Source organism: Gordonia sp. (in: high G+C Gram-positive bacteria) (assembly GCF_052106715.1).
GTDB lineage: Bacteria > Actinomycetota > Actinomycetes > Mycobacteriales > Mycobacteriaceae > Gordonia.
In genome coordinates this window covers 1-56431 of sequence record NZ_JBQEDL010000016.1, presented here as the reverse complement: position 1 = coordinate 56431, position 56431 = coordinate 1, and the positions used below count along the sequence as shown (strand labels likewise).

General features: G+C 66.4%; 55 protein-coding genes and 1 pseudogene (1 of these 56 cut by a window edge). 30 read left to right on the top strand and 26 right to left on the bottom strand.

The annotated features are described in order from the left end of the window. The 5 genes from hsaB to ACTIMF_RS10120 all read left to right on the top strand — a co-directional run. Window positions 1–333, top strand: the 3' portion of a protein-coding gene (gene hsaB / locus ACTIMF_RS10140; RefSeq protein WP_442350164.1) for a 3-hydroxy-9,10-secoandrosta-1,3,5(10)-triene-9,17-dione monooxygenase reductase subunit. Its footprint begins 243 nt before the window's first position; only the last 333 of its 576 coding nucleotides appear in the window; the start codon falls outside the window, past its left edge; the stop codon is at window positions 331–333. Beyond that, the gene (locus ACTIMF_RS10135) at window positions 324–1511 is read left to right on the top strand and encodes a hypothetical protein (protein ID WP_442350163.1); all 1188 of its coding nucleotides are present in this window, start codon (window positions 324–326) and stop codon (window positions 1509–1511) included. The genes hsaB and ACTIMF_RS10135 overlap by 10 nt, the downstream gene beginning before the upstream one ends. 19 nt (window positions 1512–1530) lie before the next feature. Then, complete coding sequence (locus tag ACTIMF_RS10130) at window positions 1531–2310, top strand: SDR family oxidoreductase (protein ID WP_442350162.1); 780 nt, start codon at window positions 1531–1533, stop codon at window positions 2308–2310. After that, window positions 2303–3439: a sulfotransferase family protein gene (locus ACTIMF_RS10125; protein WP_442350161.1), complete on the top strand. Its 1137-nt coding sequence runs from the start codon at window positions 2303–2305 to the stop codon at window positions 3437–3439. The genes ACTIMF_RS10130 and ACTIMF_RS10125 overlap by 8 nt, the downstream gene beginning before the upstream one ends. Before the next feature lie 202 nt (window positions 3440–3641). After that, window positions 3642–4877 (top strand): Nramp family divalent metal transporter, encoded by a 1236-nt coding sequence (locus tag ACTIMF_RS10120; RefSeq protein ID WP_442350160.1) that lies wholly within the window; start codon window positions 3642–3644, stop codon window positions 4875–4877. Between the two features lie 50 nt (window positions 4878–4927). Here the strand turns inward: ACTIMF_RS10120 and ACTIMF_RS10115 are convergent, their stop codons facing one another. The 9 genes from ACTIMF_RS10115 to ACTIMF_RS10075 all read right to left on the bottom strand — a co-directional run bounded on the left by ACTIMF_RS10115 (window position 4928) and on the right by ACTIMF_RS10075 (window position 12044). After that, a complete protein-coding gene (locus ACTIMF_RS10115) occupies window positions 4928–6010 on the bottom strand; it encodes an acyl-CoA dehydrogenase family protein (RefSeq protein ID WP_442350159.1) in 1083 nt (360 codons plus the stop codon). Beyond that, the gene (locus ACTIMF_RS10110; RefSeq protein WP_442350158.1) at window positions 6007–6975 is read right to left on the bottom strand and encodes an acyl-CoA dehydrogenase family protein; all 969 of its coding nucleotides are present in this window, start codon (window positions 6973–6975) and stop codon (window positions 6007–6009) included. Before ACTIMF_RS10110 ends, ACTIMF_RS10115 begins: the two co-directional genes overlap by 4 nt. Before the next feature lie 2 nt (window positions 6976–6977). Then, a complete protein-coding gene (locus tag ACTIMF_RS10105) occupies window positions 6978–8135 on the bottom strand; it encodes an acyl-CoA dehydrogenase family protein (RefSeq protein WP_442350157.1) in 1158 nt (385 codons plus the stop codon). Then, window positions 8135–9070: an enoyl-CoA hydratase gene (locus tag ACTIMF_RS10100; RefSeq protein ID WP_442350156.1), complete on the bottom strand. Its 936-nt coding sequence runs from the start codon at window positions 9068–9070 to the stop codon at window positions 8135–8137. The genes ACTIMF_RS10105 and ACTIMF_RS10100 overlap by 1 nt, the downstream gene beginning before the upstream one ends. A 64-nt stretch (window positions 9071–9134) precedes the next feature. After that, window positions 9135–9596 carry a hypothetical protein gene (locus tag ACTIMF_RS10095; protein ID WP_442350155.1) on the bottom strand — a complete coding sequence of 154 codons (462 nt, stop codon included), beginning with the start codon at window positions 9594–9596 and terminating at the stop codon, window positions 9135–9137. Beyond that, window positions 9593–10219: a helix-turn-helix transcriptional regulator gene (locus tag ACTIMF_RS10090; protein ID WP_442350154.1), complete on the bottom strand. Its 627-nt coding sequence runs from the start codon at window positions 10217–10219 to the stop codon at window positions 9593–9595. Before ACTIMF_RS10090 ends, ACTIMF_RS10095 begins: the two co-directional genes overlap by 4 nt. Continuing rightward, a complete protein-coding gene (gene fdxA / locus ACTIMF_RS10085) occupies window positions 10216–10569 on the bottom strand; it encodes a ferredoxin (RefSeq protein WP_442350153.1) in 354 nt (117 codons plus the stop codon). The genes ACTIMF_RS10090 and fdxA overlap by 4 nt, the downstream gene beginning before the upstream one ends. Before the next feature lie 2 nt (window positions 10570–10571). Beyond that, the gene (locus ACTIMF_RS10080; protein ID WP_442350152.1) at window positions 10572–11174 is read right to left on the bottom strand and encodes a DUF2249 domain-containing protein; all 603 of its coding nucleotides are present in this window, start codon (window positions 11172–11174) and stop codon (window positions 10572–10574) included. Between the two features lie 18 nt (window positions 11175–11192). Next, window positions 11193–12044 carry a helix-turn-helix domain-containing protein gene (locus tag ACTIMF_RS10075; RefSeq protein WP_442350151.1) on the bottom strand — a complete coding sequence of 284 codons (852 nt, stop codon included), beginning with the start codon at window positions 12042–12044 and terminating at the stop codon, window positions 11193–11195. A 111-nt stretch (window positions 12045–12155) separates the two neighbouring features. On the opposite strand from ACTIMF_RS10075, the gene cysD reads away from it, so the two are divergent. Both cysD and cysC (ACTIMF_RS10065) read left to right on the top strand, forming a co-directional pair. Beyond that, window positions 12156–13043 carry a sulfate adenylyltransferase subunit CysD gene (gene cysD / locus ACTIMF_RS10070; protein ID WP_442350150.1) on the top strand — a complete coding sequence of 296 codons (888 nt, stop codon included), beginning with the start codon at window positions 12156–12158 and terminating at the stop codon, window positions 13041–13043. Next, window positions 13043–14881 (top strand): adenylyl-sulfate kinase, encoded by a 1839-nt coding sequence (gene cysC / locus ACTIMF_RS10065; protein ID WP_442350149.1) that lies wholly within the window; start codon window positions 13043–13045, stop codon window positions 14879–14881. The genes cysD and cysC (ACTIMF_RS10065) overlap by 1 nt, the downstream gene beginning before the upstream one ends. A gap of 22 nt (window positions 14882–14903) precedes the next feature. Here the strand turns inward: cysC (ACTIMF_RS10065) and ACTIMF_RS10060 are convergent, their stop codons facing one another. Together ACTIMF_RS10060 and ACTIMF_RS10055 are read right to left on the bottom strand one after the other, a co-directional pair. Continuing rightward, window positions 14904–15743, bottom strand: a complete 840-nt coding sequence (locus tag ACTIMF_RS10060; RefSeq protein ID WP_442350148.1) for a class I SAM-dependent methyltransferase — start codon at window positions 15741–15743, stop codon at window positions 14904–14906. Between the two features lie 164 nt (window positions 15744–15907). Then, on the bottom strand, window positions 15908–16051 hold the full coding sequence (locus tag ACTIMF_RS10055; protein WP_442350147.1) for a hypothetical protein: 144 nt from the start codon (window positions 16049–16051) through the stop codon (window positions 15908–15910). A 22-nt stretch (window positions 16052–16073) separates the two neighbouring features. Here ACTIMF_RS10055 and cysC (ACTIMF_RS10050) point away from each other — a divergent pair. Then, window positions 16074–16814: pseudogene (gene cysC, locus ACTIMF_RS10050) on the top strand (adenylyl-sulfate kinase); the annotation flags it as partial. Window positions 16815–17131: 317 nt separating this feature from the next. Here the strand turns inward: cysC (ACTIMF_RS10050) and eccA are convergent. After that, entirely contained in the window at window positions 17132–18844 is a 1713-nt protein-coding gene (gene eccA, locus ACTIMF_RS10045) for a type VII secretion AAA-ATPase EccA (protein ID WP_442350146.1), read from the bottom strand. A 120-nt stretch (window positions 18845–18964) separates the two neighbouring features. On the opposite strand from eccA, the gene purL reads away from it, so the two are divergent. The 6 genes from purL (at window position 18965) to ACTIMF_RS10015 (ending at window position 24648) form a co-directional block, all read left to right on the top strand. After that, complete coding sequence (gene purL / locus ACTIMF_RS10040; protein WP_442350145.1) at window positions 18965–21250, top strand: phosphoribosylformylglycinamidine synthase subunit PurL; 2286 nt, start codon at window positions 18965–18967, stop codon at window positions 21248–21250. Window positions 21251–21336: 86 nt separating this feature from the next. Next, window positions 21337–22002 carry a CD225/dispanin family protein gene (locus tag ACTIMF_RS10035; protein WP_442350144.1) on the top strand — a complete coding sequence of 222 codons (666 nt, stop codon included), beginning with the start codon at window positions 21337–21339 and terminating at the stop codon, window positions 22000–22002. Beyond that, the gene (locus tag ACTIMF_RS10030; RefSeq protein WP_442350143.1) at window positions 22002–22469 is read left to right on the top strand and encodes a CD225/dispanin family protein; all 468 of its coding nucleotides are present in this window, start codon (window positions 22002–22004) and stop codon (window positions 22467–22469) included. Before ACTIMF_RS10035 ends, ACTIMF_RS10030 begins: the two co-directional genes overlap by 1 nt. A gap of 4 nt (window positions 22470–22473) precedes the next feature. After that, complete coding sequence (locus ACTIMF_RS10025; RefSeq protein ID WP_442350142.1) at window positions 22474–22935, top strand: DUF2752 domain-containing protein; 462 nt, start codon at window positions 22474–22476, stop codon at window positions 22933–22935. Window positions 22936–22941: 6 nt separating this feature from the next. Further along, window positions 22942–23484 carry a CD225/dispanin family protein gene (locus ACTIMF_RS10020; protein WP_442350141.1) on the top strand — a complete coding sequence of 181 codons (543 nt, stop codon included), beginning with the start codon at window positions 22942–22944 and terminating at the stop codon, window positions 23482–23484. 87 nt (window positions 23485–23571) lie between these two features. Continuing rightward, window positions 23572–24648 (top strand): NAD(P)H-dependent amine dehydrogenase family protein, encoded by a 1077-nt coding sequence (locus ACTIMF_RS10015; RefSeq protein ID WP_442350140.1) that lies wholly within the window; start codon window positions 23572–23574, stop codon window positions 24646–24648. A gap of 21 nt (window positions 24649–24669) precedes the next feature. Here ACTIMF_RS10015 and ACTIMF_RS10010 read toward each other — a convergent pair whose 3' ends face one another. From ACTIMF_RS10010 to ACTIMF_RS09980, 7 genes are all read right to left on the bottom strand, one after another. Continuing rightward, window positions 24670–27414: a fumarate reductase/succinate dehydrogenase flavoprotein subunit gene (locus tag ACTIMF_RS10010; RefSeq protein ID WP_442350139.1), complete on the bottom strand. Its 2745-nt coding sequence runs from the start codon at window positions 27412–27414 to the stop codon at window positions 24670–24672. Continuing rightward, complete coding sequence (locus ACTIMF_RS10005; RefSeq protein ID WP_442350138.1) at window positions 27411–28169, bottom strand: ABC transporter ATP-binding protein; 759 nt, start codon at window positions 28167–28169, stop codon at window positions 27411–27413. The genes ACTIMF_RS10010 and ACTIMF_RS10005 overlap by 4 nt, the downstream gene beginning before the upstream one ends. Before the next feature lie 21 nt (window positions 28170–28190). Beyond that, window positions 28191–29108 carry an ABC transporter permease gene (locus ACTIMF_RS10000; protein ID WP_442350137.1) on the bottom strand — a complete coding sequence of 306 codons (918 nt, stop codon included), beginning with the start codon at window positions 29106–29108 and terminating at the stop codon, window positions 28191–28193. Next, the gene (locus ACTIMF_RS09995; protein ID WP_442350136.1) at window positions 29105–30490 is read right to left on the bottom strand and encodes an ABC transporter substrate-binding protein; all 1386 of its coding nucleotides are present in this window, start codon (window positions 30488–30490) and stop codon (window positions 29105–29107) included. The genes ACTIMF_RS10000 and ACTIMF_RS09995 overlap by 4 nt, the downstream gene beginning before the upstream one ends. A 70-nt stretch (window positions 30491–30560) precedes the next feature. Then, window positions 30561–30788 (bottom strand): 4Fe-4S dicluster domain-containing protein, encoded by a 228-nt coding sequence (locus ACTIMF_RS09990; protein WP_205332021.1) that lies wholly within the window; start codon window positions 30786–30788, stop codon window positions 30561–30563. Further along, complete coding sequence (locus ACTIMF_RS09985) at window positions 30785–31603, bottom strand: GntR family transcriptional regulator (RefSeq protein WP_442350135.1); 819 nt, start codon at window positions 31601–31603, stop codon at window positions 30785–30787. Before ACTIMF_RS09985 ends, ACTIMF_RS09990 begins: the two co-directional genes overlap by 4 nt. 200 nt (window positions 31604–31803) lie before the next feature. Further along, entirely contained in the window at window positions 31804–33312 is a 1509-nt protein-coding gene (locus ACTIMF_RS09980) for a glutamate--cysteine ligase (RefSeq protein ID WP_442350134.1), read from the bottom strand. 112 nt (window positions 33313–33424) lie between these two features. Between ACTIMF_RS09980 and ACTIMF_RS09975 the strand changes: the two genes are divergently transcribed. After that, window positions 33425–34282 (top strand): PHP domain-containing protein, encoded by an 858-nt coding sequence (locus ACTIMF_RS09975; protein ID WP_442350133.1) that lies wholly within the window; start codon window positions 33425–33427, stop codon window positions 34280–34282. A 4-nt stretch (window positions 34283–34286) separates the two neighbouring features. Next, window positions 34287–34682: a sterol carrier family protein gene (locus ACTIMF_RS09970; protein ID WP_442350132.1), complete on the top strand. Its 396-nt coding sequence runs from the start codon at window positions 34287–34289 to the stop codon at window positions 34680–34682. Between the two features lie 7 nt (window positions 34683–34689). Here ACTIMF_RS09970 and ACTIMF_RS09965 read toward each other — a convergent pair whose 3' ends face one another. Then, window positions 34690–35166 (bottom strand): hypothetical protein, encoded by a 477-nt coding sequence (locus tag ACTIMF_RS09965; protein WP_442350131.1) that lies wholly within the window; start codon window positions 35164–35166, stop codon window positions 34690–34692. 184 nt (window positions 35167–35350) lie between these two features. Between ACTIMF_RS09965 and purF the strand changes: the two genes are divergently transcribed. Beyond that, window positions 35351–36928 carry an amidophosphoribosyltransferase gene (gene purF / locus ACTIMF_RS09960; protein WP_442350130.1) on the top strand — a complete coding sequence of 526 codons (1578 nt, stop codon included), beginning with the start codon at window positions 35351–35353 and terminating at the stop codon, window positions 36926–36928. A gap of 115 nt (window positions 36929–37043) precedes the next feature. After that, entirely contained in the window at window positions 37044–38141 is a 1098-nt protein-coding gene (purM, locus tag ACTIMF_RS09955) for a phosphoribosylformylglycinamidine cyclo-ligase (RefSeq protein WP_442350129.1), read from the top strand. A 172-nt stretch (window positions 38142–38313) separates the two neighbouring features. Here the strand turns inward: purM and ACTIMF_RS09950 are convergent, their stop codons facing one another. After that, window positions 38314–38493, bottom strand: coding sequence for a DUF3073 domain-containing protein (locus ACTIMF_RS09950; protein WP_442350128.1), 180 nt, complete (start codon window positions 38491–38493; stop codon window positions 38314–38316). Window positions 38494–38655: 162 nt separating this feature from the next. Then, window positions 38656–39852, bottom strand: a complete 1197-nt coding sequence (gene ygfZ, locus ACTIMF_RS09945) for a CAF17-like 4Fe-4S cluster assembly/insertion protein YgfZ (RefSeq protein ID WP_442350127.1) — start codon at window positions 39850–39852, stop codon at window positions 38656–38658. A gap of 23 nt (window positions 39853–39875) precedes the next feature. On the opposite strand from ygfZ, the gene ACTIMF_RS09940 reads away from it, so the two are divergent. The 6 genes from ACTIMF_RS09940 (at window position 39876) to ACTIMF_RS09915 (ending at window position 47542) form a co-directional block, all read left to right on the top strand. Further along, window positions 39876–40733 (top strand): aminodeoxychorismate lyase, encoded by an 858-nt coding sequence (locus ACTIMF_RS09940; RefSeq protein WP_442350126.1) that lies wholly within the window; start codon window positions 39876–39878, stop codon window positions 40731–40733. A 164-nt stretch (window positions 40734–40897) separates the two neighbouring features. Then, a complete protein-coding gene (locus ACTIMF_RS09935) occupies window positions 40898–42463 on the top strand; it encodes a cytochrome ubiquinol oxidase subunit I (RefSeq protein WP_442350125.1) in 1566 nt (521 codons plus the stop codon). 12 nt (window positions 42464–42475) lie between these two features. Then, window positions 42476–43534: a cytochrome d ubiquinol oxidase subunit II gene (gene cydB / locus ACTIMF_RS09930; protein WP_442350124.1), complete on the top strand. Its 1059-nt coding sequence runs from the start codon at window positions 42476–42478 to the stop codon at window positions 43532–43534. Then, window positions 43518–45194 carry a thiol reductant ABC exporter subunit CydD gene (cydD, locus tag ACTIMF_RS09925; RefSeq protein ID WP_442350123.1) on the top strand — a complete coding sequence of 559 codons (1677 nt, stop codon included), beginning with the start codon at window positions 43518–43520 and terminating at the stop codon, window positions 45192–45194. Before cydB ends, cydD begins: the two co-directional genes overlap by 17 nt. Further along, window positions 45184–46842, top strand: a complete 1659-nt coding sequence (gene cydC / locus ACTIMF_RS09920) for a thiol reductant ABC exporter subunit CydC (RefSeq protein ID WP_442350122.1) — start codon at window positions 45184–45186, stop codon at window positions 46840–46842. Before cydD ends, cydC begins: the two co-directional genes overlap by 11 nt. Window positions 46843–47047: 205 nt before the next feature. Next, window positions 47048–47542, top strand: coding sequence for a ferritin (locus tag ACTIMF_RS09915; protein WP_442350121.1), 495 nt, complete (start codon window positions 47048–47050; stop codon window positions 47540–47542). 117 nt (window positions 47543–47659) lie between these two features. Here the strand turns inward: ACTIMF_RS09915 and ACTIMF_RS09910 are convergent, their stop codons facing one another. The 4 genes from ACTIMF_RS09910 to ACTIMF_RS09895 form a co-directional block, all read right to left on the bottom strand. After that, window positions 47660–48277 carry an FABP family protein gene (locus ACTIMF_RS09910; RefSeq protein WP_442350120.1) on the bottom strand — a complete coding sequence of 206 codons (618 nt, stop codon included), beginning with the start codon at window positions 48275–48277 and terminating at the stop codon, window positions 47660–47662. 241 nt (window positions 48278–48518) lie between these two features. Continuing rightward, window positions 48519–48824, bottom strand: a complete 306-nt coding sequence (locus tag ACTIMF_RS09905; RefSeq protein ID WP_442350119.1) for a DUF1416 domain-containing protein — start codon at window positions 48822–48824, stop codon at window positions 48519–48521. A 32-nt stretch (window positions 48825–48856) separates the two neighbouring features. Next, window positions 48857–49684 carry a sulfurtransferase gene (locus tag ACTIMF_RS09900; protein WP_442350118.1) on the bottom strand — a complete coding sequence of 276 codons (828 nt, stop codon included), beginning with the start codon at window positions 49682–49684 and terminating at the stop codon, window positions 48857–48859. A gap of 104 nt (window positions 49685–49788) precedes the next feature. Next, a complete protein-coding gene (locus ACTIMF_RS09895) occupies window positions 49789–50679 on the bottom strand; it encodes an LmeA family phospholipid-binding protein (RefSeq protein WP_442350117.1) in 891 nt (296 codons plus the stop codon). A 90-nt stretch (window positions 50680–50769) separates the two neighbouring features. Here ACTIMF_RS09895 and ACTIMF_RS09890 point away from each other — a divergent pair, with 90 nt between their 5' ends. From ACTIMF_RS09890 to pstB, 6 genes are all read left to right on the top strand, one after another. Further along, entirely contained in the window at window positions 50770–51471 is a 702-nt protein-coding gene (locus ACTIMF_RS09890; protein ID WP_442350116.1) for a winged helix-turn-helix transcriptional regulator, read from the top strand. 48 nt (window positions 51472–51519) lie between these two features. After that, window positions 51520–52407, top strand: a complete 888-nt coding sequence (mshD, locus tag ACTIMF_RS09885) for a mycothiol synthase (protein WP_442350115.1) — start codon at window positions 51520–51522, stop codon at window positions 52405–52407. A gap of 154 nt (window positions 52408–52561) precedes the next feature. Continuing rightward, window positions 52562–53629, top strand: coding sequence for a phosphate ABC transporter substrate-binding protein PstS (gene pstS / locus ACTIMF_RS09880; protein ID WP_442350114.1), 1068 nt, complete (start codon window positions 52562–52564; stop codon window positions 53627–53629). Window positions 53630–53658: 29 nt separating this feature from the next. Beyond that, window positions 53659–54681, top strand: a complete 1023-nt coding sequence (pstC, locus tag ACTIMF_RS09875; protein WP_442350113.1) for a phosphate ABC transporter permease subunit PstC — start codon at window positions 53659–53661, stop codon at window positions 54679–54681. Window positions 54682–54683: 2 nt separating this feature from the next. Continuing rightward, on the top strand, window positions 54684–55541 hold the full coding sequence (pstA, locus tag ACTIMF_RS09870; protein WP_442350112.1) for a phosphate ABC transporter permease PstA: 858 nt from the start codon (window positions 54684–54686) through the stop codon (window positions 55539–55541). Window positions 55542–55543: 2 nt separating this feature from the next. Further along, window positions 55544–56320, top strand: a complete 777-nt coding sequence (gene pstB / locus ACTIMF_RS09865) for a phosphate ABC transporter ATP-binding protein PstB (RefSeq protein ID WP_442350111.1) — start codon at window positions 55544–55546, stop codon at window positions 56318–56320. Window positions 56321–56431 lie beyond the last annotated feature (111 nt).

The window sequence follows — 56431 nt, the reverse complement described above, 5'->3', positions numbered from 1 at the left end:
ATCCTGTCGAACAAGCAGCAGTCGGTCAGCGCCGTGTTCGGGGCGCCCGGGAAGGACAAATTCGCCTCCGTCGAGTGGGATCGGTCGCCCGAGGGGATGCCGGTGATCCGCAACAGCCTGACCTGGGTGGAGTGCACGGTCGAGAACGTCAACGACGGCGGCGACCACGACGTGGTGATCGGGCGCGCGAACGTTCTCGGTGAGGTGCTGCAGGACAAGCCGCTGCTGTTCTACCGCGGCGGCTACCTGTCGACCGAGCATCCACGCGTCACACCCGCGCAAGAAGAACTCGACAACTTCCTCACCTGGACCGGAGGCGACACGTGGCTGTAGGCGAAGACGGAGCGCAGCCGTCGTCGGTGACCAAGCCGTTCACCGACGCGATCGCTGCCGCGGAGGCGAGCATCATGGCGGCCGAGTTCGCCGAGACCGACGCCGACCGCGCGGAGGGACTCGACTACTTGGCAGGCGGGATCTCGTCGATCCTGCAACTGGCGCGCACGCACAGCAAGAGCCACCCGACCTTCGTCACCTCCACCGGGCCGTACGCGAAGATGGGGTTGGACAACCCCGACACGATCTACTATCACGCAGCGGTCCAAGCCGACGCCACATACATCGTGCGCGGGGTGCGGGGGACGACGACCGACCTGAGCTTCCAGGTACTGCGCGGCGACTACACCCCGACGAATGTTCCCGGCGGCGACGACGCGTTTGACGACCGTCGGATCGACATCGCCGACGACGGGTCGTTCGAGATCACGTTCGGCCCGCAGGGAGCCGACTTCACGCTCGGCGAGGGCGCATCGATGCTCGCGGTGCGTGAAGTCTATTCGGACTGGGACGTCGAGCGGCGAGGATCGGTCACGATCGAACGCGTCGACACTGCGGGCACGGCGCCGCCGGAGTTGACCGAGGCCAAGGCCGCCCGTCGCTACGCGATCGCAGCCTCAATGCTGAAGGCGCGCATCGACACGTGGTTCAACTTCCCGAAGTGGTTCTATCTCGACGAGCCGGTCAACACATTCACCGCGCCCCGCACGACGCCGGGCGGGCTGGCGACGCAGTACTCGTCGGTCGGCCACTTCGATCTGCCCGCGGGCAGATCGATGGTGGTCACGGTCCCGTGCTCGGACGCGCCGTATCAAGGCTTCCAGCTGGGCAGTCTCTGGTACATCTCGCTCGATTACGTCAATCATCAGACGTCCCTCAATTCGGCGCAGGCGCAGGCGGATCCGGACGGGATGATCCGGATGGTGATCTCGGCAAACGACCCCGGCGTCGTCAACTGGGTGGAGACGACGGGCCGTCGCCGCGGGATCCTGCAGTTCCGGTGGCAGCGCGTCGCCGAGCCAGTCGGTCCGGAATCGGGACCGACCTGCGTCGTCGTCGACGACTCGGAGGTCTCTGATCACCTGCCGTTCCACGACGAGAACCGAATCGATGCGGCAGGCTGGGCCGCGCGGATCGCCGACCGACAACGAGCTTTCGCCAACCGGATGCTCGGCTAGCCTTCGAGAGGATCTGCACATGACACTCCTGACCGACAAGGTCGTCGTCGTATCCGGCGTCGGTCCCGGCCTCGGCCGATCTCTCTGCCTGCGGGCCGCGGCGAACGGCGCGAAGGTCGTACTGGGTGCGCGGACCGAGTCGCGGTTGAACGACGTGGCGGAAGAGATTCGTGGCCTCGGCGGCCGGGCGCTCGTCGTGCCTACCGACATCACCGACGACGCCGCGGTGGAGAATCTCGTCGCGAAGACCATCGAGGAGTTCGGTCACGCCGACGTCCTGATCAACAATGCGTTCGCGATGCCGTCGATGAAACCCTTGGGGCGCACCGACTTCGATCAGATCGAAGCGAGTCTTTCGCTCACGGTGCTCGGCACGCTGCGGGTGATCAAAGCGTTCACTGCACCACTCGCGGACAGTCGAGGTTCGATCGTCAACATCAACTCGATGGTCATCCGGCATTCGGAGCCGCGGTACGGAAGCTACAAGTTGACCAAGGCGGCACTGCTCGCGATGTCGCAGTCGCTCGCGACCGAACTCGGCGAGCAGGGGATCCGGATCAACAGCGTCGCACCCGGGTACATCTGGGACGAGCAGCTCAAGTGGTACTTCGGCGAGATCGCGAAGAAGTACGGGATGAAGCCGGAGCAGGTGTACGAGCAGACCGCGTCTAAGAGCGATCTGAAACGGCTTCCGGAGCCGGACGAGATCGCCGACGCGGCAGTGTTTCTGGCGTCGTCGATGGCGAATGCCGTCACCGGACACACCCTCGACGTGAACTGCGGTGAATACCATGTCTGAGTCACGCACCACGGTCGGTACGGTCGACGATCTGCATGCGTCCGCGACCCGAGCGACCGGTCTCGACGACTTCGGAGACCAGGACTATCTCGACGGTCTCCAGGTGCTGCTCGACTCGTATCGAACTGACGCCGGCCTCACCGAGCTCGGCAGCAAGATGTTCCGGTTCTTTCTCAAGGGCGCGTTGATCGCCCGTCTGCTCAGTGAGGCCGGATGGAAGAACAATCCGGGCTACGTGGACGTCGCAGTCGACCGGCCGGTGTTCGTGACCGGTCTGCCGCGTACCGGTACCACCGCGTTGCACCGTCTTCTGGCCGCCGACCCGGCGCATCAGGGTCTGCAGATGTGGCTCGCGGAGTTCCCGCAGCCGCGTCCGCCGCGTGAGACGTGGGCCGACAATCCGGTGTTCGCGCAGATCGAGGCTGGCCTGAATCAGCATCACGTCGAGAATCCCGAGTTCATGGGACTGCACTACATGAGCGCGAGTGACGTCGAAGAGTGTTGGCAGCTGCTGCGGCAGTCGCTCATGTCGATCTCGTACGAGTCGCTCGCATACCTGCCGACGTATTCGGAGTGGCTGCAGACGCAGGACTGGACCCCCGCCTACCGGCGGCATCGCAAGAATCTGCAGTTGATCGGGTCGAACGATCCCGGCAAGCGGTGGGTGCTCAAGAATCCGAGTCATCTGTTCGCGTTGGATGCGTTGATGACCGCCTACCCGGACGCGGTCGTGGTGCAGACTCACCGTGCTCCGGAGACGATCATCGCGTCCATGTGCAGTCTGGCCGAGCATGCGACCGAAGGTCATTCGACGGTGTTCACCGGCGACACGATCGGGCGGACCCAACTCGAACTGTGGTCGCGAGGGCTCCGCGACTTCTCGGCGGCCCGCGCGCGATACGATCCGGCGCAGTTCGTCGACGTCCACTTTGACGAACTGCGGGCCGACCCGTTCGCCGCCGTCGGCCGCGTCTACGACGCGCTCGGTGCCACGATGTCCGAACAGGCGCGGGAGGCGATGACGGCCTTGGACGCCGAGTCGAAGGCGGGCGACCGCAAACCCACGCATAAGTACTCGTTGGAGGATTACGGCCTCACCGCCGAGCAGGTACGCGAGGCCTTCGCCTGAGCTGACTGGGTCGCTGGTCGAGCCTTTCCCGCTGGTCGAGCCTTTCCCGCTGGTCGAGCCTTTCCCGCTGGTCGAGCCCTTCCCGCTGGTCGAGCCCTTCCCGCTGGTCGAGCGGAGTCGAGACCCTCCGGTCGCACAATGAGACGCCCGACTCATCAAAGTTCGGTTGACCGAACTTTGATTACCTAGCTACCCTTATCGCATGTTGAGGATCAGGCGAAAATATGTGAACGTGAGGACCGGTGCGCTACTCGGTCCCGCTTTCGTCGCCGCGATCGCATATGTCGACCCTGGCAACGTCGCTGCCAACATCACCGCGGGTGCGAAATACGGATACCTGCTGGTGTGGGTGCTGGTCGTGGCGAACGGCATCGCCGTGATGGTCCAGTATCAGTCGGCGAAACTCGGCGTCGTCACCGGCAAGACGCTGCCTCAGACGCTCGGCGACAGACTCCCCGGCAGGTCACGTCTCGCGTATTGGGCTCAAGCGGAGATCGTCGCGGGCGCCACTGACATCGCGGAAGTCATCGGCGGAGCCGTTGCACTGCATCTTCTGTTCGGACTGCCGCTGCCCGTCGGTGGCGTGATCGTCGGGCTGATCTCGATCGCCCTCCTGACCACGGCCAACCGTCGCAGGCAACGACAGTTCGAGACGATCATCGTCGGACTGCTCGCGGTGATCGTCGTGGGGTTCCTCGCCGGACTCGCCGTCAGCCCCCCGGACGCGGGCGGCGTGCTGGGCGGCATGGTCCCGCGCCTGGACGGCACCGAGACGGTGCTGCTCGCCGCGTCGATGCTCGGCGCGACGGTGATGCCGCATGCCATCTATCTGCACTCGTCGCTCGTCGTCGACCGTCACGGGGCACCGACCACTCCGCACCGCATCCGGAAACTATTGTCCGCCACCAAGGTCGACGTGTGGGTCGCGCTCGCGCTTGCGGGCGCCGTCAACATCGCGCTGCTCGTGCTCGCCGCGTCGAGTCTGTACGGGCACCCGGGCACCGAGAGCATTGAGGGGGCGCACGCCGCAGTCCGCGACGCATTGGGGCCGATCGTGGCGGGAGCGTTCGCGGTCGGGCTCCTGGCCTCCGGTATCGCGTCGACGTCGGTGGGTTCGTACGCGGGCGGCGCGATCATGGCGGGCATGCTCCGCAAGCAGTTCCCGATGGTCGTGCGACGGGCCGTGACGTTGATTCCCGCGCTGATCATCCTCGCCGCAGGTATCGACCCGACCACCGCCCTGATCGTGTCGCAGGTGGTGCTGAGCTTCGGCATCCCGTTCGCGATCATTCCGCTGCGTCGCTACACGTCGGACCGGACGCTGATGGGCCAGTTCGTAGACGGACCGTGGCTGCGCTGGGCATCCGTCGTAGCCGTGGTGGCCGTCGTCGTCCTCAACGTGGCGCTCATCGGACTGACGGTCACCGGCACTGCCTGACCGGGACCTCGGGACCCGGACCTCGGGGACCGGGACTTCGGGACCGGCGGCTACAACGGCATAGATTTGAGGGCTGTGTGCGGCTGCCCGAACAGCTGTGCGTCCGCCTGCGCGCGCTTGAAGTATAGGCCGATGTCGTGCTCCCAAGTGATACCGATCCCGCCGTGGAGTTGTATCGCCTCGCCCGTCACCCGCATGTACTCCTCGGAGCACTGGACGTGCGCTGCCGCGGCGAGTTCGGCGGCGTCGCTGCGGCCCTCGACGACGGCGGAGACGGCCGCGCCCGACATCGAACGCATGGCCTCGACGGACACGAACATATCGGCCATCCGGTGCTTGAGCGCCTGAAACGATGCGAGTGTCCGGCCGAACTGCTGGCGGGCCGACGTGTACTCGACGGTGAGCGCAAGTGCTCGGGCCGCCCCACCGACCTGCTCGGCGGACAGCATCGCCCACGCCAGCGTGCGGATCCGGTCGGCGATGTCGGGCGGTGAACTGATCGCGGTCGCGGACACTTCGTCGAACGAGACCCTGGCCAATGCGCGTGTCGGATCGAGGACCGGCAATGCCGTCACGGTGACGCCGGACGCGGACGCGTCCACTTCGTGGAGTGTGACCAGACCACCGTCGCCGGCTCCGGCGAGGACCAAGAACACGTCCGCAGATTCGCCGTCGATGACGTACTCCGCCGTTCCGGAGAGCAGGCCTGCTTCGGCCTGCACTCCGGGCACATCCCAACCGGATGCTCCGGCCCAGCACAACGCGCCGGTCTTCTCGCCCGAGGCGAACCCGGGCAGCAGACGTTCGGCAGCATCGGGGTCTTCCGCCGCGAGCAGTGCGCCGACCGCGACCACGGCCGACGAGAACATCGGCACCGGTGACAGCGTCGCGCCGATCTCTTCGACGGCGAGGGCGGCCTCCGTCCACGATACGTCCGCGCCGTCGTAGCGCTCCGGCACGGCGAGCGCCGCGACGCCGACCTCGGCGCACAGTGTGCCCCACAGATCGCGATCGATCCGGCCGTCGCCGCGCATGGCTGCGCGGACCGACGCGGGCGTCGACCGTTTGCGCAGCACGTCGCGGATCGAGTCGGCGAGGGCAGCGCGCTCGTCGGCGCTGACGGACGAGGTCACAGTGTCTCCAGAATCCGGGCCCGGTGGTGGGCGGGGGTGCCCCACGCTGACATCAGGGCGCGGGTCTTCGTCAGATACAGCGACAGGTCGTGTTCGGCCGTGTAACCGATCGCGCCCAACACCTGCAGGCCGTGGCGGTACGCCAGGTGCGCGGCGTCGCCGGCCGCGATCTTGGCCGCCGACACGTCGCGGGCGACATCGGTTCCGTCCGGTGTCTGTCCGTCGATTCCGACGGCAGCACCGTGCACCAGTGGGCGCGCCATCTCGATCGCGATCGCGACATCTGCCAAATGATGCTTCACGGCCTGGAACGATCCGATCTCACGACCGAACTGCTTACGCGACTTCGCGTAATCGGCGGCCAGATCGAGCATCGCCGAGGCGAGTCCGATGAGCTGGGCGGCGGTGGCGAGGGCCCCGAGATCTCGACTTCGCTCGATCAACAGAGGACTTCGCTCGATCAACGGCTCGTCGGCCGACAGCTCGGCGACTCGGCGCGTCGGGTCGACCGAGACGAGGAGCTCGCCGGGCGCCGCGTCGAACACGCCGTCGTCGGTGATCAGATACGGCGTCGCGACGTCGGGATTGGTTGCTCGCGGGCACACCGGGGGGAGTGCGCACGTCGCGGGCGTTCCGCCGAGCAGAGCGTCCAATTGCGGTCCCGCGCCCAGGGCGGCGGGTACGACGGCGAACGTCTCGGCGACCGGCCCCGGCAGCACGCCGTAGCCGAGGCGTTCGACGGCCGCTACCATCTCGACGGTGCCTGCACCGCTTCCGCCGATCTCGTCGGGGACCAGCAGTCCGGTGATCCCGGCCTCGGCCAGCTGCCGGTAGACGTCGAGCGCGGCGGTGTGGTCGTCGTTCTCGGCCCAGGCTCGGGCGACGGCGACGCCGCCGGCACGGTCGAGGATGCCGTCGACCGTCTGCGCGAGGTCCGTGTGGATGTCGTTGAGAAGGAAGTCCATGTCTATCGGTCTCCGCGGGGCAGGCCGAGCAGTCGCTCAGCGATCACATTGCGTTGGATCTCGTTGGTACCGGCGTAGATCGGTCCCGACAACGAGAACAGGTAGCTGTCCATCCAGCCGGTGTCGAGCTCAGCGTCCGGCCCGAGGAGCTCGAGCGCCGTCTCGTGTGTGGCGATGTCCCACTGCGACCAGAACACCTTGTTGATCGACGACTCCATGCCGAGCTGTCCGCCCGCGGCGAGACGGCTCACCGTCTGATAGGTCGACAACTCGTAGGCGCGCGAACCGATCCACGCGTCGGCGACCGCTTCGTCCGACGTGGGCTCCGCGTCGCGGCGCTCCTTCCACAGCGCGACGAGACGGTCGGTCGCGGCGAGGAACCGGCCGGGCGAACGCAGCGACAGGCCGCGCTCGTTGGCCGCCGTGCTCATCGCGACCTTCCAGCCGTTGTCCACCGCGCCGATCACCCCGGAGTTCCCCGGGTCGGCGGGGTCGTCGGGGACGAAGACGTCCTCGAGGAACAGTTCGGCGAAGCCTGGCTCACCGTCGAGTTGCGGAATCGGCCGGACGGTGACCCCGGGGGCCTTCAGATCGAACATGAAGTACGTGATGCCCCGATGCTTGACGGCCTCTTTGTCGGTTCGGAACAGACCGAAGCCCATATCGGCGAAACTCGACCGCGAGCTCCACGTCTTCTGGCCGTTGAGTAGCCATCCGCCGTCGGTTCGGGTAGCCGTCGACCGCAGCGATGCCAGATCGGAGCCCGACTCCGGTTCGCTCCACGCCTGTCCCCAGATGTCGTCGGCGCGCGCCATGCGCGGCATGATCCGGGCGAGCTGATCGGGGTTGGCATGCTCGAAAAGTGTTGGGGCCAGCAGGAAGATGCCGTTCTGGCTCACCCGCCCGGGTGCACCGGACCGGTAGTACTCCTCCTCGAAGATCACCCAGTGCAGCAACGGCACATCGCGCCCACCGAACTCTTCGGGCCAGCTCACCACGGACATGCGAGCCTCGGCCATCGTCGCCTCCCAGCGACGGTGAGCCTCGAAGCCTTCAGCGGTGTCCATCGACGGAAGTGGTTGCGTCGGAACGTTGTCGGCCAGCCACGACCGGACTTCGGCGCGGAACTTCTGGGCGGCGTCGTCGAAGAGGAGATCCATCAGGCGGTGCCCTTCTCTGTGACGTTCTTCTCTGCGGCGTTCTTCATCGACTTGGCGTCCATGCCGCCGAGCGAGTCGCCAGAGTCGGCGTCGTTGGCGGCGTGGGCGAAATGGTGCCAGCCGAACACCGAGTCCATCGCGTTGCGCATACCCATCTGGTCCTCGCAGATGTTGACGGCCTTCTTGCTCAGGAACAGTCCCTGCATCGGCATCGTGACCATCTGCTCGCAGATCGCGTCGACTTTCGCCGCCAACTCGTCGCGGGGGACGACGTGGTTGACCATGCCCCAGTCGAGCGCTTGCGTCGCGGTGAATCGTTCACCGGTGAATAGGATCTCCTTGGCACGACGGGGACCGAGCACGAAAGCGTGCGCAAAGTACTCGACACCCGGAATCCCCATGCGGGCAACAGGATCGGAGAAGAACGCGTCGTCGGACGCGACGATGAAGTCGGCCGACCAGGCGAGCATCATCCCGCCAGCGATGCACGCGCCGTGCACCTGCGCGATGACCGGCTTCGGCATGTCGCGCCACCGACGGCACATGCCCATGTAGACCTCGGTCTCGCGGGCGAGGCGCTGACTGCTGTCCAATGGCTGTCCGTCGCCACGCGTGTGATCCCAGTGCAGGGTGGCCGTATTCGGGTAGTACGTGTCGAAATCGCGCTCGGGCGTGCCGATGTCGTGACCCGCCGAGAAGTGTTTGCCGTTGGCGCGCAGCACGATCACCTTTACTGCGACGTCGTCGACGGCTTTGCGGAATGCGGCGTCGAGCGAGTACGTCATCACCGAGTTCTGGGCGTTCCGGTAGTCCGGGCGGTTCAGCGTCACGTACGCGACGGCTCCGCCCGGACCGCCCGTCTCGTATGCGACGGGCGAGGTGTCGGGGCCGAGGTCGTCGGGACCCAGTGCTGGAGGGATCACGGCAGTACTCATGCGATCGACTCTAACCTAGCAAGTGCTTGGTTGGTAGCCCGGGCGGTTGCTCTCCGCCCGGCCCTCAGGCCCGCGTGTGGGCGAGGAAGGAGCCGATAGGGGCGCTGACCGCGAGGATGATCAGCACTGCGATGTAGGCGGACGCGGCCCCGCGGCGGGTGTGCAGGAGCGGGCGGCCGATCCAGGCGGTGAGCGCCAGGGTTGCGAAGAGCACGACGGACCCGGCATCGGTGATCGGGGGGACCGAGCTGAGCGAACCGGCGATCACTAGTGCGTTTGCGGCACCCCAGCCGGCGAGTTGCCACGTTCGCTCCCGCTGCGGGACGGCCGTCGTCAACTGCTGCTGTGCCACACCGATCACGACGAGTGCGACGCCGCAGACAAGGACCAGATAGGCGGCGAGCCAACTTCCCTTGGCCAGATCGAGAGGCTGCGCCACGGCGGCGACTAGTCCGCCGACGACCACGAAGGCGGCACCTGCTGCGGTATACGGATCGACGTCGACCCGGTGTCTGTTCGCCGTCACCGCGTCCTTCCGGACAGGTGTGCCAGGCAGTGATCGCCGTCCACGAATGCGTCCAGTCGAGCGACCGCCCGACCGTCGCGGTGTGCGTCCAGGACGCCCTGCATCAGTCCTCGATGGACTGAGCAGGTGATTCCGGGCCGTCGCCGCGCGGCCTCCAGAAACGGGCACCGCCCCAGCCTGATGGCGGCGCCGTCGCCGCTACTGTCGTCCCCGCCGCGTTCGTCGGACGGAACGAATCCCATCTCGTCGAGAACCGTCATCACGTCCTGCGTCGCATCGCGGTTGCGGTTGGCGCGGGCGAGGCCGAGTTCGTGGCCGGCATCCATCGCGCGCTGCGGACCGTCGGGTATGGCGTCCAGTGCGTCGACGAGTGCGTCGGCGAGGAACCCGTAGTCGCGCGGTCCCGACGGGTCCATCGCGCGTTGCGGACGATACTGCATCTGCGGACGACCGCGAGCGGCTGCGACACCGGGCGCAGTCTGGACGAGTCCGTCGTCGGTCAGGGATTTCAGATGGAAGCGGATCGTCGTCGGCGGAATGTCGAGCTGCGCCGCCAGATCGGCGACCGACACCGGTGATGTCGTGTCACGCACGGCGGCGAGCACGGTGGCGCGGACATTCATCGGCCGTCGGTCTCCTGTGGCGGCAATGACGCCACGAGTGGTGCGTCGCTGTGCGTCGGGCCCAGCTTGGCGGCACCGCCCGGTGACCCGAGCGGGGCGTCACGGCCGGGGAGTACCTCGGTGAAGAACTCGGCGTTGTCGTTGAGGTATGGCTCCCACTCGTCGGGGACATCGTCCTCGTAGAAGATGGCCTCCACGGGGCAGACCGGCTCGCATGCGCCGCAGTCGACGCATTCGTCCGGATGGATGTAGAGGCTGCGGCCGCCCTCGTAGATGCAGTCGACAGGGCACTCTTCGACGCAGGCGCGGTCCATGACGTCGACGCAGGGCTGTGCGATGACGTACGTCATGACTACGCGTCTCGCCGGGCGAGGGGTTCGATGGTCAACGTCGGCTCCCGGTGTGTGTGCACGGTCAGGTAGCTCAGGCCGTCCGGCCCAGCCCGGAATGCGCGCTGCGAACGCCGAGGCAGCCAGAGGAGGTCGCCCGCGGCCACCTCAAGGTCGCCCGCCTCGGTGCCGAGTCGTCCGGAACCCGCGACGACGTGAACGAGAACGTCGACCTCACCGCCCGCGTGCTCGGCGATCTCGCCGTCGGCCGCGAGACGGATCAGATTCGAGTCGAGGTGCCGGTCGGGCGACGTCAGCTTCCATGCGACGTCGGCGTCGTCGACGGCTGCGTTTGTCAACTCGGCGGTGTTGCCGAGTCTGCGGGGCGGCGTGGTCGCGGTGGTCTTGCTGATCCGGACCTGGTAATCGCGCTTCTCGCGGACCAGATAGTCCCACGAGTAGCCGCCTGCGCGGTCGGCTTCGAACTCGTCGTGCAGGTGACGAGGGTCGTGGTCGTTCACCAAGATGACTGCGTCGCCGACCGCGAGAGAGTCGAACAGGGAAAAGATCTTGGGGTGCCGCTGTGGCTTAGGGATCTCGCGAACGTCGAGCGTGATGTCGGGCATCGGGGAGCCTCCTTATTTTTACAACCTATGATTGTAAAAATACACTGATGCGCGCCGCGCTGCTTCGCTGGTCGTCTCGCCCCACCGTTTCAACGCGCGTCCGGACATCGTCGTGTGCGGGCACGCGACGATGGCACCGACGACTCGGTCGGCGTCGTCGGTGATCGGTGCGCCGATCGTGACGGCCCCGACCTCCGCGTCGTCGGTGAGTTCGGCGTCGAGATAATCGATCGTCGACAGCTCGCCGAGGAGGTTGCGGACCCGGTCGCGCAGGGCGCCGGGCATCGTGTCGAGGGCCGCGAGAGTGTCGATCACCGATCGATGGTCGTCGGTGATCCGTTCGATGGAGTAGCCGCGTCGTCGGACTTCGGCGAGCACCGCACGCAGTCGCTCCCGGTCGGCCTCGGGCGCTCGATTGACCCAAGCCACGCGCGCCGCCTCGTTTGCCCACGCGATGAACTCCCGGCAGATCGGTGGGCGGAGTCGGACCGGACGGCCAGGCTCTGCCCAGCCGTCCGTGGCCGGCGCTGGTCGGCCCGCGGGCGTGCAGTACTCGACGACGGTGATGGTGTCGTCATCGAGGCGACGGGCGAAGAATGCGACGGAGTCCGTGTCGGCCACGAGTCGCTCCAGCGCCGGGCGTGCGGCGTCGGCGAGCGGGTCGGAGTCGACCGCGGCGCGCGCCGTCGCCAGGAATGCGGGCCCCAACGAGATCGTCAGGTCGTCATGTCGCTCGAGCCACCCGAGATCGGCGAGTTCGGACACGATCGCGTGAACTGTTGCGCGCGGCACCGTGGTCTCGCGGACGATGTCGGCCAGAGTGGGGGTGTGGCCTGCGAGGGTCACGACACACTCCATCACGGCGGCCACCCGCCGAGTCGGGGGTGACGGTTGACGCGGTGGAGACTGCCGCCCTACTGTCTGTGACACATTCGCAACACTAGGTGTCGAATATTCGACACGTCAAGGAGGCCTCTGGTCGTGATCGAGGAACTCGAAGCCGAATCGGTGCATATCTTCCGAGAGGTCGCGGCGACCTTCGAGCGACCGGTGATGCTGTTCTCCGGCGGCAAGGACTCCGTCGTCATGTTCCACCTCGCGCGTAAGGCGTTCTGGCCCGCGCCGGTCCCGTTCCCGCTCATGCACATCGACACCGGACACAACTTCGACGAAGTGATCGAGTTCCGGGACCGGATCGTGCGCAAGACCGGAGTCAGGCTCGTCGTCAGCAGCGTCCAAGACGACATCGACGCAGGCCGTGTCGTGGAACAGACCGGGCCGGGGACGTCCCGTAATCGTCTGCAGACCGCGGCGTTACTCCGCGGTATCCGCGACGGCGAGTACGACGCGGTGTTCGGTGGTGCGCGGCGCGACGAGGAGAAGGCGCGCGCCAAGGAGCGTGTCTTCAGCTTCCGTGACTCGTTCGGTGCCTGGGATCCGCGCAACCAGCGGCCCGAACTGTGGAATCTCTATAACGGGCGGCACGCACGCGGCGAGCACATCCGCGTGTTCCCGCTGAGCAACTGGACCGAGCACGATATCTGGGAGTACATCGGAGCCGAGGAGATCGAACTGCCGCCGATCTACTACGCACACGAGCGTCCAGTCGTCCCGCGCGACGGAATGTTGTTGGCGGACACCAGATTCCTCGAGAAGTACCCGGGCGAGCAGTCGCGTGTCGAACGGGTGCGATTCCGCACTGTCGGGGACGCGACGTGCACCGGCTGCGTCGAGAGCGACGCCGACACCACAGAGAAGGTGATCGCCGAAGTGGCGGCGACCCGCGTCACCGAACGCGGCGCGACCCGTGCCGACGACCGGATCTCCGAAGCAGGAATGGAAGACCGCAAGAAAGAAGGCTACTTCTGATGGCTGGCGACATGCTCCGCATTGCGACCGCAGGCAGCGTCGACGACGGGAAGTCGACGCTCATCGGGCGCCTTCTGTACGACTCCAAGTCGATCTTCACCGACCAGCTCGACGCGATCGAACGGACCAGCGCGCAGCGCGGCGACGAGCAGGCCGACCTCGCATTACTCACCGACGGGTTGCGCGCCGAACGTGAACAGGGCATCACGATCGACGTCGCCTACCGCTATTTCTCGACGCCCGAACGCAAGTTCATCGTCGCCGACTCGCCGGGGCACGTGCAGTACACGCGCAACATGGTGACCGGTGCGTCGACCGCCGACCTCGCGATCATCCTCGTCGACGCCCGCAAAGGAGTGCTCGAGCAGACGCGCCGCCACGCGTTCCTGTCGTCGTTGTTGGGAATCCCGCACCTGACGGTGTGCGTCAACAAGATGGACCTGGTCGACTATTCGCGAGAGCGCTACGACGAGATCGTCGACGACTTCACGGCGTTCGCAGCCAAGCTGAACGTCACCGACGTGATGTTCGTTCCGGTATCCGCGTTGCGCGGCGACAACGTGGTGGAGCGATCGGAGAGGATGGGCTGGTACACCGGACGCTCCCTGCTCGGGCACCTCGAGACGGTGCACATCGCCTCGGACAAGAACCTCATCGACGCTCGGTTCCCGGTCCAGTACGTGATCCGTCCGCAACGTGCGGACGGCCTCGACCATCGTGCGTTCGCGGGGACGGTCGCCGGTGGCGGGCTGGCTGTCGGCGACAAAGTGGTCGCATTGCCGGGTGGCTTCGGCACCGAGATCACCAAGCTCTGGGGCCCGGGCGGCGTCGAGTGGACGGAGGCGACGGCGGGTTCGGCCATCTCGATCGAACTGGCCGACGAGATCGACATCGTCCGCGGTGACATGATCGTCCGTCCCGGCAACCGGCCACACGTCGGCCGGGACCTGGACGCGATGGTCTGCTGGTTCTCCGAGTCGAGGTCGGTGTCGGCGGGCGACACCTTCCTGATGCTGTGCGGCACCAGGCAGACCCGAGTGTCGGTGACCGGGCTGACCTATCGGCTCGATGTCAACTCGCTGCACCGTGACGCGACTGCAGATGGACTGTCGCTCAACGAGATCGGCCGGATGTCGCTGCGCTGCCAGCAGCCGATGATGTTCGACGAGTACCGCCGCAACCGTGAGACCGGCAGTTTCATTCTGGTCGACGAGTCCACGAACGCGACCGTCGCAGCCGGGATGATCGGCGCGCCGGTGGCACACGACTCGAACGTTGTCTGGGAATCGGGGAAGGTGACGCGCGAGCATCGCGCTTACCGTGGTGCCACTATCTGGCTCACCGGGCTGTCGGGATCGGGCAAGTCGACGATCGCGACGGAGTTGGAGCGCCGACTGGTCGCCGAAGGCCGACCCGCGTACCTGCTCGACGGCGACAATCTGCGTCACGGACTCAACGCCGACCTCGGTTTCAGCGATGACGATCGTCGCGAGAACATCCGGCGATCGGCGGAGGTCGCGTCGCTCTTCGCTGATTCCGGCGCCGTCGCGCTCGTGTCCCTGATCAGCCCGTTCGCCGCCGAACGTCAGCGTGCGCGGGAGATCCACGCTGCGCGCGACATCCCGTTCTTCGAGGTCTTCGTCGACACGCCGCTCGACAGCTGTGAGGCCCGGGACCCGAAGGGGCTGTACGCGAAAGCGAGGGCAGGGGAGATCCCGCAGTTCACCGGCATCGACTCGCCGTACGAACGTCCAGTGACTCCGGAGTTCGTCATCCGTCCGTCCGACGGCTCGCCTGCCGACGTCGCCGAGACGATCCTGCAGCGCCTGGGGATGTGACCGTCCGTCGGAGAAATGAGTCTCATGGAGCATGCAGGTTGGCCGACTTTCGTCCGCGAGATATCAGGAAATGGTAGAACCAGCCACTGAAACGGGGGTCTAAAAGAATCTCCTGAGTACGAGCGATTTCTGATTGTGCGAGTCCTGCACCCTCGAGCACCGGAAAAATTTGCGTGATCAAGTTGTGTAGGTAGCGGCCACCGACGTCGCCGCCCGTGACCGTCCTGGAGTGATCCCGCGCCTGCACTTCGACTAGCCCCATCGACTCAAGGTGGTCTGCGACCTCGCCTGCCCACTCCAGTGACATTCCGGCTTCGGTCCCGACTACTCGATGGCCGATATCCATCACACGATCGAACACATCGGCGTCTTCGGATCTCGGAACAGCAGTTGCGTACGGCAGTCGAGTGCCGTCGAAGTCTCCGAGGACCAACCATCCATCGGGCGCGAGGCTGCGCACTAATTCCTGAAGGATCTCGAGACGCCGCGGAAGGTGGAGGAAGACCAGACGAGCATGGATGAGGTCGAACGGGCCGCCCTCGGGTGGCCCGTCATTGATGTCGTGGCGGTACACGATTGCCTCGCCACCATCACGGAAGTGAGAAGTGTCGAGGTCGATTGCAACCACTTGTCCATCGTCTCCGACTCGGTCCGTCATCCACCGTGCGACTGAACCATTTCCCGCGCCGATCTCGAGGCAGCGCGCTCCGGGGCTGATGATGTCGGTGAGCATGTCGGTCGTGACGGAGTCCAAAAGAAGCTCCACGCAGTGCACCTGAGCAAGACTCAACTCGGTGCCGGTGTCGTAAAGGTAGCCGTCGGTACGGGCAGTTCCGCGCGTTGTGGCGTCCTGCGGCGCCATCATTTACTCCTATGCTGATCGAGGGTCTGCGGACGATGAGGCGGCTGACGTCTCCCAAATCGTCAGGCTACTAGTGCACGCCAGGTCGTCGCTGAAGAATCTGGAGGGCTGTCTGCCCGTTGCAGCCAAGCGGTTGTCTTAGACATTCCAAGGAGATTCAGGAGTCAGGCTCTGATTCGCGCCAGGGCTTCGCGCACGTCGTCGCGCGTCACCGTCATCAGGTCGTTCTCGGATAGTTGGTCGATGTCCGAAGTCGAGGCGAGTCGGTGCTCGCGCTGTTCCTCGGCCGCCTCGACCACGTTGCGCACGAACCGTCCGTTTCCGGCGACTGCAGATGGACTGTCGCTCAACGAGATCGGCCGGATGTCGCTGCGCTGCCAGCAGCCGATGATGTTCGACGAGTACCGCCGCAACCGTGAGACCGGCAGTTTCATTCTGGTCGACGAGTCCACGAACGCGACCGTCGCAGCCGGGATGATCGGCGCGCCGGTGGCACACGACTCGAACGTTGTCTGGGAATCGGGGAAGGTGACGCGCGAGCATCGCGCTTACCGTGGTGCCACTATCTGGCTCACCGGGCTGTCGGGATCGGGCAAGTCGACGATCGCGACGGAGTTGGAGCGCCGACTGGTCGCCGAAGGCCGACCCGCGTACCTGCTCGACGGCGACAATCTGCGTCACGGACTCAACGCCGACCTCGGTTTCAGCGATGACGATCGTCGCGAGAACATCCGGCGATCGGCGGAGGTCGCGTCGCTCTTCGCTGATTCCGGCGCCGTCGCGCTCGTGTCCCTGATCAGCCCGTTCGCCGCCGAACGTCAGCGTGCGCGGGAGATCCACGCTGCGCGCGACATCCCGTTCTTCGAGGTCTTCGTCGACACGCCGCTCGACAGCTGTGAGGCCCGGGACCCGAAGGGGCTGTACGCGAAAGCGAGGGCAGGGGAGATCCCGCAGTTCACCGGCATCGACTCGCCGTACGAACGTCCAGTGACTCCGGAGTTCGTCATCCGTCCGTCCGACGGCTCGCCTGCCGACGTCGCCGAGACGATCCTGCAGCGCCTGGGGATGTGACCGTCCGTCGGAGAAAGACTCGGCTTCGCGTGTAGACGGCGATGGCCGCGGTGGCCGGAATCCAGGCGGTGATCACCACGTTCCGAACGTAATCGGCGGTGGATGGCTCGCGGGAGCCAGCGGTCCAGAGAGCTCCGCCGATCGCCGTGAACACGGCGACGCCGACGAGCAGGACCGCGATCAGGCGGAGATCGTGCGCCCTGCGTCGGAGTCTGGTCTGTTCGACGTCGGTGCTCACGGCGGATGCACCCGACTCACAAACGAGGTCTCGATCGTGCGCATGACCCGACCGTAACGTTTCGCGGCTCGCGAGTCGCCTACCGCACGGCGCACCGGGACAGTGCGGCGCGGACGTCGACGCCGGTCAGTGTCATCAAGTCGGCCTCGGAGAGAAGGTCGATGTCGGTACTCGACGCGAGACGGTGCTCGCGTTCCTCCTCCGCGGCTTCGATCACGTTGCGGACGAAACGGCCGTTGCCCGCAACGTCGATTGCCGGCCGTCCGCTGACACTCGCTGCACACAGTCGTTCGAACGATGTAGACAGGCAGGCCTGGGCGTCAGCAGACAACCGGGCATCGCGTCCGTGCGCTGTCGACTCGGCGATCCGCACCAGTTCGTTCGGCGAGTACGACCCGAAGCGGATACGGCGCGCGAATCGTGACGCCAGCCCCTCGTTGGCGGCGAGCAGTCGGTCGATCTCTTCGTCGTATCCGGCGATCACGACGACGAGGCGGTCCCGATCGTTCTCCATGCGCGCCAGCAGCGTGTCGAGTGCTTCGCGTCCGAACGCGTCGCCACCGGACAGTCCCTCCTGGATCAGCGTGTACGCCTCGTCGATGAACAGGACGCCGTCCAGTGCGGAGTCGATCACTGCGGACGTCTTCGGCGCCGTCGACCCGAGATGCTCGCCGACGAGGTCCTTCCGGCTGACCTCGACGACCGTGTCGCTCGTGAGAAGGCCCAACCCGCGGTACATCCGGGCGATGATCCGCGCCACCGTCGTCTTGCCGGTGCCCGGTGGGCCGGTGAACGTGAGGTGCAGGCTCCGCACCGATGTCCGAAGCCCTTTCGACGTACGGAGGTTCGCGAGCAGGACCGCCGACCGCAACCGGTCCACCTGTTCCTTCACCGCAGTGAGGCCGATCTGTGCCGCCAGGTCGGCGTCCGCCGCGGCGAGGACGGCGGCGCGGTCGGTCTCGTCGGATAACCCGCGGGAGCGATCAGACTCCGAGGGATCGGGGTAGGGTGCGGTGCCTGCCGGGGTCTGGACAACCAGGCGATACGACGGATCCGCGAGTGCGCGGGCCGCGTCCGACAGTCGGGGATCGAGGGCGTATGCCTCCTGGAGACAGGCGCGGGCCTCGGTCTCGTCGCCGCGCGTGCGCAACGCCATCCCGATGGCGAATGTCGCCGCCGCCCGGCAGTTGTCCAGGCGGCTCTCGCGTGCCGCCGAGAGCAGGCGGATCCCCTCGTCGTACAGGCCGAGTTGGATGCAAGCGGTGCCCGCGACGTAATCGGCGGCCGACGACAGCACCGGATCGGCCCAGCCGTCACGTCCGTTCGTCGCGCTCAGCACCGCCCGCCAGTCGCCAGCCCGCAGATGCCAGACACTGAGGCAGTAGGCGGCGACCGGATCACTTCGATCCACGTCGTCGAGTACCCGCCGGGAGCCGTCGAGGTCGTCGCCGTCGATCAACGACGACGCGTACGCCGCCGCTGCACGCGAGGCGCACGTGATCGGGTAGTCGATGAACAAGCCGATCGGCGCGAGTCCGGAGAGAGTGCCACGCGGCAGGCCGATGCGTCGCTGTTGCACGCCGATCGTGCCGCGGGCGAGGTAGAGGCCGTGAAGCACCGTGCCCGAACGGTCGCCCGACGCGAGGCGTCCGAGCCAGGCGTCGCCCATGCTCGGATCTAGTTCGGTCGCACGTGTGAAGGCGATCTTCGGTGGCACCGGATCTTCGCAGACCGTGAGGCCGAGGCCGGCGACGCCGGCGTCGAAACAGTCGCGTGCACGCAGATCAGTCATGAGTCCCCCCGAAACCTGGCTGTCGGGGACGAATCTAATCGGCGGCGCCCCGATCCGCGGAGGAATCGGGCAATATGGTCGATCGGCGTCCTCGGCGACCCCTCGCATAGACTGTCCGATGTGAGCGCCCAGGTAGATACCGTTTCCCACGCCGCCGACTCGCCGGACGTCCCGCAGCCATATGCCGAGCTGGGTCTGAAGGACGACGAGTACGCCCGTATTCGCGAGATCCTCGGCCGCAGGCCGACGGATGCCGAACTGGCGATGTACTCGGTGATGTGGTCCGAGCACTGCAGCTACAAGTCGTCCAAGAAGCATCTCAAGTACTTCGGCGAGACGACCACCGACGAGATGCGAGCGGGCATGCTGGCCGGCATCGGCGAGAACGCGGGCGTCGTCGACATCGGTGACGGCTGGGCCGTGACGTTCAAGGTCGAGTCGCACAACCACCCGAGCTACGTCGAGCCGTACCAGGGTGCGGCCACGGGTGTCGGCGGCATCGTCCGCGACATCATGGCGATGGGCGCCCGTCCGATCGCAGTGATGGACCAGTTGCGGTTCGGTGCAGCGGACGCCGCCGACACCCGGCGCGTCGTCGACGGCGTGGTCCGCGGCATCGGTGGCTACGGCAACTCGCTCGGCCTCCCGAACATCGGCGGAGAGACTGTGTTCGACGCGAGCTACCAGGGCAACCCGCTCGTCAACGCGCTGTGCGCGGGCGTGCTGCGCACCGAGGACCTGCACTTGGCGTTCGCGTCGGGCGCAGGTAACAAGATCATCCTGTTCGGCGCACGGACCGGACTCGACGGCATCGGCGGCGTCTCGGTACTCGCCTCGGAGACATTCGACGACTCCGATGAGGCGGGTCCGTCGCGCAAGAAGTTGCCGAGTGTCCAGGTCGGTGACCCGTTCACCGAGAAGGTCCTCATCGAGTGCTGCCTCGACCTCTACCGCGAAGGCCTCGTCGTCGGCATTCAGGACCTGGGCGGTGCCGGTCTGTCGTGTGCGACGAGCGAACTGGCGGCCGCCGGTGACGGCGGTATGCGCATCGACCTGGAGAAGGTGCCGATGCGCGCTGAGGGAATGACCCCGGCCGAGGTGCTCTCCAGCGAGTCGCAGGAGCGCATGTGCGCCGTCGTCACCCCGGAGAACGTCGACAAGTTCATGGCCGTGTGCCGCAAGTGGGACGCGTTGGCCACCGTCATCGGCGAGGTGACCGACGGTGAGCACCTCGAGATCATGTGGCACGGCGACTGCGTCGTGAATGTGCCCCCGCGCACCGTGGCCCACGACGGACCGGTCTACGACCGTCCGCTCGCGCGCCCGGAGTGGCAGGACGTCGTCGTCTCGTCGACCACGTCCGGACTCGCACGCCCCGAGACCGGCAGCGAGCTGCGCGCGACGTTCCTGAAGATGCTGGCCAGCCCCGCACTGTGCAGCCGCAAGTTCATCACCGAACAGTACGACCGGTACGTCCGCGGCAATACCGTCCTCGCCGAGCACGCCGACTCCGGCATGATCCGCATCGACGAGGAGACCGGCCGTGGCGTGGCCATCGCGACCGACGCATCGGGTCGCTACACCTACCTCGACCCGTACGCTGGCGCGCAGCTCGCGCTCGCCGAGGCGTACCGCAACGTCGCGGTGTCCGGTGCCGCGCCCGCCGCGGTCACCAACTGCCTCAACTTCGGGTCGCCGGAGGACCCCGCCGTCATGTGGCAGTTCAGTCAGGCCGTGCGAGGCCTCGCCGACGGCTGCGCCGAACTGGGGGTCCCGGTGACCGGTGGGAACGTGAGCTTCTACAACCAGACCGGCAGCACGGCTATTCTGCCGACGCCGGTGGTCGGTGTGCTCGGCGTGATCGACGATGTGCGACGCCGTATCCCGACCGGCATCGGAACCGAACCCGGCGAGACGCTCATCCTCATGGGCGATACCCTCGACGAGTTCGACGGCTCGATCTGGGCGCAGGTGGAGCACGATCATCTCGGCGGAACGCCGCCGAGGGTCGACTTGCGGCGCGAACGCCTTCTCAGCGACATCCTGGTCGCGGCCTCTCGCGACGGACTCGTCTCCGCCGCACACGACATCTCCGAGGGCGGCCTGATTCAGGCCGTCGCCGAAGCCGCGCTCGCAGGCGAGACCGGCTGCCGGATCCTGCTCCCCGAGGGTGCCGATCCGTTCGTGTGGCTGTTCTCGGAGTCGACCGGCCGCGTCCTCGTTGCGGTGCCGCGGACCGAGGAGACACGGTTCACCGGCATGCTGACCGCGCGGTCGATGCCGTGGACGCGTATCGGGGTCGTCGACCAGGGGAGTGACGAACTTGAAGTCCAGGATCAGTTCGCCGTGAAGCTCGACGAACTCCGCGAGGTACACGAGGGGACGCTGCCGCGGTTGTTCGGCTGACGGTATGTTAGCCGGACGCGGTCGGCGACCAGTTACTATCAGGGCGCGCCGACCCAATCCGGTGGTCGGCACGACGAGGGGACGACATGACGAATCCGCCCGGAGAGAACGGCGACCCGAACGTCGAGCCTGATCCGTTCGCCGAGACGCAGTCCGGACAGACTCCCAACCTGAAGAAGGAGCCGACGCAGCCGGATCCTCAGCAGCCGCCGGAGTACGGTCAGCCGCCCCAGTACGGTCAGACTTCCCAGTACGGCGAGACACCCCAGTACGGCTCGCAGGACCCGTTCGGCCAAGCTCAGCCCGGCCAGCCTCAAGCCGATCAGCCCCAGCCTGGTCAGCCCCAGCCCCAGTACGGTCAGCCCCAGTACGGGGCGGCCCCCAATTTTCCGGGCAACCCGTACCCGGCCAACCCGTATCCGGCAGGACCTGCGGGCGCTTCGGGACCGGCGCCTGCGAACAGCATGGTCTCGGCGATCATCCTCACCGTTCTCGGGTTCTTGGCGACCTGTGCGACCTGTCTGAGCTTGGTTGCGGGCATCATCGGCATCGTCGCAATCGTCAAGGCCAATGCCGTCAACGGACAGTGGCAGCGGGGCGACGCCGCCGGTGCTCAGCGGTCGGCCGACGAGGCGAAGAAGTGGTCGAACATCGGCTGGATCGTCTTCGGTGTATCGATCGTCCTCTGGGTCATCGGCATCATCGTGTTGGCCGCGACCGGTAACTCGGCCGGATACTACGACTTCAGCTGATGACTACTCCGCAGAACCCGGACGGCTTCGGTGAGGATCCATTCGCAAAACCGGATCCCGGCCAGCAGTACGGGCAACCCCAGTTCGGTCAGCCCCAGTTCGGTCAGCCCCAGTATGGTCAGCCCCAGTACGGTCAGCCCCAATACGGGCAACCCCAGTATGGTCAGCCCCAGTACGGTCAGCCGTACTGGCAGCAGCCGCCGGGGATGGAACCCGACAACAATCTGGTGTGGGCCATCCTGAGTACTGTGCTCTGCTGCCTGCCTTTGGGCGTGGTGTCCATTGTGAAGTCGACGTCGGTCAGCAGGTTGTGGGCGATGGGCGACTACGCCGGAGCCCAGCAGGCTGCTGACGACGCGAAGAAGTTCGCCATGTGGAGCGCCATCGCCGCGGTGGCGTCATGGGTGGTCGTCGTGATCATCTATGTCGTCATCATCGCGGCAGCTGTCTCAAGTTCGACGGTGTAATGCGATGAGCGTCGACGCCGCGAGTACCACCGACCGGATGCTGGGGGCCGCGACCGCCGTCTCGCGGCATCGCATCGCGGGTCCGGCGGTGGTCGTCGCGGCGGTGGGCGTGGCCTCGACGTTCGTGTGGTTCGCTGACCCGATGACTCCGGGCGGCATCATCCCGCCGTGCCCCACCAAGACCCTGCTGCACATCGATTGCCCGGGGTGCGGAGCGTCGCGGGCGGTGTACAGCCTGCTGCACGGCGACATCGGTGCGGCGCTGCACTACAACGCTGTCGGCGTCCTCGCTCTGGCGCTCCTCGGTATCGCATTCGTGACGTACACCGTGGGGCTGTGGCGCGGGCGACGTGTCCGCAGTTGGCAGCATTGGCGGTACACGCCGACGGCGGTTCTCGTGGTGATCTTCGGCTGGCTGATCATCCGAAACATCCCCGTCGCCCCATTCGACAGTCTGAAGGTATGACCTGCGGTGAGTACCACCCCTGAGAATCCCGGCGACTCCGATTGGGCCGCATACGAGCCGACGCAGGTCGGTGTGCCCAAGCCCGATCCTGGGTACTGGCAATCGCAGTACGTGCCGCCGCCGTTGCCGCCCGTGGTTCCACCGGCACCGTACGGGCCCTCCTACCCGTATCCGGGACAGCAGTTCGGGGTCCGGGCGCAGGGCTCGCCGCCACAGACCGGGCAGACCTCGTCGCTCGTCGCTCTCGTGTTCGGCGGCATCCTGACGGTCAGTTGCTACGGGACTCTCGTCGGCATCGCGCCGCTGGTGCTGGGCATCGTCGGCTTCACGAAGGCTAATTCCGTCGCCCGACTCTGGTACGCGGGACGGGCGGCCGAAGCCGCAGATGCCGCGGAATCGTCCAAGAAGGCTGCGATGTGGGCGTGGATCAGTCTCGGGATCGGTGTGGTTCTCGCTGTCATCGCGGTCGTCCTCGTCATCGCGTGGGCGATCAACTCCGATTCGACTCCTGACCCGGTGTACACCTACACGTACGAAATGCCTGCGTAGTCTCGAGCGCGGTCCGGAAACCAGTATTCGGACACGTGTCCAGTCAATCGACCACATGATTCGCCGATCGGCTTTAGCGTGGATGCCATGACTCTGCGCGTAGTGGAATGGTCCACCGGAACAGTCGGCCGACATGCGATCACCGGTATCGACGCCCACCCCGATCTCGAACTCGTCGGGGTGTGGGTGTCCGACCCGGCCAAGGTCGGCCGGGACGCCGGGCGGCTCGCCGGCCTGGACCGCGACCTCGGGGTGATCGCCACCGACGACCGCGACGCGCTCCTGGCATTGAAGCCGGACGCGATCGTGCACACTGCGATGACCGACGATCGGGTGGCCGAGGCGATCGCCGATCTGACGGCATTCGTCGCAGCCGGCGTGAACGTCGTCTCGTCGGGGCCCGTCATACTGCAGTTCCCGTACGGCGTCCTGCCGGAGTCGATGGTCGAGAGCGTCGAGAAGGCCGCGCTCGAGGGCGGAGCCAGTCTGCACGTCAACGGGATCGACCCGGGATTTGCGAACGACGTTCTGCCGCTGTCGATCACGAGTCTCTCGCAGCAGATCGATGAGGTCAGGGTCATGGAGATCGCCGACTATTCCACGTACTACCAGCCCGTGGTGATGTCGGAGATCTTCGGCTTCGGCAAGCCGATGGATCATCAGCCGATGCTGTTGACGCCCGGCGTGCTGTCGCTGGCGTGGGGGAGTGTCGTCCGGCAGCTCGCTGCGGGACTCGACGTCACGCTCGACGAGCCGCTCGTCGAACGCTTCGATCGTGTCGCCGCGGCGGGCGACGTCGACACGGTCTCGCTGAGAATCCCAGACGGGACGATGGCGGCTCTGCACTTTCAGGTGGTCGGTCAGGTCGACGGAGTGGACCGGATCGTCTTGGAGCACTACACGCGGACTCACCCGGACCAGTGCCCGGACTGGCCGACGCCCGCGGAGGGCGACGGCTGCTACCGGATCGAGGTGACCGGCGAGCCGGTGATAGCCGTGGAGATGACGCACCACGGACGCACCGGCGACCACAACGTGTCCGGGATGATCGTCACCGCCCAGCGCCTGGTCAACGCCGTGCCCGCTGTCGTCGCCGCCCACCCGGGTCTGGTGACCGCGCTCGACCTGCCGTTGATCACCGGACGCGGTCTTGTGGCCAGTTGAGAGCAACTGCCGCGACGAGAGTCAGCGTGCGGCCGCTCGTACGTCGGCGTCCTCGTCGAGGCGAGCCGTTTCGAGCAAATCGTTCACCGCGAGGCGGGTCGACCATCCTCGGAGCGTGCTCACCGCAGCCTTGCGTACGTCTGCGTGCGGGTCGGTGACCAAGGGCGTCAGAGCCTGTACCGAATTGTCGCCCGGTGCGACGGACAGCCCCGTCGCCGCACCCTTGCGGACCTGCCATGCGTTGTCGCGCAACGCCTTCTGGAGCATCTTCGAATCAGTCGCCGGATCGCCCAGAGTCGAGAGGGCAGCCAGACCCGCGGCTCGGACAAGTGGGTCTCGATCCGCAGCGAGCACGCGGACGGTCTCGGCCCCGCCGCCGACTGTCGCGAGCCCCTGCGCGGTGACGACACGAACCTCCCGGTTCGGGTCGGATGCTGCGGACGCGATCTGCTCGGCGGCGTCGAGTGACACGAGGCCACGGATCGCTTCGATGCGTACAGCGTGGTGAGGATCGGTGAGTCGATCGGTGAACAGCTCGGTATCACCTTCGCGTAGCGCCCGTAATAGATCGAGGACACCCGCGCGCACCCGGTGATCGTCGGAGGACGTCTTCGCGCGCAGGCTCTCGACGAACGGCGGCTTCTCGGGCAGCACTTCTACCAGCTCGCGCAACGAATCTATCGCCACGTGCCGGACTCCAGGATCCTCGTCTGTCAGTGCACGAGCCAGTGCCATGTCGAAGCCGTCCGGCGTGTGCTCGGTCAGTGTGGAGACCGCGGTGCGACGCACGGTTGGGTCGGGGTCGGTGAGGTAGTCGAGGACATCGGCGATGTCGGGCGATTCGAGTGCGACCAATTCCGCGATACGCGGGGACAGCGGTGCGCGGGTGCCCGCCGAGACCGGGGCCGCGGGTGACCGCGGCGAATCGACGACACCGGGCGCAGTTCCTCCGGGACCGATTCGGATGTCCGGCTGTGCGATCTCGATGACCGAACGGTCTTGCGGGGGAAGGTTGTCGAGTCCGTCCACCGGCACGAGGTACGGGGCGACGGGACGTCCGATGAACTGCATGTCACCGTTCGACGTCTTGCGGATGTTGAGGTGGTATCCCCAGTTCTCGTCGTCGCGTCCGACGACGTCGTCCCGCTGGTGGTAGAGGCCCCAACGACTCTCGGTTCGAGTCAGCGAACTGCGTGCAGCCATCTCCGCGCAATCGCGAATAAACGTCACCTCGGCACAGCGCATCAGCTCATGCGGTGTGCGTGCGCCCATCTCGGCGATCTCACCGCGCATCCGCTCGAAGGTCTCGATGGCGATACCGAGTTTGGTCGACGTCTTCGGTGGCGCCACGTAGTCGTTCACGAATCGTCGGAGCTTGTATTCGACTTGAGGCTGCGGCGGGCCGTCGGGATGGCGAAGGGGACGGTAGATCAATTCGTGGGCGGCCGCGATCTGATCGGCTGGCAGGTCGATGGGCGATGCGACGTCCCGGGCTCGGTCGCTCGCATGCTGCCCGGTCAGTTCGCCGTACACGAATGCACCGATCATGTAGTTGTGCGGCACGCATGCCAGATCACCTGCCGCATACAAGCCGTCGACGGTGGTCGCGCCGTTCTCGTCCACCCATACTCCGGAAGCGGAATGGCCGCTGCACAGACCGATCTCGGAGACGTGCATCTCGATATCGTGCGTGCGGTAGTCGTGCCCGCGGTTCGCGTGGAAGGTGCCGCGGGTGGGTCGCTCCGTCGTGTGCAGGATCGATTCGAGCGCGCCGACGGTCTCCTCCGCCAGATGCGAGACCTTCAGGTAGACCGGGCCGCGAGCAGAGTCGATCTCGCGCTTCACCTCGCTGATCATGTCGCCGGACCAGTAGTCGGAGTCGACGAACCGGTCGCCATCCGCGTTCACCTGGTACCCGCCGAACGGATTCGCGACGTACGCGCACGCCGGGCCGTTGTAGTCCTTGATCAGAGGATTGATCTGGAAGCACTCGATTCCCGAGAGCTCGGCACCCGCGTGGAGCGCCATCGAGTAGCCGTCGCCGGCATTGGTCGGGTTCTCGTAGGTCCCGTACAGGTAGCCGGAGGCGGGGAGCCCCAGACGTCCGCACGGCCCAGTGGCCAGAATGACTGATTTGGCTCCGATGACGTAGAAGTCGCCGGTCCTGGTGTGCAGCGCGACCGCACCGACGGCACGGCCGTTGTCGGTGAGAACTCGTACCGGCATCAACCGGTTCTCGATCGTGATGCGCTCGCGCATGTCCCGGCGGCGCAGCACGCGATACAAGACCTTCTTGACGTCCTTGCCCTCCGGCATCGGGAGCACGTACGAGCCCGAGCGGTGGACACGTCGCACTGCGTACTCGCCGTACTCGTCCTTCTCGAACTTCACGCCGTATCGTTCGAGCCGCGAGATCATCGCGAAACCGCGAGTGGCTGTTTGATAGACGGTCTTCTGGTCGACGATGCCGTCGTTGGCTCGAGTGATCTCGGCGACGTAGTCCTCGGGGGTCGCTTTACCGGGTATCACAGCGTTGTTGACGCCATCCATGCCCATCGCCAATGCACCGGAATGCCTCACGTGCGCTTTGTCGAGGAGGAGGACGTCGGCGCCGTTCTCGGCGGCGGTCAACGCTGCCATCGATCCGGCGGTGCCTCCGCCGATCACGAGGACGTCACAGTTCAGACGGTGCGCGTCTTCTACAGCGGGGGCGGTGAACGCGTGATGCGGTGTGCCTGGGGATGTGGTCGGATCGGGGCCGGTCATGATGTCGCCTTGCTCGGTGTGAGGTCGTGGGTACGGGGTAGGGCGTCGGCGATCGCGTTACGCGCCGCGGTGTTGTCGGCGTCCGGCGTGCGCGGGTGGGCAACGTCGACGACGGCTCGGACTGGCTCGCCTGCGCGGCCGAGTACCACCACCCGATCACCGAGAAGCACAGCTTCGTCGATGTCGTGGGTGACGAACAGAACCGTGGCGGGATGCGCGTGGAGAGTCCGGATGAGCAGTTGCTGCATCGACGAACGAGTCTGGGCGTCGAGCGCGCCGAACGGCTCGTCCATCAGCAGTGTCCGTGGTGCCCCCGCGAGACCGCGAGCCAACTGGACGCGCTGACGCATGCCTCCGGACAGCTCTTTGGGCAGGTGATCTGCGAATCCGTCGAGCCCGATCTCGGAGATCCACCGTCGGGCCTGCGGCTTCCGTTGCGATCGCGGAACACCGCGCAGGGTCAGTGCCAGCAAGATGTTCTTGCGAACGGTGCGCCAGGGATGCAGGGCATCGTCCTGGAAGACCATCGCACGGTTGCCTGAGGTACCGGTGACGGGTTCGCCCTGAGACAGGACGGTGCCCGAGTCGATCGGGCGCAGGCCGGCGACCGCACGCAACAGGGTCGACTTGCCGCACCCCGACGGACCGGTGACGACTACGACTTCACCGGCGGTCACCGGCAGGGTCAGACGATCGATGATGGTGCGATCACCGTGCCGCAGCGTGAGATCGACGAGGTCGATGGTGGTGCTCATTCGAGGTGTCCTTCCGGTCGGTCAGCGATGGTCGCCACGAGGGAGCCAGCGAGTCACGCGACGCCCGATGAGTTCGATGGCGCCGGACGTCACGGCGCCGAGCGCGGCGATGGTGAACATGCCGACGAACACACCGGGGTAGTCGACGACGGTGTACGACTGCCACGTCCGGTAGCCGACGCCGAGCCTCCCGGAGATCATCTCCGCGGAGATGAGGCAGATCCACGACACTCCGATACCGACCGACAGACCGCCGAACACGCCCGGGGTGATGCCGGGCAGGATCACGCGCCATACGACGTCCCGGCGAGTGCCGCCCATCGTGCGTACGGACTCCTCCCAGATGGTCGGCAGCGCCCGGACGGCGTGTCGGGTGGACACCACGATCGGGAACAGGGCTGCGATGAAGGTGATGAACACCATCCCGCCCTCGTCGCTCGGAAAGACCAGGATCGCGATGGGAACCAGCGCAATCGCCGGGATCGGACGAGCCAGTTCAGTGAGAGCGCCGAGCGTTCCCTCGGCGAGCGTCGACCGTCCGAGGGCGATCCCGAGTGGGATGCCTATCGCCGCAGCGAGAGCGAATCCGGTACCGATGCGGATGAGCGACTGACCGAGGTCGAGATAGTACTCCCCGGCGTGCAGGCGATCCCACCACGCCGACGCGACGTCGGCGGGTGTCGGAATCACGTCGAAGTGCAACCACAGCACTGCGTCCGACGCGGCCAGCAGGTGCCAGAGTCCGATCGCAGCCAATACGGTGATGATCCGGAGCGGCCAGACGAGTGTCCGCCGCGATACGCTCTTGTTGGATGTGGAATCGATTGCTGCAGAATCGATCTTGTGTTCCTCGTGGACGGTGTCGGTACCGATGTGGTCTGGGGTGGAATCGGTGGGAGTGGACTGAGTGAGGCCCGCTGCTGAGATCCGAGTAGTCATCGGTCCACCTCATCGAGCGCCTGGTCGTAGCTGACGGGAACGGCTCCCGGGTGTGTCTGCCGGTAAGCACGAGCACTGTCGTTCGTGGTGAACGCGACGAAGGTGGTGCCGTCGCGCAGCCACACCGCGTGATCGGCGAACCATCGTGTGCCGAGAGTCGGGTCGGTGATGTACGCGGCCTTTACCTGGCGTCCGTCTCGTCGAGCGTCGCGGACGAGACGCAGAACCGACGTCGAGTCCGGAGTGGTCCGGGTGTCGCTGCCGGAGAACCACACTTCGCCGTTCGGCCGCGCGGAGTTCGGCTGTCGGTGGAGCAGCTCGTCATAATCGCCACCGGTCTCCGACACCGCCTTCCGGAGCGCCGTGTCGGACACGAACGTGTCCAGGTCGACCGGGTTAGGGAACGAGCCGATCGATTCGAGGTAGGGCTTGTCGCCCTCGAGCGCTTTCACCAGAGACGGCCTGATCGCGGGATTGAAATCGGTGCCGCCCGGACCGTTATAGAGGTATACGACCTCGGCCGGCAGGCCGCTCGCCTTAGCCACCGTTTGAGCCGCGGCGAGCGGGTCGTCGTCGAGCGCCTTGGTGGCGTCCAGTTGAGCTTTCAGGAAGGCGTCCACGACATCGGGGTGCTCGTCGGCGAAGCGGTTCCGCGCGATCGTTCCGTGCAGTGTCGGGATGCCGAGCTGCGCTCCGTCGTAGACCAGGCGCGCCTTGTTCTGAAACACGAGCAGACCCGGCCAGGCGACGAACTGTGCCAGCGCATCGACTTTGCCGCTCTCGAGTGCGGACGCACCGACCTGCGGTTGCTGATTGGTGACGTCCACGTCCCCGATGCCGTCCTTCGCGAGGGCGGTGAGCAGGGTGCCGTGGCCGGCCGATCCCTCGCTGGCCGACACTCGCTTACCGGCGAGGTCGCCGAGTGAGCGGATCGGTGAATCGGGTCGGGTGACCACCATGTTCAGCGAACCCCGCGCAGACGATCCGGTGACGGCGAGGATCGAGGTGGCCGTAGCGGAGTTCGCAATGGCGCGCGACCCGTTGATGAGCATCGGATAATCGCCCATCGATCCGATGTCGATCTTTCCGGCGATCATCCCGGTGGTGATCGGCGCCCCGGTGTCGTAGTCCTCCCAACGGACAGTGAACTTCTCCCCGGTCCGTTCGGTCACCTCCTTCAGGCGCTTCTCGAGGTCGCCGCGTTCGCGAAGTAGCGTTCCCGCGGTAACGGTGTTGATCGTCTTCGACTGATAGCCGACGACCACGGCAGTCGCGCCTGAGGACTCATCGGGCGACAGGGAGCAACCGGCCGCAGTGAGAGCGGCGGCGGTACCAAGTGCCGCGAGCGCGAATCCGCGACGAGTGGTGGGGGTTCTGGACATGTGGGGACCTCACGGGGCTGTGTGGGGTGAGCGAGAAGGAGAGTGGGGAGCGGAACGGGCCGCCGGACTGTCAGCGCAGGAGATACGGCATGTTGACCGTCACCGCGCCGGTCGGGCAGCGGATGGCGCAGGGGCCGCAGTACCAGCACTCGTCGACGTGCATGAATGCCTTGCCGGACTCAGGATTGATGGCCAACGAGTCGAGCGGGCACACCTCAACGCACAGGGTGCACCCGTCGATGCACAGGGATTCGTCGATGGTCACTGGTACGTCGGTGCGATTGTTGACGAGACTCACCGGAGATCTCCGATCGGTTGTAGTTCGGGACTGGAGCTTTCGAGACTGGAGTTTTCGAGCGTTCGGGGACGTTCGTTTTGCTGGTCACGGAATGACCTGGTGCGCAGCGATATTCGGTCGCCTCGCATGCGGATGTACTCGAGGTCCACCGGCCGAGCCTGCGTCCCGAGGCAAGTGAGGCGTTCGAGCAGCAGTACCGCCGATCCCGGCGCGACACCGAGGACCGCAGCCGAGTGGGGGTCGGCGACGGCGGCCTCCACGGTCTGCTCAGCAGAATGGAGACGACGTCCGGACACGAGCTCGAGCAACGCGAAGACGTCGGTCGACTCGATGTCGTACTCGAGGAGCGGAATGCCGAGGTCGGGAACCAGGTAGGTCAGGTCCAGACTCAGCGGCTCATCGCCCAGATACCGAGTGCGCTCGATGTACACGGCATCGTCGCCGGTTTCGAGTCGCAGTTGCGCAGCGACCGCAGCAGGTGGACGGACCAACGTGGCGACGCGGACCTCGTTCCATACGTCGCCGTGTTCACTCAGGGTCTCCTTCAGCCCGCGGAGCGCGTCGAGTCCGTGCACCGCTCGGCGGCGGACGACATGAGTCCCGACGCGGGGTGACCGATCGATCAATCCCTCCCCGGCAAGGATCGTCAGAGCGTCTCGCACCACGTTTCGGGACACGCCGAACTCGACGCTGAGGGTGTCCTCGTGCAAGGCGCCGGTGTGCTCGCCACGGTCGATTCCGCGACGCAGCACATCGCTGACGACCCGTGCGTCATCAGCGCGGAGGCGTCGTCGAACATCGGTCCTGAACTGCATGAATGGGAGCGTAGACGGGATTTCGTGTATCTCGTTCCGTCGCGATGAGGTGCCTTGACACGCCACACCGCATTACGCCACCGGCTCGCCGTGTGCCGTTTTCCGCTACCTGGCATTTCTTTGAGGCTGCCGGGTAATACGCCATCTCGTCGGATGGCTCCGGAGGTTGAACTCAGAACGCGCAAAACCTCGTCGATGTTTCACAACGACCAGTTGTGCACCGGTTCGCCCTCGTGCATCAGCGTTCGATAGTCGGTGAGCATCCCGTGGAGCGCCTGCTCGCGGGACTCGCCGGCATCCTCGCGTGCCGTCACCGCCCGTCGCTGCCACACCGCGCCCGTCTGCCTCGTCATACAGCGCCCCTCGACGACGCCGAGGTACCGGCGTTTCGCCTTCTCCGACACCCCGAACGACGTCAGTCCCTTGTCGGCGAGCGGTAGCAGACGGCGGAGGGTGAGTTCGCCGGGACTGACCCAGCCGATGTTCGGCCAGTACAGCTGGGCGTCGAGGCCCCACTGGGCGCCCGACGCGAGATTCTCGCGGGCCGCGTCGAACGACATCTGCGACCACAGCGGCCGGTCGGCCTCGACGAGGCCGCGCACCACCCCGTAATAGAACGCGGCGTTGGCCATCACGTCGACGACGGTGGGGCCCGCGGGGAGCACTCGGTTCTCCACGCGCAGATGCGCATTGCCGTCGACGACGTCGTAGACCGGGCGGTTCCACCGGTACACGGTCCCGTTGTGCAGGCGCAGCTCCTCGAGTTCGGGTATCTGTCCGGCGTCGAGCTCGGCGAGCGGATCGACCTCGGTCGACACCGGCAGCAGGGCGGGGAAGTAGCGAGTGTTCTCTTCGAACAGGTCGAAGATCGTCGTGATCCAGCGTTCGCCGAACCAGACGCGGGGACGGACGCCCTGGTTGCGCAGTTCGAGCGGCCGGGTGTCGGTGGCCTGCTCGAAGACCGGTATCCGCGTCTCGTGCCACAGCGCCTTGCCTGCGAGGAAGGGCGAGTTCCCCGCCAACGCGACCTGGACGCCCGAGATCGCTTGCGCCGCATTCCAATGCGCCGCGAAGTCTTCCGGGGCGACGCGCAGATGCAGTTGCAAGGACGTGCAGGCCGCCTCCGGGAGGATCGAGTCCGTCGTCGTGGCCAGCCGCTCGGGCGATGTCCGCGACGACAGCGGGACACCCGCGATGTCGATCTCCATGTCCTCACCGCGGGCCGCGAAGATCTGTTCGTTGAGGAGGCTGTAGCGCGGGTTCGTGGAGATCCACTGGTGCGCGAAGTGCTCCTGGCGCAGCGTCGGCAGCATGCCGATCATCACGAGATGATTGCCCGTCGACGCCGCACGCGCCTCCGCTCGATTGAGCGAGGTGCGCAGCATCTGTTCGAGAGTGACGGTGTCGCCGCCGACGAACGGCCGCGGCGACACATTGATCTCGATGTTGAACTGACCGAGCTCGGTCTGGAAGTCGGGGTCGGCGATAGCGTCGAGCACCGTCGAATTCGCCATCGCAGGCTCTGAGCCCGAGTCGGTCAGATTGAGTTCCACTTCCATGCCGAGTAGCGGCTCGGGCGCCTGACCGTGATCGGTGAAGAGCCCGTCGGCCAGCATTCGTGCGATCGCCTCGGTGCCGCGCGAGACCTGAGACCGGAACCGGACGCGATCGGATCCGCTGAACTTCTGCCGGTTCACTTCCGTGCCCATGCGTTCATCGTGCCGCAAAACTACTGGCTCGACGCTTAACCCTCTCGTAGGTGTCACCCGCTGACACCTACGAGAGGGTTAGCGAGGTTCAGTGCTTCACTACAATCGGCTCATGCCCACAGCCGACCTCCACACGCACACGCGCTTTTCCGACGGGACGGACACGCCGGAAGAACTGCTGGCGGCCGCGCAGGCAGCCGGGCTCACGACGGTAGGCCTCACCGACCACGACACGGCTGACGGCTGGGACCAGGCGGCCGAGCATGTGCCTTCAGGCATGCGGGTGCTGCCCGGAGCCGAGTTCTCGACCAAGCATCCGGGCCGCGACGGCGCGTTGGTGTCGGTGCATCTGCTGGGTTACCTCTTCGACCGCGACCATCCCCAGATCGCCGCCGAGTGGCAGCGGATCGTCGACGAACGCACCAATCGGGGCGCGCGGATCGTCGAGAGCCTGATCGCGGCGGGGTACCCGATCACCCTTGATCAGGTGCGGGACAAGGCGGGCCGCAGCAATATCGGCCGCCCGCACATCGCCGGTGCCCTCGTCGACGCGGGCGTCATCGACACGGTGGGGGAAGCTTTCGAGGGCATCCTCGAGGACGGTGGACCGCACCATGTGTCGTTGCGGTCCACTTCGCTCGTGGATGGGATTGCGATGATCGTCGCCGCAGGCGGCGTTCCCGTCATCGCACATCCGCGGGCCCGCACGGCTGCCGCCGTGCTGTCCGCTCCCGTCCTCGCGAGTCTCGTCGACGTCGGACTCGCCGGACTCGAGGTCCGGCACCCCGACCACGACGACGCAGCACGCGCCGAACTCGCCGGCATCGCGTCCGACCTCGGCCTGTTCACGACGGGATCGAGCGACTACCACGGCGGAAACAAGACCCTCCGCATCGGTCAGGAGCGGACCGACGACGACGTCGTCGAGCAGATCGTCGACCGCGGTACCGTCGCGCCGTTCGTCGGCTAGACCGATGGCGCCCACTGACAGAGTCGACCCAGCGCAGACGCGGGCCGCCGTCCTCGCCGTCGCCGACTGGCTGCGCGACGACACGCTCCCGACACCGCCACGGCAAGCGCTGGCCGCCGCCGTACGGGCCACTGCGCGCACCATCGGCCAGGACGCTCCGGGCAACTCGGTGGAACTGCGGGTCCCGCCGTTCGTCGCCGTCCAATGCATTGAAGGCGTCCGCCACACGCGGGGCACCCCGCCGAACGTCGTCGAGACGTCGCCGCGCCAATGGCTGCTCCTGGCGACGGGGCTCGATTCGTTCGGCGAAGCAGTCGACGAGCATCGAGTCAGCGTGTCCGGGCATCGCGCGGGCGACGTCGCTGACTACCTGCCGGTCATCCCGCTGTCGCCGCGCTAGAACCGCGCTAGAACGCCTTCTGCTCGGCGGTGCACTGACCCGAGGTCAGGTGCGTGGGGTCCAACGAGCTGGTGTTGGAGGCGGACGCTACGAATGTGATGCGACCGACGCCGGTCTTCACGCCGGGGAACTCGAGGGTGTTGTTCGGTCCGACGACGCGTTTGGACGTCTGCTCACCGCCGTTCTTGCCGGTGTCGAGGTTGGCCCACGTGAACGAGACGTCCTGGTGATAGCCGATGATCGAGACCGCATCGGTCTTCAGGGTGATCGTCATCTTCCCGCCGCCGTCCGCGTTGGCGCGAAGTACCGTGGTGGCCTGCAGCGGGAGGGGAGAGACGTTCGGATTCAGGTAGGTCATGGTGCAGGTTGTCGAGGGCTCTGCCGCTGCCTCGCCTGTGACGCCGAGCGGTGCGAGCACCGCGGCGGCCCCCATAACGGCGGACCCCACAGCGGCGGCGGTCAGGCTTACTGATCGTGCTCTCACTTTCGATGTCCCTTCGGTTGTGATCGCACCCGGTCCTGCGTGCACCGGGCCGTGCATAGTATGTCGCTCGTCACGTACTGACCGTTAGCCTGCGCACTCGGACTATCCGCAGCTTTCCCAACCGGCCTCCCGGTCAGTACGCTTGGGGTACGCCCGTCCAGCCCACGACATGGAGCGTCGCCCTGTGACTGATCTTTCGATCACCTCCCGCAATCTCCTCTCACCTACGCAGCAGGCATCTACTCAGCCAGACGAGGTCGAGAACGAGCCGCGCGAGGAGTGCGGGGTCTTCGGGGTGTGGGCGCCCGGCGAAGACGTTGCCAAGCTGACCTATTACGGCTTGTATGCGCTGCAGCATCGCGGGCAGGAAGCCGCTGGAATCGCGGTGGGCGACGGTGCGCAGGTCCTCGTCTTCAAGGATCTCGGTCTGGTCAGTCAGGTGTTCGACGAGCAGACGCTCGCCTCGATGATCGGTCACGTGGCCGTCGGGCACTGCCGGTACTCGACCACCGGCTCCACGACGTGGGAGAACTCGCAGCCGATCTTCCGGCATACCGACGCGGGCAGCGGTGTGGCACTCGGGCACAACGGCAACCTCGTCAACACCGCTGAGCTCGCCTCGCGTGCGCGTGACCTGCGATTGTACGGTCCGCACGCCACCGCGACCTCCGACTCCGACGTGGTCGGAGCCCTCCTCGCACACGGCGCTGCAGACAAGACTCTCGAGCAGGCGGCAGTCGAGCTCCTGCCGAGCCTGAAGGGGGCGTTTTGCCTGACCTTCCAGGACGAGAGCACCTTGTACGCGGCACGTGACCCGCACGGTATCCGCCCGCTCTCGCTCGGCCGACTCGATCGTGGCTGGGTCGTTGCTTCCGAGACCGCGGCGTTCGACATCGTCGGCGCGTCGTTCGTCCGTGACATCGAGCCGGGCGAACTGCTCGCGATCGACAGCAACGGAGTCCGCAGCACCCGGTTCGCCGAGCCGACACCGAAACTCTGCATCTTCGAGCACGTCTACCTCGCCCGTCCGGACAGCGTGATCCACGGTCGTTCGGTGCATTCGGCGCGTGTCGACATCGGTCGGCGCCTGGCACGCGAACAGCCCGCCGAGGGCGAACTGGTGATCCCCGTTCCCGAGTCCGGGACACCCGCGGCCGTCGGTTTCGCGCAGGAGTCGGGGATCCCGTACGGGCAGGGCCTGATGAAGAACGCCTACGTCGGTCGCACGTTCATCCAGCCGTCGCAGACCATCCGTCAGCTCGGCATCCGTCTCAAGCTGAATCCGCTCCGCGAGGTGATCCGCGGCAAGAAGCTCGTCGTCGTCGACGACTCGATCGTGCGCGGCAACACCCAGCGCGCGCTCATCCGCATGCTCCGCGAGGCCGGGGCCGTCGAGGTGCATGTGCGCATCGCGTCGTCGCCGGTCCGGTGGCCGTGCTTCTACGGCATCGACTTCGCCTCGCCCGCGGAGCTCATCGCCAACGGTATGGAGTCCGAGGAGCACATGGTCGACGGTGTGCGCCAGGCGATCGGTGCCGACAGCCTCGGCTACATCAGCGTCGAGGGCATGGTCGAGGCGACCGGCGAGAAGCCGTCCGAACTGTGTGCGGCCTGCTTCGACGGTACGTACCCGATCGAGCTTCCGTCCGAGACCGCGATGGGCAAGGCCGTGTTGGAGACCATGATGCCTGCGTCGAAGGAAGCGGGCGCCGACCGGCTGGCCGCTCCGAACGACAACGTCAGCGCAGTCATGCGCCCGTGATTTTCCGATCTCAGAGAGAGATCGTTCCCCGCACTCAGGTAGCGTGAGTGCGTTGACCATGGCGTCGGTCGGTGTGCGGCCGCGCCTTTAGCGAGTGTGTAGGAGAAGCGCCACCATGACGGACGGGGCTGCCGACCAGGCATCCGGGAATGCAGCGGGCGGTGCGTCGTACGCGGCAGCCGGTGTGGACATCGATGCGGGTGAGCGCGCGGTTGAGCTGTTCGCTCCGCACGCCAAGCGGGCGACTCGCCCCGAAGTCATGGGCGGCCTCGGTGGGTTCGCCGGACTCTTCTCGTTGAAGGGCGACTACCGTGAGCCGGTCCTCGCGGCGTCGAGCGACGGCGTCGGCACCAAACTGGCTGTCGCGCAGGCGATGGGTGTGCATGACACCGTCGGGCGGGACCTGGTCGCGATGGTCGTCGACGACCTCGTGGTCTGCGGAGCACAGCCGTTGTTCCTGCAGGACTACATCGCGGTCGGCAAGGTGATCCCGGAGACGGTCGCCGACATCGTGAAGGGCATCGCCGACGGCTGCGTCGACGCCGGCTGTGCCCTGCTCGGCGGTGAGACAGCAGAGCATCCGGGCGTCATGGACGACACCCACTACGACATCTCGGCGACCGGCGTCGGCGTCGTCGAGGCCGATTCGATCCTCGGCCCGGACCGCGTCCGACCGGGCGACGTCGTCATCGCGATGGGGTCGTCGGGTCTTCACTCGAACGGCTACTCGTTGGCGCGCAAGGTGCTCCTGGAGTGGGGCCACCTCGACCTCGGCGGTCACGTCGAAGAGTTCGAGCGCACCCTCGGTGAGGAACTCCTCGAGCCGACCCGGATCTACGCGAAGGACTGCCTGGCACTCGCCGCCGAGACCGAGGTCCGCACATTCGCACACGTCACCGGTGGTGGACTGGCCGACAACCTCGGCCGAGTCGTCCCGACCGGTCTCGAGGCGGTCCTCGAGCGCAGTTCGTGGAAGCCCGCCCCGGTCTTCTCGCTGATCGCACAGCGTGGCCGCGTGGAACGCGACGAGATGGAGCGCACTTTCAACATGGGGGTCGGCATGGTCGCAATCGTCGCCCCCGAAGACACCGATCGCGCGCAGGCGATTCTCACTGCCCGTCACGTCGACAACTGGGTCCTCGGCTCGGTCAAGCGCGGCGAATCCGCAGCCAACGGTTCCGCGTATCTGGTCGGAGACCATTCACGGTTTTGACAGTCGGAGACCATTCACGGTTCTGACTTGCACGACGAAGGCCGCCGACCTCGGGTAGGTCGGCGGCCTTTGCGCTTGCTTCGTTCACTCAATCGGTGACAGAGACTCGCCTCGGTCAGTTGATGGGGCTGAACTGACCGAAACGGCGTCGCGCAACTTTACGAGACAGCGCTCAGGCGTGTCGCCACTCGTCGCTTCGGCTGTCCTCATCCGACCAGGTGTCGGTGAACGACTGCTCGCCACTCCCGCCCGACAACTCGCGCTGCAAGCTGTCGAAGTCAGTATTCGGGGTGGAGTACTTCAGCTGACGTGCAACCTTCGTCTGCTTTGCTTTAGCCCGGCCGCGGCCCATATGGGACCCCCTCGCACAATGACGGGGCGGCCATCTTAGTGGCGGCCCCGTTCTATTCGTTAGTAGTTCTCGTAGGGACAGTCTAGCGCGCAGACGCAATTAAGTCTCCTCGCCTCCGTCCGAGAACACCGCGAGAGCCGTCACATGACGTGTCTCACAAGGTCAGGAGCGTCCGCGGAGTCGTTCCTGGGCGGCGCGCCCGGCGGGGATCGCGCCATCCGGGGCGTACAGATCGGCGTCGATGCGCGCGGCGGTGCCCGATTCGTCGGCTCCCGGCTCGACGTCGCCCGCGATCAGGGCGGCGTCCACGGGAACCGACCGCTTCACGAGCGCGAGCGCGATGGGGCCGAGCTCGAAGTGGTCGACGACGGTGCCGACGCGGCCGACCGTGCGTCCGCCCGCGGCCACCGGATCACCGGTCTCCGGGCGGGTGGCCGAGCTGCCGTCCAAGTGGAGCAATACGAGACGGCGCGGTGCGCGCCCGATATTGGCGACGCGGGACACCGTCTCCTGGCCCCGGTAGCAGCCTTTGTCGAGGTGGACTGCTCCGTGCTCGTCCGGGCCGCCGATCCAGTCGGCCTCCTGCGGGATGGTGCGCTCGTCGGTGTCGACGTGGAGTCGGGGACGGCCCGCGGCCACGCGCAGCGCTTCGAGGGCCCACATGCCTGCCGGGTCTGCGCCCGCGTTCGTGAGCTCGTGCCACCAGCGAGCGAGGTCGTCGCGCGGGACGACGACATCGACGACGGGCGCGGTCCGCCCTTCTCCGATCGGCGGCATCACGCGCCAGAAGCCGAGCGGCTCGTCGTCGTGATGCAATTCCGGGAGGTTGCCTGCGGCGTAGACGTCGGCGTCGGCGGGAATGTCGAGCAGTTCGGCGATCGCACCGGAGCGGATCTCCGGGCCCACCAGCGTCAGGACCGCCATGTCGGTGCGCTCGGTCGGAGTGACCTGTGCCCAGAAGACCATCTTGGTCAGGAACTCGAACAGCGGCGTGCTCCGGTCGGCTTCGGTGTCGAGCCAGGTGACCTCGTCGATGTCGGTGAGCACGAAGTGGTCTTCGACGCGCCCGTTCAGGTCGAGGGACAGGTTCTCGGCGCTACGACGATCCGCGAGTCCGGACACGTGCTGCGAGGAGATCGTGTGCAGCCACGTCAGTCGTTCGGGGCCCGCGAGTTCGATGACGCCGCGGTCGCTGCGGTCGACGACTCCGGCGCTGCGAGTCGCCGTTCGTTGTTCTCCCAGCGGATCGCCGTAATGCCAGGCGACTCCGGGACTCTGGTCGCCCTCGGGTGTGGGGACGGCTCCGGGGACAGAGGTGAGAATGGGGGAGGGAGCGGGCTGAATCGATTCCGCGGTCATGTCGCCAGTCTACGGTGGACGACGTGATCGTGGTCGATGGTGACGGGTGCCTCCGTGATGAGCATGCGCCGCTGCTGTTCGGGGACGACCTCGGCGTCCTGCACGGCGACGGGGTGTTCGAGACAGTTCTGGTGCGCGAGGGGCGAGCCCGGCTCGTCGACGCTCACCTGGCGCGGCTGGTCGACGGCGCGGCACGCCTGGACCTACCCGAACCCGATATCGAGGCGCTGCGTCGCGCCGTCGTCGTGGCCCAGGACGGCTGGGTGCAGGAGGGGTGGGCGACGCTCCGCGACGGCGCGCTGCGCATCGTCTACAGCCGCGGCCGCGAATCCGAGCCGGATACACCGACCGCGTTCGTGACGGTGTCGCCGGTGCCGGAGCGGGCCGCGGCGGCTCGACGTGGCGGAGTGAGCGTCACTCTTCTGCCGAGGGCCCAGGACCCGGACGTCGCCGCACCGTGGGAGCTGTCCGGCGCGAAGGTGTTGAGCTACGCGCGCAACACCGCGGCACTCCGGCACGCACACGGCAACGGTTTCGACGACGCGATCTACTTGTCGTCGGCGGGTTCGGTGCTCGAAAGCCCGCGTGCCAACGTCGTCGCCGTGCTCGACGGCGGGTTGACGGCGACGCCGCCCGGCGACGGGATCCTCGCGGGAACCACGCAGGCCGCGCTGTTCGACGTCGCGAGCCGACGCGGCATCGCGGTCCGGTATCGGCGAATGACCCCGGACGATCTGGTCCGAGCGGACGGTGTGTGGCTGCTCTCGTCGCTCACTCTCGCCGCGCGGGTGCGTCGAATCGACGATCGGGTGCTGAAAGAACCGCCGAATCGTGCCGTCGATGTGGCGAAGCTCGTCATCGACGCGATCGCCGCGCGATGATGTAATCGCCGCCGCGGTGCGTTGGGCTCGAATGATCGGGGCCTTTGGTCTCGTGGGTCACGATGGGGTTGTTTTCCCACCCATTGCTACTACGCTCCGTAGTAAGAGGCTCGGTACGAGGCCTCGGGGCACCGGCTCTTGGGATCGACGATTGTGAGGCGAGCGTGGATGTCGTTGACATTTCCAGGTGGCAGTTCGGGATAACGACCGTCTACCACTTCATCCTGGTGCCGTTGACCATTGGTTTGGCGCCTCTGATCGCGGTGATGCAGACCGTCTGGCACCGCACCGGGAACGAGCAGTGGCTACGCGCCACCAAGTTTTTCTCCAAGCTCTTCCTCATCAACTTCGCGCTCGGCGTCGCGACCGGCATCGTGCAGGAGTTCCAGTTCGGTATGAACTGGAGCGAGTACAGCCGCTATGTCGCCGACGTGTTCGGCGCTCCGCTCGCGATGGAAGGTCTCGTCGCGTTCTTCCTCGAGTCGACGTTCATCGGACTCTGGATCTTCGGGTGGGGTCGGCTCCCGCGTCGTGTGCATCTCGCGTGCATCTGGCTGGTCGCCATCGGCGTCAATGCGTCGGCGTACTTCATCATCGCCGCGAACTCGTTCATGCAGCACCCGGTCGGCGTGGCCTGGGACGAGGCGCGCGAACGCCCGCGGATGAACAACTTCCTGGCCGTCATCACCAACAACACGACACTCGTGGCGTTCCCGCACGTGATCGCGGGCGCATTCCTCACGGCGTCGACCTTCGTCGCGGTGATCGGCCTGTGGTGGATGGCGCGCAACGGCTACCGCGCCCGCAAGCTCGAAGAGGCGTCGGCGTCCGGCGACGACTCGCAGGTGCCGACCACCACGTCGCCCAGCCAGATCGATGCGACGCCGGAAAGGCTGCGCCGCGACAACGCCACGCTGTGGCGACCGGTCACCATTCTCGGCCTATGGGTGATTCTCGCGTCCGGCATCGGGCTGTTCATCACCGGCGATCAGCAGGCCAGGCTGATGTTCCAACAGCAACCGATGAAGATGGCGGCGGCCGAATCGCTGTGCGAGACCGAGACCGGTGCGAGCTTCTCGGTGCTGAGCATCGGCCGTCAGAACAACTGCGACAACATCGAACACGTCATCGCGATCCCCAACATGCTGTCGTTCCTGTCCGACCACAGCTTCGACAGCACCGTGCAGGGCGTCAACGAGCTGCAGGCCCAGTACCAGCAGGCGTTGAACATGCCGAACCAGAACTTCGCGCCCAACTTGTTCATCACCTACTGGGGCTTCCGCGCCATGATCACCTGGGCGCTCGGCTCGGTGATCGTCGCTATCGGCGGGCTCTGGTATCTGCGACGAGGACGAAGCGTGGTGCCGCGCAAGGTCGGCACGGTGATGCTGTGGATGCTGCCGACGCCGTTCCTGGCCAACGCGTCCGGCTGGATCTTCACCGAGATGGGCCGTCAGCCGTGGGTCGTCGTTCCCAACTGGGCCGATCCCGACGGTGACCCGCTCCGTATTCACATGTTGGTGCAGGACGGGGTCTCCAACCACACGTCGCCGATCGTGCTGACCTCGTTGATCGGCTTCACCCTGCTGTACGGCGCGCTCGGCGTCGTCTGGTTCTACCTGCAGAGACGCTATGTGATCGACGGTCCAAACGAGAAGGACGCGATCGCCCCCGACGTCGGAGCCGACTCGGACTCCGACTCCGACAAACCGCTGTCGTTCGCGTATTAGAGGAGTGCACCGATGAGTCTGGAGACATTCTGGTTCGCGCTCGTCGCGGTCCTGTTCGTCATGTATTTCGTCCTGGAGGGCTTCGACTTCGGCGTCGGCATGCTGCTCCCGTTCCTCGGTCGCCGCAGCGAGCCCGACGGTGACAAGCGTCGTCGAGTGCTGCTCTCGGCGATCGGTCCGGTCTGGGACGGCAACGAGGTGTGGCTGATCACCGGCGGAGGCGCGTTGTTCGCCGCGTTCGGCGGTTGGTACGCGACCATGTTCTCGGCGTTCTATCTGCCGCTGTTCTTGATCTTGATCGGGTTGATCGTCCGCGTCGTCTCCATCGAGTGGCGCGGCAAGATCAACGACCGCAAATGGCGCGCATGGTGCGACGTCGGAATCGGACTGGGGTCGTGGCTGCCGGCCGTCCTGTGGGGGGTGGCGTTCGCGAACGTGGTCCGCGGCATCCCGATCGGCGCGGACGCCCAGTACACCGGTGGCTTCTTCAACCTGTTGAACCCGTACGCGCTCCTCGGGGGTCTGACGACCGTCCTCGTGTTCATCACCCACGGCGCGGTGTTCCTCGCGTTGAAGACGACGGGCGACCTCCGCGAGGAGGCGCAGACCCTCGCATGGCGTCTGGCGATTCCGAGTGCCGTCGTCGCCGCAGCATTCCTGCTGTGGACCCAGCTCGAATACGGCAAGGACTGGACGTGGGTGATCGTCGGGATCGCCGCGGTCGCAGCGGTCGTGATGGTCATCGGCGCGTACCTGCGCCGAGAGGGACTCTCGTTCGGTGCGACGTGCGTCGCCATCGCAGGCACGGTCGGGCTGCTGTTCTGCGTGCTGTTCCCGAACGTGCTGCCGTCGACTACCGACGCCGCGTACAACCTGACCGTCGGCAACACGTCGTCGAGCCATTACACGCTCGTGGTGATGACCTGGGCCGCCGCGATCATGACCCCCGTCGTGCTCGCCTACCAGGGGTGGACGTACTGGGTGTTCCGTCAGCGTCTGTCGGTCGGCCGGATCCCCGAGCACGGCGGCCTGCCGTTGCGCGAGGAGGCGCCGGATGCCGGACGAAGCTAGGACACCGCCCTTCGATCCGCGACTTTTGCGGTACTCGGGCTCCGCGCGCCGCTACAGCGTCGCCCTCGCAGCGTTCTCCGTCGGAACCGTCGTCGCGGTGATCGCGGGCGCCGTCGGTCTGGCCGGGCTCCTCGGTGAGCTCGTCACCGAGCCGTCGGCGCGGAGCTTCGGTGCTCAGGGCGTGCACTTGTCGGTAATCGCGGCAGCGTTCACGGTGCGCGCAGCCGTGTCGTATCTGCAGGAGCGCTACGCGCACCGGGCCGCGCTGTCGACGATCGCCGAACTGCGAGCGAGCGCCGTCGACGCCCTGACCGACGCGACCCGGACGTCGCCGCATCGTCTCGCGGCCGAACGGGATCGCTCGTCGACCGTCCTGCTGCGGGGACTCGACGCTCTCGTCGACTACCTCGCCGACTATCTGCCCGCCCTGATGTCGACGGTGATCATCACCCCGCTGGTGATCGTCGTCATCGCCTGGGCCGACTGGCCGTCGGCGCTGATCATCGTGTTCACCCTCCCGCTGATCCCACTGTTCATGGTGTTGATCGGGCTGCTCACCCGCGACCGGACACGCCGCAAACTCGACGCGATGAGCAACCAGAGTTCGCAGCTGCTGGATCTGCTGACCGGACTGCCTACGCTTCGCGCTATCGGCCGTTCTATCGGGCCCACCCGGCGCGTCGACGAACTCGGCCGCGAATTCGGTCGGACGACCATGTCGTCGCTGCGGATCGCGTTCTTGTCCGGAGCGGTACTCGAGATGCTTGCCACGTTGAGCGTTGCGCTGGTCGCGGTCGGGATCGGTCTGCGCCTGGTCTTCGGTGACATGAGCCTGTACGCGGGCGTGCTCGCGCTCGTCCTCGCTCCGGAGGCGTACGCGCCGCTGCGGCGGATCGGCTCGACGTTCCACACCGCACAGGACGGGATCCTTGCTGCGCGCGATGTGCTCGACGTCTGCGCGCGCACCGGCGAGCCGGTGGGGACCCGAACGCTCGACGTGGCGGGCCGCGCCGTCGACGTCGACGACGTCGGGGTCCGCACCCGTGACGGCTGGACGCCCCGCGGAGTCAGCGGCAAGTGTGCGCCCGGCCGGGTCACGGTGGTCTGCGGCTCAAATGGTTCGGGCAAATCGACGCTGCTGTCGGCGATCCTGGGACTCGAGACGCCCGACGAGGGCGCCATCCGCATCGGTGGGGTCGACGTGCGCGAACTCGCGCCCGACGCATTCCACGCCCAGGTGGCGTGGCTGCCGCAGCACCCGGTGATCGTGACGGGGACCGTCGAGGAGAATCTGGCGGTCTTCGGCAGGCTGGACGCTGACGCCGTGGACCGTGCCGGTGCCGCGGTCGGCTTCGACGACGTCCTCGCAGACCTGCCGGACGGGACCGCGACGATGCTCGGCTCCGACGGGTCGGGACTCTCGGCCGGCCAGCGGCAACGACTGGCGCTCGTCCGAGTCCTCGCGTCCGACGCCTCGCTCCTGCTCTTGGACGAACCGACTGCCCACCTCGACGACGACACCGCGGGCCGGGTGTTGGACGCGATCGCCGCGCGCGCCGCCGCGGGCGCCACCGTCGTACTCGTCTCGCATCGGGCTGCCGCGCGCTCGATCGCCGACACCGTCGTAGCCGCGGTGCCGGAGGCTGCCGATGTTCGGTGACGATCCGCTGCTGCGCGCGCTCGACTTCGCCGGAATGCGTCGGCGCACGCCGCTCGCCGCGATCGCACTCGGTGCGGGCGGCGCCTTGTCGGCGCTCAGCCTCGCCGCGTTGTCGGCATGGCTCATCACGCGGGCCTGGCAGATGCCGCCGGTCCTGTACCTGTCCGTCGCGGTGACCGCCGTCCGCGCTCTCGGCATCTCCCGGGCCGTGTTCCGGTATCTCGAGCGCCTCGCCACCCACGACGTCGCGCTGCGCGCGATGGCGACCGCCCGGGCACGGCTCTACCGAGTGCTCGCAGGCGGCGACCCGGCGGTGATCGCCCGATCCGATCGGTCCGCATTGTTGGCCCGTACCGCCGAGGACGTCGACGAGATCGGCGATGCGGTGGTCCGCGGCCTGGTGCCGATGGCCGTCGGTGCTGTCACCTCGCTCGCCGCCGTCGCGATCATGGCCGCCGTCTCTCCGGTGTCTGCCATGGTCCTCGCGGTGGCCCTGGTGATCAGCGGAGTGCTCGCACCGTTGGCGGGGGCACGCGCGTCGTCGCGGATCGTCGCCGACGGCGCGCAGGCCCGCGAACAGGTCGGTGCGGGCGTCACGGGATTGCTGTGGCACGCAGGAGAACTCACTGTCGCGCGGCGTCGCGATCGAGCGTTGACGCAGCTGCGTGACGCGGACGAACGCCACGCGCGCGCCGTCGACGCAGCTGCCGCGAGGCAGGCCGGCGCGGCATCGATGACGCCGATCGCGATGCTCGTCAGCGTCGTCGCGGCGGCCGTGATCGCCGTCGACCTTGCCTCCCGTCTGCCCGGATCGTTGATGGACGCGTCGTCGTCCGACGGAGTCGTCACGCCGATGCTGCTCGGAGTCCTCGTCCTGATGCCGTTGTCCTCATTCGAAGCGACCGGACCGCTGACCGACGCGGCGATCGCATGGGAGTCCGGACGGCAGAGCGCGGCGCGCGTGATGGCGTTGGTGGCCGCCGCCGGACCAGCGGTCGTCACCGCCGACCCCGAGTTCGATCCGCGACCGGCGACCCTGATCGCCCGCAGTCTGCAATGGGGACGCGAGCGAGCACTCGGCCCGGACAGCGGCATCGATCTGCGGCTGCGACCCGGCGACCGGCTTCTCGTCACAGGACGCAGCGGAGCGGGAAAATCAACGTTGGGGATGACGCTCACGGGGCTGCTCACTCCGCTTGGCGGATCGGTGGCGAGCGAGCCTGCGGACCTCGACCGTTCGGCGGCATACTTCGCCGAAGAGGCGCATCTGTTCTCCACGTCCGTCCGGGAGAACATGCGGGTGGCTCGCGGCGACGTGACCGATGGTGAGATCGTCGACGCGTTGACGGACGTCGGGCTCGACGGCTGGCTCGCATCGCTCCCCGAAGGTCTCGATACCGAGTTGGCCGGTGCCGCATCGGTCAGCGGCGGTCAGCGTCGCCGGCTCCTCGTGGCGCGTGCCCTGGTGCACGCGGCACGCATCGTTGTTCTCGACGAGCCCACCGAGCATCTCGATCTGGCCGATGCGCCCGCGATGTTGCGTCGAATCTGCGACCGGACCGATCTTTTCGGTCCAGAACGCATCGTGGTGGTAATCACGCATCAGCCGACCGTCGTCCACGGCGTTCCGATCATCGAAATCAGCTGACCAGCGAAATCGACTTATAAGGTTATTTATCCTTGCCTTCTTTCAGGTAGGAAAGCCTAATGTAAATACTCGCGTAAAGCGCTATGACCTGCAGATAAGGTATGCCGTACCTGGCTGGACGGATTCAATTTCGTGGCTATTCTGGATCATGTCCGAAAGAATTCGAGGGCTCCTGAATTCTCTCTCTGAACGTAAGGAAAACGCCATGAAGATGAGCGAACAACTCGAAGTTGAATTCATCAAGCAGATCACTCGCGAGTACGAGTCGTCGTTCCTGTACCGCCAGCTGGCGATCGAGATGGACGTGCGTGACCTTCCCGGCATGGCGTCGTGGCTGCGCGCACAGTCGGCGGAAGAGCTGACCCACGCCGACCGGCTCATCGACCACCTCACCGATCGCGACAACCATCCGGTGATCGGCGACATCACCATCCCGTCGGTCAAGGTCGAGAAGATCCAGGATGTCTTCGAGATCGCGCTCGAAGCCGAGCGCAACGTCTCTGAGGGGATCCGCACGCTGTACCGCCAGGCGGAGGACGAGCGTGACCTCGACTCCCGCCCGGTGATCGACTGGTTCATCTCCGAGCAGGTCGAGGAAGAGTCCACCGTCTCTGAGATTCTCGGCCGACTCCGCATGGTCGACGGCGACGGCTCCGGTGTCCTCCGCATCGACGCCGAGCTGGCATCGACCGGCGCGTAAGCGCGACCATCCCCAAGAACCAACACCGCTCAGCACCGGCACCTGTCTATCGACCGGTGCCGGTGCTGAGCGGTGTTGGTTGCGTTGCGAGTCAGTGGTGGTTGTCCGCCGAGGCGACTATCCGATGACGCGGCGCAGTTTCGCGGACAGCCGCGGCGTGAGTTCGCCGTCGGCGTCGACGCGTTCTTCGACGTAGGCGAGGTCGCCGTCGGGGACCAGCCCATACAAGCGCTTCGCGCCTCCGGTGTGGACGCCGGTCTCGGTGCGCAGCGTGACGTCGGTGGTCAGGTTCCAGGACGTCTGGTTGAGTGGTCGGCCGTAGAACAGTTCGATCACGCCCTCGGCGTGGGTGAGGAGTAACTCGATGTCGTCGTCCTCGCTGATCCGCCAGAAGCCGGATTCGCGGAGGTCGGGGCCCAGGTAGGCGCCGTCTTCATCGGTCTTCCACGAGCGCGACTGCCAGATGAGGTAGTCGCCGCCGTCATGGCTGACGACGATCTGCTGGCCGAACTGGTAATCGTCGCCGGTGATCGGGTCGTGGCCTTCGCCCTCGCCTTCCCAGACGCCGACCATCGGAAGCAGTGCGAGCAACGAGGGGCTCAGGTCGGGGCCTTCGCGTAGATTCGCGGTGTCGACCGGGAGGGGGAGATCGCCGATCGCGGGCACGTTTCTACCGGCGGTCTCTTGAGCGCGAAGCTCGGCGTCGGAGATCGCCTCGTTGCCCGAACGAGTCATGATTCGTCGTTGACCAGGCGGTAAACGGTGTACAGCGCGAACCACACGATGAGCACGGACGCGAGACCAAGCAGGATTTCGAAGAAAAGGACCACGGAGCAGATTCTACCGCGCACCCATCGGTCCGTTCGACGGTGGTCGGCGACTGCCGGATATGTCACACCGCCGGATACGACGATGCCCCCGGTCCGACGGGGCGGACCGAGGGCATCGAGATCCCACGATTACTTCGAGACGGCGACTACTTCGAGACGGCGACGTCCTGGTTGTAGACGCCGGGACCCTCGGGCGAGACGGTAACGTCGCCGTTGCCCTGTGAGCTCAGCGCACGGAGCGTCCAACTCCCGGGGGCGGCGAAGAACCGGAAGTCGCCGGTGGCCGACGCGACGACCTCGGCGGTGAACTCGCCGGTGCCGTCGAGCAGGCGTACGAAAGCTCCCGCGACCGGGTTGCCGGAGCCGTCGACGACCTGGCCGGTCAGGACGGTCTCCTTCTCGACGTCAACGCCTGCAGGCAGAGACTGGCCCTGCTTGGGTGCTGCACACATGTGGAAAATCCTCTCAGTGAAAGTCGGGGCTGTCAGCGCTCGACGGGCGCGCCGACGAGCGAGCCGTACTCGACCCAGCTGCCGTCGTAGTTCTTGACGTTCTTCTTGCCGAGCAGCTCCTGCAGGACGAACCAGGTGTGGCTCGAACGCTCGCCGATCCGGCAGTACGCGATGGTCTCCTTCTCATCGTCGAAGCCCTTGTCCGCGTACAACGCGGCGAGGTCATCGTCGGACTTGAAGGTGCCGTCCTCGTTCGCGGTCGACGACCACGGGATGTTGATGGCGCCTGGGACATGACCGCGCTGCTGTGCCTGCTCCTGCGGGAGGTGGGCCGGTGCGGCGATCTTGCCGGAGAACTCGTCGGGGCTGCGGACGTCGACGAGGTTCTTGGAACCGATCGAGTCGATGACCTCGTCGCGGAATGCGCGGATCGAGTTGTCGGCAGCCTGTGCGACGTAGTTCGTGGCTTCGCGGGCGACGGTGTCGCTGCTCAGCTCGCGACCGTCGAGCTCCCACTTCTTGCGGCCGCCGTCGAGCAGACGGACGTCCTTGTGGCCGTAGATCTTGAAGTACCAGTACGCGTAGGCGGCGAACCAGTTGTTGTTTCCGCCGTAGAGGACGACGGTGTCGTCGTTGGAGACGCCGCGTTCGCTCAGCAGCTTGGAGAAGCCCTCGGCGTCGAGGAAGTCGCGACGGAGGCCGTCCTGCAGGTCCTCGCGCCAGTCCAGGCGGATGGCGCCAGGGATGTGGTTCAGGTCGTAGATCGACGTGTCCTCGTCGACCTCGATGAAGACGACCTTGTCTGTGTTCAGGTTCTGCTCAGCCCAATCGGCGCTGACCAGGACATCGGGGCGTGCCATGTGTGTTTCCTTTCGAAGCGATAACGAGCGCTGTCACCCTTGGGCGTGACGCAGTCCGGGTGGAGACGTCGAGATTACAACGAAACGGGTCGGCGTCCCCGATCCTAGACCGCGCAGTAATCGATGGGCTTGACAATTCGCTGATCGCTGTTCCCGGCGACGACGAGATCACTTCCCCTGCTCAGAGCCTTGCTCGGGACAGTGTTCCACGCCATCGGGAGCGGCGGGAGGACGCTCGAGAAGCGCTTGAGAACGTGTGCGCGAAATTCTGGCGGGACGTCTGCGGAGTAGTGGTCCTCGGGGCCGTCGTACAGGTCGGTGGCTTCGACGTGGACGAGACCGTCGACGACGAATACGCGCGCGCTGACGCTGATCTTCACTTTCGGCGCGGTATAGCCGGACGCCGACGGCGGGAGGCCGTGCTCGTATTCGGGCGAGTCCGGATACGGGACTGTGCCGCTGAGCATGATTCCGTCGGTGCGCTCAAGGAGCCCGTCGCCCGGACCGCCGCCGCCTGCTTTGCCTTCTGGAGCCGGAGTGTTGATGTAGAGATCGGTGATCCCCATGACTCGTCCGAGGTTCACCGAGTCGATGCGCGTCTCGGCAGTGATCGCTCCCGTGTGGATCGGGGTCGTCGCGTCGAACTTCCACACATCGCCGGTCGTGACGTCGCCGAGGCGGGCGTCGACCGTTGCCGTGCAGGCGCCGCGGTCGCCGCACCCGGTGATCGTGACGCCACGCGCGCTGATCGCCATCGACGGGAACCGGCCGTCACTCGCCCGCGTGAGAAACCCGAAGCCACCGAGGGTCACTTCGGGCTCGAAGTCCACGAGCGCCGATTCTTCGACGGCCGCCGCCACTCGGTGCTCGGCGCGCGATGCCGCGAGGGTGTCTGCCAAAAAGCCGATGACCAGTACGATCACGACCACCACGGCGGTGATGGCAGCGATCTGCGCAGCGCGGCGGGAGGGCCGGATTCGGGAAGACGGGGGCATCGGGTCTATTCTGACATCAGATCTTCACGAGCTGCGACCAGCGTCGATCGACAGTTCAGCCAAGAGGCCACGACGAGAGCGGAGTGGTGAGTGGACCTGTTGCTGTTGACGTCGGAGTCTTCGCCGGACTCTGTACTGGAATCCCTGACGCTGTTGCCCCACGATGTGACATTGGCTCTGGCCGACACGTCGTCACTGGTGAGCGCCTCCGAGGCGGACCTCGTCCTGGTGGACGCCCGCTCCGACCTCGCGAGCGCCCGCACGCTATGCCGTCTGCTCGAATCGACCGGGTCCCGCGTGGTCGCGGTGGTCGGTGAAGGATCGCTGGTCGCGGTCAACTCGGACTGGGGGATCGACGACTTCCTTCTCCCTGGAACCGGGCCGGCCGAGCTCGACGCCCGACTCCGACTGACGTCGTCTCGCGGGACCTCGCCGGAGCCCGAACTGACCGACAAGGTGACGTTGGGTGAACTGGTCATCGACGAGAGCACCTATACCGCCAGGCTGCGTGGCAAGCCGATCGACCTGACGTACAAGGAGTTCGAGCTCCTCAAGTATCTCGCGCAGAACCCGGGCCGCGTCTTCACTCGTGCCCAACTGCTGCACGAGGTGTGGGGCTACGACTTCTTCGGCGGGACGCGCACGGTCGACGTCCACGTCCGACGGCTCCGCGCCAAGCTCGGTTCGGATCACGAGTCGCTGATCGGCACGGTCCGGAACGTCGGTTACAAGGCCGTGAAACCCTCCGTCGGACGAGCGGCCGACGAATCCGGTGCCGGCGAGCCCGACTGAGATCTCGACTCCGCTCGATCAGCAGTGGGACGACTACCCTCGGAACTCATGAGCAACTCCTTCCCGAGCAGAATCGTGCGCGGTGCACTGACCGCGGCAGACGTCGACTACGCACTGACCGTGCTCGACGCGGCTGAGCGAGCCGACGGCATCGAGGCGCTCAGCGAGCAGCATCGTCTGGCGGTCCGCAACGGCGGAGCACTGCACATCGTCACCGAGCACGGGTATGGGAACGTGCTCGACGCCCGCGACGGGGAGGCTCCGATGGCGGAGGCCGTCGTCCACCCCGATCGCCGGGGAACGGGCGAGGGGCGGGCGCTCGTCGGAGCGGTGCTCCACGCGGCGGCCGAGCTCGGCGACCGCCCGCAGATCTGGGCGCACGGCGATCTGCCCGCTGCGCAGCGAGTCGCGGACGTGCTGGGGCTCGAACGCCATCGCGAACTGCTGCAACTGCGGCGCCCGCTGTCCGAGCCGCTGCCCGCCTTGCCGCAACGCGACGACCTCGTCGTCCGCACGTACCGTCCCGGCGACGACGAGGAGATCCTTCGCGTCAACAATGCGGCCTTCGACTGGCATCCCGAACAGGGCGGCTGGACGCAGCACGACGTCGATGAGCGAACCGGGGCCGCCTGGTTCGATCCGGAAGGCGTGTTCCTCGCGTTCGACGCCGCCGATCCCCACACGCTCCTGGGCTTCCACTGGACCAAGGTCGACAAGCCCGACCTCGGTGAGGTGTACATCGTCGGCGTCGATCCGACCGCGCAGGGCCGCGGTCTCGGCAAGTATCTGACCCTGGCCGGGCTGCACTACCTGGCCGAGCGGGGTCTGGGCGGAGTGGAACTGTACGTCGAAGGCGATAACACGTCCGCGCTGCATACGTACGACGGTCTCGGTTTCACGAGGTACCGCGCCGACATCACATACCGAACGGCGTGACGTCGCAACAGGCGATTCGTCCGTAAGACACCTTCTGTTCGTCTACTCGACCCGATTGTTTCTCACCCGGCCACCGACGCGTCGCCTCCCCCTAACCGCGCCTGGATAGGTTCGCTTCGAATCCCCCGAAGCAGACCGAAAGGCCATCGACCCCATGAGCGTCAATCCCAAGCTCGTTCGCAGCGCCGGTGCCGCCGCTGCCACCGCAGTGGCAGCCACCCTCGTCCTGTCCGCATGCAGCAGCTCCTCCGACGAGGGCTCCATCACCGGTGAGGGCTCGACCGCCCAGCAGAAGGCGATGGAACTGTTCTCCGACGTCCTCACCGATGACGGCAGCGTCAACCTCGACTACACCGGTTCCGGTTCCGGCGATGGCATCAAGAAGTTCATCGCGGGCGACGTCGACTTCGCCGGCTCTGACTCGCCGCTCAAGGACGACGAGATCACCAAGGCCAAGGAGCGTTGCGGAGGCAACGACGCGTGGCATATCCCGCTGGTCGCCGGCCCCGTTGCTGTCGCCTACAACCTCGACGGTGTCGACAAGCTCACGCTCGACGCGTCGACCCTCGCGAAGATCTTCGACTCGAAGATCACCGAGTGGAACGATCCGGCGATCGCGGCCCTCAACCCGGGCGTCGACCTCCCGTCGACCAAGATCATCCCGGTCCACCGTAGCGACAGCTCGGGTACCACCGACAACTTCACCAAGTACCTCAACGCCGCGGCGCCGAAGGACTGGCCGTACGAGCACAGCAAGGAGTGGACGGGCCACGGCGGTTCGGCTGCAGCGAAGTCGACCGGCGTCGGTGACACCGTGAAGAAGACGTCGGGCTCGATCGCTTACGTCGAGTGGGGCTTTGCAACCGAGAACAACCTCGGTGTCTCCCAGATAGACTTCGGTGCAGGCCCCACCGCGCTGACCGCAGAGACCGCAGGCAAGGCCCTCGATACGGCCAAGTTCGTCACGCCGGGCAGCAAGGACCTCGTCGTCGACACCGACGCGCTGTACAAGATGAAGGAGCCGGGCGCCTACCCGCTGGTTCTGACCACCTATGAGATCGTGTGCTCCACCGGCTACGACGACGACCAGGTGTCCGAGAGCCTGAAGTCGGCGTTCACCACCATCCTTGACAAGGGTCAGGACGGACTCGCCGAGGCAGGCTATGTGCCGCTGCCGGACGCGTTCAAGCAGACTCTGCGCGGCACGATCGACGCGCTGTGACCAGTCCGGATACGACTGTCGAGAGCTCTGTGAATCCAGAAGCCTCGACGGAGCCCAAGGCGGGGCGAGCTGCGAGTACGCAGCCCGCCCCGCCTTCGGGTCGTCGAGGCTCATCACGTGCGCCGGGTTCGGCGGTGTCGCGGACCGGGGATCGGGTGATGCGCACCCTCGCCACCGGCTCCGGCCTGCTCGTCTCCGTGGTGATCGGTCTGATCGCGGTCTTCTTGCTGATCCAGGCCATTCCAGCGCTTGCCGAGAACACCGCGAACTTCTTCACCTTCCAGGGGCCGTGGGCGACGTCGGGGGACCTCGCCTTCGGTATCCCGCGGCAGTTCTACGCCACAGTCCTGGTCTCGGTGATCGCGTTGATCATCGCGATGCCCGTGTCATTGGGTATCGCGCTTTTCGTCTCCGAGTACGCGCCGAAGCGCCTCGCGGCACCGATCGCCTACACCGTCGACCTGCTCGCCGCGATCCCGTCGATCGTCTACGGCCTGTGGGGCATCCTGGTCCTCGGTCCGGCGATGGTCGGCCCGAACGAATGGCTCGTGAACAATCTCGGGTTCTTGCCGTTCTTCGCCCAGCCGGAGAATGCCGCGAACATGTCGACGGGCGGCACCGTCCTGACCGCGGGCATCGTGCTCGCCGTGATGATCTTGCCGGTGATCACCGCCGTGACGCGTGAAGTGTTCGCGCAGACTCCGCACGGTCACCGTGAGGCCGCGCTCGCACTCGGTGCCAGCCAGTGGGAGGTGATCCGGTTCGCAGTCCTGCCGTTCGGCTTCTCCGGGTACATCTCCGGTTCGATGCTCGGTCTGGGTCGCGCCCTTGGCGAGACGATGGCGCTGATGCTGATCATCTCGACGGCAGGCCCGATCAACTTCAACCTGTTGGAGAGTGGCGAGACTTTCGCGACGATCATCGCCAACAACGCGGCTGAGTTCGACGACCCGCTGAAGACGGGCGCCTACATCTCGGCCGGTCTGGTGCTGTTCGCCCTCACCTTCATCGTCAACGCGGCCGCTCGCGCCGTGATCGCCAGGAAGGCGTGAGCATGGAACTGACAACGATGTCGACCCGTCGCAAGGTGACCGACGGTACCGCCCGTGTCGGCGTATCGCTGGCCGTTCTGCTCGCGATCCTGCCGCTGGGCTGGCTCGTGTGGACGCTCGTCGCCCGCGGAATCGGTCCGGTTCTCGACCCCGACTGGTGGCTGCAGTCCGAACGATACGGTGGAGCCGCCAACGCGATCGTCGGCACGCTGATCCAGACGGCGATCGCCGCCGTCGTCGCCGTGCCCCTCGGGGTGTTCGTCGCGATCTACCTCGTCGAATACGGGTCGCGCAAGAGCGTGTTGACGCGAGTCACGACGTTCATGGTCGACGTGCTGTCGGGTGTGCCGTCGATCGTCGCGGCGCTGTTCGTGTACGCGGTCTGGCGGACCACCCTCGGCCTTCCTCGGTCGGGTCTGGTCGTCGCTCTCGCCCTCGTCTTGTTGATGGTCCCACTGGTGGTCCGCGCCACCGAGGAGATGTTGAAGATCGTCTCGCAGGACCTGCGCGAGGCGGCATACGCGTTGGGCGTGCCCAAGTGGAAGACGATCCTGCGGGTCGTCCTGCCGACCGCGATGTCGGGCATCATAACGGGCATCATGCTGGCCGTCGCCCGAGTGATGGGGGAGTCCGCTCCGGTCCTCATCCTGGTCGGGGCGACACGCGCGATGAACGTCAACCCGTTCGACGGGAACCAGCAGTCACTGCCGCTGATGATGCTGCAGGAGTACAACAAGGGCCCAGGCGGCTACGAGACGGTGTGGGGTGCAGCGTTGACGCTGGTGATCGCGGTCGCGATCGTGTACCTCATCGCCCGATTGATCTCGCAGGTCACCGGCCCCGTAAAGCAAGGACACTGACCATGGCCAAGAGCCTGACCATCCAAGACCTGAACGTCTACTACGGCGCTTTTCACGCAGTCCAAGACGTCTCGCTGAAGATCCGCCCGAAGTCGGTGACCGCGTTCATCGGACCGTCCGGCTGTGGTAAGTCGACGGTGCTGCGGACGTTGAACCGCATGCACGAGGTGACGCCGGGCGCGTACACGACGGGATCGGTGAAGCTCGACGACCTCGACCTGTACGGCAAGAATGTCGACCCGGTCGGTGTGCGCACCACGGTCGGCATGGTGTTCCAGCGCGCCAACCCGTTCCCGACCATGTCCATTCGGGACAATGTGGTCGCCGGCCTCAAACTCGGCGGTGTGCGCGACAAGGCGAAGCTCGACGAGGTGGCCGAGGCGAGCCTGCGGGGCGCCAACCTGTGGAACGAGGTGAAGGACCGTCTCGACAAGCCGGGCGGCGGGCTGTCCGGCGGACAGCAGCAGCGTCTGTGCATCGCGCGCGCCATCGCGGTGTCGCCACAGGTGCTGTTGATGGACGAGCCGTGTTCGGCGCTCGACCCGATATCGACCCTGGCGATCGAGGATCTCATCGCCGAACTCAAGAGCGATTACACGATCGTCATCGTCACCCACAACATGCAGCAGGCTGCGCGCGTCAGCGACCAGACGGCGTTCTTCAACCTGAAGGCGACCGGCAAACCGGGGGAGCTCATCGAGACCGGTGACACCTCCAAGCTGTTCTCCAACCCAGAGTTGAAAGAGACCGAAGACTACATCTCCGGTCGTTTCGGCTAGTCGGGTCTCGACTCCGCTCGACCAGCGGGGCGGTCGGGTCTCGACTCCGCTCGACCAGCGGAGTGGTCGAGCTCCGCTTCCGCTGGTCGAGTTCCGCTTCCGCTGGTCGAG

Excerpts from the sequence above, each read along its gene's own strand:
- ACTIMF_RS10130 (WP_442350162.1), top strand. The coding sequence starts at position 1,531 with ATGACACTCCTGACCGACAAGGTCGTCGTCGTATCCGGCGTCGGTCCC.
- ACTIMF_RS10125 (WP_442350161.1), top strand. The coding sequence starts at position 2,303 with ATGTCTGAGTCACGCACCACGGTCGGTACGGTCGACGATCTGCATGCG.
- ACTIMF_RS10120 (WP_442350160.1), top strand. The coding sequence starts at position 3,642 with ATGTTGAGGATCAGGCGAAAATATGTGAACGTGAGGACCGGTGCGCTA.
- ACTIMF_RS10110 (WP_442350158.1), bottom strand. The coding sequence starts at position 6,975 with ATGGACTTCCTTCTCAACGACATCCACACGGACCTCGCGCAGACGGTC.
- ACTIMF_RS10105 (WP_442350157.1), bottom strand. The coding sequence starts at position 8,135 with ATGGATCTCCTCTTCGACGACGCCGCCCAGAAGTTCCGCGCCGAAGTC.
- ACTIMF_RS10100 (WP_442350156.1), bottom strand. The coding sequence starts at position 9,070 with ATGAGTACTGCCGTGATCCCTCCAGCACTGGGTCCCGACGACCTCGGC.
- ACTIMF_RS10090 (WP_442350154.1), bottom strand. The coding sequence starts at position 10,219 with ATGAATGTCCGCGCCACCGTGCTCGCCGCCGTGCGTGACACGACATCA.
- fdxA (WP_442350153.1), bottom strand. The coding sequence starts at position 10,569 with ATGACGTACGTCATCGCACAGCCCTGCGTCGACGTCATGGACCGCGCC.
- ACTIMF_RS10080 (WP_442350152.1), bottom strand. The coding sequence starts at position 11,174 with ATGCCCGACATCACGCTCGACGTTCGCGAGATCCCTAAGCCACAGCGG.
- cysC (WP_442350149.1), top strand. The coding sequence starts at position 13,043 with ATGGCTGGCGACATGCTCCGCATTGCGACCGCAGGCAGCGTCGACGAC.
- ACTIMF_RS10060 (WP_442350148.1), bottom strand. The coding sequence starts at position 15,743 with ATGGCGCCGCAGGACGCCACAACGCGCGGAACTGCCCGTACCGACGGC.
- eccA (WP_442350146.1), bottom strand. The coding sequence starts at position 18,844 with ATGACTGATCTGCGTGCACGCGACTGTTTCGACGCCGGCGTCGCCGGC.
- ACTIMF_RS10035 (WP_442350144.1), top strand. The coding sequence starts at position 21,337 with ATGACGAATCCGCCCGGAGAGAACGGCGACCCGAACGTCGAGCCTGAT.
- ACTIMF_RS10030 (WP_442350143.1), top strand. The coding sequence starts at position 22,002 with ATGACTACTCCGCAGAACCCGGACGGCTTCGGTGAGGATCCATTCGCA.
- ACTIMF_RS10025 (WP_442350142.1), top strand. The coding sequence starts at position 22,474 with ATGAGCGTCGACGCCGCGAGTACCACCGACCGGATGCTGGGGGCCGCG.
- ACTIMF_RS10015 (WP_442350140.1), top strand. The coding sequence starts at position 23,572 with ATGACTCTGCGCGTAGTGGAATGGTCCACCGGAACAGTCGGCCGACAT.
- ACTIMF_RS10010 (WP_442350139.1), bottom strand. The coding sequence starts at position 27,414 with ATGACCGGCCCCGATCCGACCACATCCCCAGGCACACCGCATCACGCG.
- ACTIMF_RS10005 (WP_442350138.1), bottom strand. The coding sequence starts at position 28,169 with ATGAGCACCACCATCGACCTCGTCGATCTCACGCTGCGGCACGGTGAT.
- ACTIMF_RS10000 (WP_442350137.1), bottom strand. The coding sequence starts at position 29,108 with ATGACTACTCGGATCTCAGCAGCGGGCCTCACTCAGTCCACTCCCACC.
- ACTIMF_RS09995 (WP_442350136.1), bottom strand. The coding sequence starts at position 30,490 with ATGTCCAGAACCCCCACCACTCGTCGCGGATTCGCGCTCGCGGCACTT.
- ACTIMF_RS09985 (WP_442350135.1), bottom strand. The coding sequence starts at position 31,603 with ATGCAGTTCAGGACCGATGTTCGACGACGCCTCCGCGCTGATGACGCA.
- ACTIMF_RS09980 (WP_442350134.1), bottom strand. The coding sequence starts at position 33,312 with ATGGGCACGGAAGTGAACCGGCAGAAGTTCAGCGGATCCGATCGCGTC.
- ACTIMF_RS09975 (WP_442350133.1), top strand. The coding sequence starts at position 33,425 with ATGCCCACAGCCGACCTCCACACGCACACGCGCTTTTCCGACGGGACG.
- ACTIMF_RS09970 (WP_442350132.1), top strand. The coding sequence starts at position 34,287 with ATGGCGCCCACTGACAGAGTCGACCCAGCGCAGACGCGGGCCGCCGTC.
- purM (WP_442350129.1), top strand. The coding sequence starts at position 37,044 with ATGACGGACGGGGCTGCCGACCAGGCATCCGGGAATGCAGCGGGCGGT.
- ACTIMF_RS09950 (WP_442350128.1), bottom strand. The coding sequence starts at position 38,493 with ATGGGCCGCGGCCGGGCTAAAGCAAAGCAGACGAAGGTTGCACGTCAG.
- ygfZ (WP_442350127.1), bottom strand. The coding sequence starts at position 39,852 with ATGACCGCGGAATCGATTCAGCCCGCTCCCTCCCCCATTCTCACCTCT.
- cydB (WP_442350124.1), top strand. The coding sequence starts at position 42,476 with ATGAGTCTGGAGACATTCTGGTTCGCGCTCGTCGCGGTCCTGTTCGTC.
- cydD (WP_442350123.1), top strand. The coding sequence starts at position 43,518 with ATGCCGGACGAAGCTAGGACACCGCCCTTCGATCCGCGACTTTTGCGG.
- cydC (WP_442350122.1), top strand. The coding sequence starts at position 45,184 with ATGTTCGGTGACGATCCGCTGCTGCGCGCGCTCGACTTCGCCGGAATG.
- ACTIMF_RS09915 (WP_442350121.1), top strand. The coding sequence starts at position 47,048 with ATGAAGATGAGCGAACAACTCGAAGTTGAATTCATCAAGCAGATCACT.
- ACTIMF_RS09910 (WP_442350120.1), bottom strand. The coding sequence starts at position 48,277 with ATGACTCGTTCGGGCAACGAGGCGATCTCCGACGCCGAGCTTCGCGCT.
- ACTIMF_RS09905 (WP_442350119.1), bottom strand. The coding sequence starts at position 48,824 with ATGTGTGCAGCACCCAAGCAGGGCCAGTCTCTGCCTGCAGGCGTTGAC.
- ACTIMF_RS09900 (WP_442350118.1), bottom strand. The coding sequence starts at position 49,684 with ATGGCACGCCCCGATGTCCTGGTCAGCGCCGATTGGGCTGAGCAGAAC.
- ACTIMF_RS09895 (WP_442350117.1), bottom strand. The coding sequence starts at position 50,679 with ATGCCCCCGTCTTCCCGAATCCGGCCCTCCCGCCGCGCTGCGCAGATC.
- mshD (WP_442350115.1), top strand. The coding sequence starts at position 51,520 with ATGAGCAACTCCTTCCCGAGCAGAATCGTGCGCGGTGCACTGACCGCG.
- pstS (WP_442350114.1), top strand. The coding sequence starts at position 52,562 with ATGAGCGTCAATCCCAAGCTCGTTCGCAGCGCCGGTGCCGCCGCTGCC.
- pstA (WP_442350112.1), top strand. The coding sequence starts at position 54,684 with ATGGAACTGACAACGATGTCGACCCGTCGCAAGGTGACCGACGGTACC.
- pstB (WP_442350111.1), top strand. The coding sequence starts at position 55,544 with ATGGCCAAGAGCCTGACCATCCAAGACCTGAACGTCTACTACGGCGCT.